This window comes from Nonomuraea terrae (assembly GCF_004348995.1).
In the GTDB taxonomy this organism is placed as follows: Bacteria; Actinomycetota; Actinomycetes; order Streptosporangiales; family Streptosporangiaceae; genus Nonomuraea; species Nonomuraea terrae.
Map to the genome: position 1 here is coordinate 1 of NZ_SMKQ01000059.1, position 42579 is coordinate 42579.

Consider the following 42579-nt stretch of genomic DNA (forward strand, 5'->3'; position numbering starts at 1 on the left):
CCGGAGCCCCCAGCCCGGCCCCGTCGCGCCGGGAGGCGAGCCGGAGCAGCGACCACGCGACCAGCGCCAGCACCAGCAGCGAGCCGACCTGGATCTCCCCCCGGTAGGCGCTTCCGGTGCCCACGATCGACTGCAGCCACCCCTGGACGAGCTTCCAGAACGACGCATGGGAGATCGACTTGGACGTGCGGGTGATCGGCGCGATCGCCTCGGGCCCGACGATCGCGTATCCCACGACCACGACCGCGACCGCGCACCCGGCCATGAGCGCCAGCCTCCCCGGCCGCCGCCGCAACTCCCAGGCCGGCCCGAGCGCCGCGAGCCCGGCGTTGACCTTGACCGCCACCCCCAGGCCGAGCAGCACACCTGACCCCACGGGCCGGCTCCTGGCCAGCAGCGCGGCGACCATGCAGGCGACGGCCAGGGTGTCGACGTGCATGCCGGCGACGAGTTGGTAGAGCAGGAGGGGATTGGCCGTCCACAGCAGGGCGGCACGCAGGCGGCGGACCGGGTCGTCCCGGGTGAACCGGTCGATGAGCAGCCCCGTCACGATGAAGGCTGCGGCGTTGAACAGCGCCAGCACGAAGATCGTCAGCCGCACCGAGTCGCCGCCGGCCCAACTGGCGACCGCCTGCAGCGCGGTGGCCACGGGCCCGTACACGCTCGGCTCCTCCCGCCACGGGTCCTCGACCGCGTCGGCGACGGGATCGCCGGCCAGGTCGGCCGCCCCATGCGTGTACGGGTCAAGGCCGAGCGTCACCATCCGGCCGTAGGCGGCGTAGTTGAGATGATCACCGGACCCGGACGGCGGCAGAAAGGCGAGCACCCCGGCGACCGCACACCCGGCGGCCACCCACCACCGCGCCGGCCCTGAGTCACGCGACGAACCGCCCGGCCACCCTCCGGAAGAGCCACGAACACCGACCAACGCACCCAGCAAGCCAAGCCCGCCGAGGACGATCGCAACCGCCGCCATCCCCACCACAAGGTACGGATCGGGATCGGCCCCCAAGGAGTACGGAGGTTGCCGGCCGGGCCCGCTCAACGCGGGCACCATCGCCGACGGCCCCAGCAGCCCGATGAGGATCGTCAGCAGCATCGACGCGCCGATCGCCACCATGGCCGCCCCGACGAGCCGGCCACGCGCCCGGGGGTGCCGCGTCTCCGAAGTCACCGCACGATTCCAGCACACCCACAGGCCCTCTCACCCCACCCTGTGGACAACCAGCAGCGGCGCCCGCACCTGAGAAGACTCCCCACGCCGCAGGTCCACGCCTGGGCGAGACATTCCCTGAGAAAATTCGCTTTCCGCTCGTGATCCGCCTCGATCATGATCGCTGACCATGAAAAGACCGATCACGATTCTGGCGGCCGGCAGCGCTGTACTGGCAGCCGCCGTTCCCACGCAGGCGGCGTCCAAGGAACCCGTCCGAGCGCTGGAGGCCAAGCTGGCGCCCGGGCACGGCGTGCGCTTCACCGAAACGACCACCTTCGGCGACGGCACCGAGGAGCGTCCGGTCCACGCGAGCGATCTGGGCGGCGGCACGGAGGTCTCCTACACGCTCACGCTGACGTCGGCGAACCTGGTCAGCAGGGTGGAGAGCACGTACAGACTTCCGGATCACCATGTGGTCTACGAGGACGATCAGGGCATGACCGTGCACGCCGACACCCGCTACAGCGGCTGGGGCGACAAGGTCTCGATCAAGGCGCCGGATCCGGACACGGTGGGCGACAAGATCGAGGGCCTTCCCAGGCTGCCGGGTTCATACAAGCTGCGATCCTGCAAGGCGACCTGAGCAACATGCCGAGCGCTGTCGGATGGATCCGTTCGGGGTGGGGTGCGTCAGCGTTTGGGCAGGAGTTTGTCCAGGTTCCGGACGACCACCGGCTCGCGTACGGCCAGAGCGCGGGCGACGTCGCGGAGTTGCCTGGCCCGGTGGAGCTGGGCGCGCCAGTCGGTGCCGGTGGCGCGATGGGCCATGTCGACCTCGACCTCCACCACGCGGAACCCCTTGCGCAGCAGGTCGATCGTCAGCGCCGTCTCCACCCCGAACCCGTGCGCCAGCGGCCGGGCCGCCTCGAAGGCCGCTCGGGTGAGGCAGCGCTGCCCGTTGAGCGGCTGGGCGGCCTCGAAGCCGGTCGCCCTGCGGATGCCCTCCTTGGACAGCCGGACGACTAACCCGTGGCCGCCGAGCTTCACCCTGGTGGTGAACATGGCGATCGTCATGTCGGCCGCGCCCGAGCGTACGGGCTCGATGAGGGGCGCCGCGGCCTGGGCGGTGTCGCCCAGGTCGGCGTCGAGGAAGAGCAGATGACGGGAGACGCCGCCCTCGTCGAGGAGACGTACGGCTTCGGCGCCCGTCTCCATCGCCGCGGCCTTGCCCCGGTTGCGGCTGTGGCGCACCACGCGGGCTCCGGCCGCGCGCGCCACCCTGCCCGTCTGGTCGGCGGAGCCGTCGTCGACGACCACGACGAGGCCGACGCCGGGAAGGGCCGCCGCCGCCGTCACCGTGGCCGCGATGCGGTCGGCCTCGTTCGCGGCCGGGATCACGACCGCCGTGTCGCCGTTGCCGCTCATCGTCGCCCTACCTCCGCCCGAAGACACCTCGTCCATGATCCCGCAACTGTCACGACTTCTCGCTGATGAGGAACTCCTTCGGCACCTCGTCGTGCACGGTGAAGACCGAGTCGAGCCCCGTGACCTGCAGGATCTTGCGTACGGCCGGCCGTGGCGCGGCCACTTCGAGCGCCCCTCCCCGTTCCTTCATCCGCTTGAGCGCGGACAGCAGGACGTTCATCCCCGTGGAGTCGCAGAAATCCACGGAGGACATGTCGATGACCACCCGGCTGGGCCCGTCCTGCAGCAGCCGAGTGAACTCGGACTGCAGGTGGGGCGCCGTATAGAGGTCGATTTCTCCGGTGATGGCAACGAGTGCGCACCCGGCTTGTGATCGAGTCGAGACCTTGAGCTCCACATGGGCAGGCTAGCGGCGCGAGCGCTTCCGGTCACGTTGTCACGCCGATAGGGGAACGGCGGGTTTTTGTCCGGCGTTTGGGCTCCAAGGGAACGGAGAGTACGCGAAGCTTGACAGCGTGACACCGGAACCGGCACCGCTTCACGGCGAAGGAGGGGCTGGGGCACGCCCGGCAGGCCCCGGATCGATGAACGCAGACAGACCCGAAGATCCTCAGCGCCAGGGCCTCCGCGAACTCCTGGAGACCATCCTCGTCCACACAGAGAAGGCCACGTCATGGCACGACCAGGCAGCGCGCCTGCGTGGCCTGGTCAACCGCGACGGCTACGTCCCCGTCCACGCCCGGCTCCAGATCGAAGACCTCGAGTTCCTCGCCGGGGCGCGCACCGAGCTGCTCAGGTTCGCCGAGCTCGGGCTCAGGCTGCTCGACCTCCACCAGCCGCGCGACGCGGGGGGCATCACGAGCGACGCGGCCCACCCCATCCTGCGGTGCAGGAGCTGCATGTGGCGCTGGCCCTGCCCGACATTTCGTGCAATGTCGGAGTCGTTCGGCACCCCACGCGACCTGCCCGACTCACTCCAGGAGAGCGCCTGACCCGCCCAGCGGCAGCCGGATCTCGAACCGGCACCCGGGCCCGTCGTTGACGACGGCGATCTCGCCGTCGTGCGCCTCCACGATGCCCTGCGCGATGGCCAGGCCCAGCCCGGCCCCACCGTCGGCGGTCGGCGTACGCGCCGCCTCCCCCCTGAACGCCACCTCGAACACCCGCGGCAGGTCCTCCTCGGGGATCCCCCCGCAGCAGTCGGTCACCGACAGGCAGGCCTTGCCGTCGTCCACCCCGGCCCGCAGCACGACGGTCCGGTCCGACGGCGTGTGCCTGATGGCGTTGACCACCAGGTTGCCGAGGGCCCGGCTCAGCGCCCCCGCGTCGGCCTCCACCGGCACCGCGGGAGACGCCTCCGCCGTGAGCACGACGCCCTTGGCCCGGGCGAGCGGCTCGGCGCCGGCCAGCGTGTCGGCGACCAGGTCGGCCAGCCCGATCCTGGCCCGCGACAACCGCAGCGCCCCGGCGTGGATCCGTGACAGCTCGAACAGGTCGTCCACCATCCCCGACAACCGCTCCACCTCCAGCTTGATCTGCCGGTGGTAGCGCCCGACGGTCTCGGGGTCGGTCACCACGCCGTCCTCGAGCGCCTCGGCCATGGCCCGCATCCCGGCCAGCGGGGTGCGCAGGTCGTGGCTCACCCACGCCACGAGCTCCCGCCGCGCCCCTTCCAGGGCCTGCTCGCGCGCGTACGCCTCCTCCAGGGCGTTGGCGATGGTCTGCAGCTCGGCGGGCAGCCCCTGCGGCGCGGCGAACGGCATGTCGCGTACGGCGGCCACCAGCCGCCTGCTCTCCCCGACCACCCGCTTGGACAACACGAACGCCACCCCGAGCCCCACGAGCCCGCCCACGGCGACGACGCTCAGCACGAAGTCCTTGATCGGTCCTTCGATGATCATCTTCATGATGATCGCCACGACGCCGGCCAGCGTGGCGGCCACCGCGACCACCACGACGACGGCCAGCATCACGCCGATGGACTTCGTCCGCAGCCGGCCCATCACCCAGATGCCGGCCAGCGCCACGACCAGCCCGAGCCCCGCCGTGACGGCCACGACCGTCGGCAGCTCCCCCGCGGCCACCGCCGGCGGCATGGCCATCAGGAAGCCCCTTCCAGGGGCTCGTACCGGTAGCCGACCCCCCACACCGTCACGATCCTGCGCGGCGCGGTCGGGTCGGGCTCGATCTTCTCCCGCAGCCGCCGCACGTGCACGGTCACCGTGGAGGAGTCGCCGAACGACCACCCCCACACCTGGTTGAGCAGCGCCGAGCGGCTGAACGCCTGGCGCGGGTTGCGCATGAGGTAGGCCAGCAGGTCGAACTCCCTGGCCGTCAGCAGTACCTCGGCCGCCCGCAGGCGCACCTCGTGGGCGCCGACGTCCACCACCAGGTCGCCGTCGCGCAGCACGCCGGTGCCGCCGGTGACGGAGGCCCCGCGCGCCCGCCGCAGCACGGACTGCACGCGCAGCGCCAGCTCGCGCGGGCTGAACGGCTTGGTCACGTAGTCGTCGGCCCCGGTCTCCAGCCCGACCACCCGGTCGATCTCCTCGCCGAGCGCGGTCAGCATGATCACCGGTACGGGCCAGCGTTCCCGCAGCTTCCTGCACACCTGCAGGCCGTCGATCTTGGGCAACATGAGGTCGAGCACCATGAGGTCGGGCGGGCTCGCCAGCGCCCTGCGCAGCGCCTCCGCGCCGTCGCCCACGCACTCCACCTCGTGCCCGTCGCGTTCCAGATAGCGCGCCACGACCTCGGAGACGGTGGGATCGTCGTCGACGACCAGGATGCGGGTGTTCACCTCTTCACGGTACGGCCGGGTCAGGCGAAGGCGACGAAGACGTCATTGGTTCGTAAGCCTCGCGGATCATGCCCCGAGGACGTACGGTGGCGTCATGGGTAGAGTCGTCATGCTCGTCATAGGGGCCGTGCTCGGCCTCTTCGTGCTGTTCACCTTCGTCATTCCGATGGTGATGTGGTTGCTCAAGATCGCCTTGATCGTGGGTGTGATCGCTCTGCTCGTCTTCGTCGCGGTCACCGTGATCAGCAGGTCGTCGCGCTCTTGACGCAGTTCCTGTTCGATCCGTGGCTGCTCGGGATCACCATGATGGCGGTCCTGCTGCTGGTCACGTGGGCGGCCGTGTCGCTGCCCGTCCCCGGCGGGGAGTCCGCGGGCTTCCCGCTGGCCTACGCGCGCCGCACGGCCTTCCTGCCGCGGCGCGATCCCGACGCGGCGGGCCGGCCGCGTCCACGAGCTCCCTAGCTCGGCCCCGCTTTCGCCGAAAAGCGGGGCTCCTCGCGTGAGCCCCTTTCCCACGGACCGAGGAACCAGGGCTCATGATCGATTCTCTCGTCACGCTCGTCTTCACGTTGTCCGGCGGCGATGCCGCGCTCGGCATCGTGCTGTTCACGCTGGCCGTACGGCTGGTGCTGCTGCCGCTGAGCGTCCGCCAGGCCCGTGCGGCGAAGATCCGCGAACGGCTCGCCCCGAAGCTGCGGAGGCTGCGTGAGCACCACGGCCGAGACCCGCAGCGGATGTCGAAGGAGCTGTCGGCGCTCTACGCCGCGGAGGGCGCCTCGCCGTTCACCGGGTTCCTGCCCGCGCTGGCGCAGCTGCCGTTCATGTGGCTGATGTACCGGGTGGCCACGCATCCGACGGCGCTGGCCGGGCACGACCTGTTCGGGGCGCCGCTCGGGCAGCAGGTGGCAGGGCTGGTGGCGCATTACGGTCTGTTCAGCGCCCCGGTTTTGGTCTTCGCCGTGATCGTGGCGCTGGTCGTGGCGGTGGCGTGGCTGTCGGCCCGGCAGATCAAGGTGACGGAGGAGCAGCCGGAGCTGATGCGGCGGATCTCGAAGCTGCTGCCGTACGGGGCGGTGGTGGCGACGCTGGTGCTGCCGCTCGCGGCGGGGCTCTATCTGCTCGTCTCCACGGCGTGGGCCACGGGCGAGCGGGCCGTGCTCGCTAGCCGGCCTCTCTGAGTGCCGCCACCTGCCCGTTCATCGACTGCGCCGGGGCGGGCAGGATGGCCCAGACGGTGGTCGTTTCGCCATCGTGCCTGACCCCCCAGCTCTCCGCCACGTACTCCACGATGCCGAGCCCCCGGCCGCCGAGCGACGAGAGGGTCGGGCGGCCCGCCCTGGGCTCGGTCGCCGCACCCCCGTCGCTGACCGCCACCTCGATGTGGTCGTCGCTCCGCAGCCAGGCGACCCGCACCATGCCCGACGGCAGCGGATGCGCGTGCCGCAGCGCGTTGCTCAGCAACTCGCTCACCACGAGCACCGCATCATCGATGGCAGTGGAAAAGACCCCATTTTCCTGCAGGTCAGTGCTCAGACGCTGGCGGGCAACGGCGACACTGGACGGCGCGTACGGCAGCAGCACCACGCTTGACACACCCACCTCCCCGTTCACCTGTGCCCCCCGCGGGAACACTCCCCGGTACGACCGAAATGCCCCGTTACTCAATCCCAGAAACCGCATCTCGATCACAGCTTGTACACATTGGACGATAGGTCAGCTCAACTGTGACCACCTCGTTACCGCATCGGTGTGTCGGATCGGATAGTGGAAGCGCATCTGAGAACGAGCCGCATCCTCGTGCCACCCCCCGGTCGCGGATGAGCGCTGACATCTCCCCCCTGTGCTCTGGCCAGGCTGCGGACGATGTAGAGACCGAGCCCAACTCCACCAAACCTTCTCCTGTCCCCGCTGTCCACCTGCACGAAACGCTCAAAGATACGCTCTCGGTCAGGTGGTGCGATACCGACTCCCTCGTCGTCCACCACCACGACGACGTCGCCGGCTTCGGGCCAGGCCGCCACGCTGATCAGCCCGCCCTTCGGCGAGTACTTGAACGCGTTCTCCAGCAACTGCCCGAGCACGATGTCGGTGGCCAGCGCGTCCCCCAGCACGTGCGGCAGCCCGTCGGGCACCAGCACCTCGACGCGGTGCCGGTCGGACAGCTCGGGCAGCCCCAGGGTGGCCCCCTCGATCCGCTCGGCCAGGTCGAACGCCTCCATGCGCACCTTGAGCTCGTCGGCCCCGGCCCTGGCGCCCAGCAGCAGGTGGTCCATCAGCTCGCCCAGCGAACGCGACCGCTCGGCGATCGTGCGCACCGCCGAACGGCGCTCGCCGTCGCTCATCTTGTCCCAGCGCGCGTCGAGCGTGCCGGCGAAGCCCCGCACGATCGTGATCGGCGTGCGCAACTCGTGGCTGGTGGTGGCGAGGAACAGCTCCTTGGCCTCCTCCAGCTCCTTGGCCGCGGTCACGTCGCGGAAGTCGACGACCAGCTCGCCCGTCTCCTCGATGCGGGCGCCCACGACATCGAGCCAGCGTCCGCTGTCCAGCTGGTAGGTGACCTTCTCGCCCACCTCGGGCAGCGGGAACGGCGGCGGGCCGCCGACGACGGCCTCGGCGGGCAGCCCCGTCAGCCCGGCGGCGGCCGGGTTCCAGCGCACCACGCGCCCGTAATGGTCGAGCAGGGCGATGCCGTCGGCGCTGGCGTCGAACACGGCCCGTTCGTGCGCCCGCTGGCGTACCGCCTCCTGGTAGGCCACGGCGTTGCCGACGGCGATGCCCGCGTGGCCGGCGAGCAGCTCCAGCAGCTCCAGCTCCAGGTGTCCGGGGGTGCGCCGGGCGAACAGCGCGTACAGGGCGCCGTACGGCCGGCCGCCGACGGCCGCGAGGCCCAGCGCGATGGTGTGCAGGCCGTCGAGCCGCGCCCACACCAGGTCGTCCAGCCCGTCGGACTCCAGCAGCACGGTCTTGCCGGTGCGTAACAGCTTGTCCACCAGGCTCGTACGCAGGTCGGTGGTGATGCCCCTGAGCGCCTCCGGCAGCCGGTACGTGCTCACCAGCCGCAGGCGTTCGCCCTCGATGAGCACGAACCCGCCGGCGTCCGCCCCGGTCAGCTCGGTGAGGCTGGCCGAGATCCGGTCGAGCACGGCGGGCAGTTCCAGCTCGGAGTTGATGTCGCCGACCACGTCGGTGAGCCGGCGTACCAGCCTGGCCCGGCGCGCCATCCGGTGCCGGGCGAGCTCGTCGGCCCGCGCCGGGTGGTGCACGAAGACGTAGCCGGCCACAGCGCTGCCGAGGCGCAGGGCGCCGATGTCGACGCGGACGTCGAGCACGGTGCCGTCGCGGCGCAGCCGCTTGGTGTGCAGCGACACGGGCTCGCCGGTGCGTACGCGCTCCAGCACGGCGTTGTGCTCGGCGGTCAGCTCATCGGGCACGATCGGCGCCCGGCGCCCGAGCACCTCCTGCGCCGGGTAGCCGAACATGCGCTCGGCCGCATCGTTCCACACCAGAACGGTCTGGTCGCGGTCGAGCGCGACCACGGCGTTGGGTGAGCTGGCGAGCACCGCGCGGGCGATCTCCTCGTCACTACCGGCCCATTGGTCCCCCACACCTCCATAGTGCCCGTGGCGCGGTGGGTGCGTCGGGCGATCCGTCCGATACGCTGCGGTCACGGTGATTCTCGACGGGTGGGGAGGGTGAGGGGAATGTCGAGTTCCGATCTCGATGCCCTGCTACGGGTGACCTCCAGCACCTATCGGGGAGTGAGGCCGCCCGACATCGCGTTCGGCGCCTATGACGGCGCCGTGGGCCGGCTCGTGCTCGCGGTGACCGGCAAGGGCATCGCGGCCTGCAGCTTCGAGACGGAAAACGATGTGTTCGAGCTGATCAGCAGGCATATGGGCGATTCCATCGGGCCCGACCCGCGCCGGCTCGACCCGGTGCGCAGAGAGCTCGACGCCTACTTCTCGGGCCGGCTGAGGGCGTTCGCCACGCCGGTCGACCTGACGCTCGCCACGCCGTTCGCCCGTACGGTGCTGCAGAAGACGATGGGCGTCCCCTACGGCACCACCACGACGCTGGAGGAGATCGGCGAGAGCATCGGCCGGCCGCGCGCGCTGCGGGCGATCGGCAACGCGCTGGCCTCCAACCCCGTCTGCGTGATCGCCCCGTGTCACCGGGTGGTGCGCGCCGACGGCTCGCTCGGCGACTACGCCGGAGGCGCGGCCGCCAAGCAGCACCTCCTCAACGTCGAGCGGCGCGTCTCAGCGGGCAACTGAGCGGCGCTGCCGCACCAGGCCGATCACGGCGGTCACGAGTGCAGCGACGACAGCGCCGCCGAGGGCGCCGTTCATCCACGGTTCGCGGGTGAAGCCGATGGCATCGCGCAGGCCCGCCCAGATCTGGTCCCACCCGGCGACGGTCGGGGTGGAGGTGGTCAGCCAGTACGCGACGAAGCCGAGCGCCCACGGCACCAGCATCGACCAGCGCGAAGGCGCGTCCTCGGCGGTGTTCCATGAGTGGGAGCCGCCGAAGAGGAAGTACTCGACCGCGAGCACCGCGAACATCGGCACGAACACCGCCCCGATCACGCCCAGGAACGCGCCGTAGGAGTTGACGTCCACCACCAGGGCGATCGCGACGGTCAGCACGCCGATGGCGACGGAGAAGACGCGCCGGTCCACGCGCGGCATGAGGTTCTGCAGCGACATGGTGGTGGAGTAGACGTTGGCGAACGACTGGTCGGTCTCGCGCAGCGTCAGGACGGCGAAGAACAGCACGCCCAGCGGCACCGCGACGAACGTGCCGAACACCGACGTCGAGTCGGCCGCCACCGCTTCGGCTCCCGCGATCGCGACCGCGTACACGCCGAGGCCGAGGCAGGCCACCTGGGCCAGCGTGTAGCCCCCGACCACGCCGGTGAACGCGGCCTTGCTCGACCGCGAGTGCCGGGCGAAGTCGGCGGCCATCGGCACCCACGACACCGACAGCGCGATCACGTAGTCGACCGCCGGCGCGAACGCCTCCCAGGAGCCGCCCGTGTACGGGGGCGCGTCGGAGATCATGTGCCAGGCGAACCAGAGCATCGAGATGATCACCCCGATGGTGACGTACCGGCGCAGCACGCGGATCGCGCCGAGCGGCCAGATCGTCAGCGCGGTGGTCAGCACACCCGCCACGATCACCCACACCTCGTACGGGATCCCGCCGAACATCGCGTTGGCCGCCTTGGCGATCACCCACAGCTCGAAGGCGCCCCAGCCGAGCATCTGCACGATGTTCAGCACCGTGGGGACGTACGACATCCTGGCCCCGAACAGCCCGCGCAGCAGCACCATCGCGGGCTGTCCCGTCTGGGTGCCCGGGATGGCCGACAGGCCGACCATGGCGGTGCCGATCAGGCTGCCGATCACGGTGGCGAGGAGCGCCGCGCCCAGCGAGAGCGGGACGCCGTCGAGGGGGTCGATCAGGAACAGCGCCCCGGAGAAGCCGAGAAGGCTGACCCCCAGGTTGGCCCAGAGCGCACCCTGGTCGAGCACGCCCAGCGTCTTCGGCGGCCGTCCTTCGAGGGTCAGGGGGACTTCTTCGACGCCGTGCGTCATCGCACACTCCCTACGCCGGCATTATCCGGACAGGTTCGTGCGGTCGGCGACAGCGCTCAGTCGCCCTCTCAGCCTGGTAAGGCCCAAGCTCCCGCGTTGACAGGTATGGCAAAGCCAGGATCAACCCGGCTTTACGCCCCCATGATGCCCTAACCCTTCACCAGACCGCCAGACCGGCCCTCGACGGAGCGGGCCAGGGTCAGCGCGGCGCCTCTCTCCCGGGCTCAGGCGACGAACGGCGGCTGGCCGGTCTCGCTCTCCATCGGACGGCTCGCCGCCTCCCACGACTGCATGCCGCCCGCCACGTTGACCGCGTCGCGGCCGAGCTGGTTGAGCCACGCCGCCACCTGCATCGACCGGCCACCCACCCGGCAGACGACGTAGACCGTGCGGTCGGCGGGGACCTCGTCGAGGCGGCCCTGGATCTGGGTCATCGGGATGTGGACGGCCTGCGGCGCGTGCCCTGCCAGCCATTCTTCCTGCTCACGGACGTCGAGCAGGTAGGCGTCGTCGGGGAGGGCGTTGGCCTCGATCTCGGGAACGGTCATGTCTCCATCATCTCGCGCCGCGCGTCGTAGTCGGCACGCGCCGCCGCGATCTCCTCCCGGTGCTCCTCCGTCCAGGTGACCAGCGCCTTGATGGTCTGGTGCAACGTACGGCCGAGCGGCGTCAGCGCGTAGTCGACCCGTGGCGGCACCACGGGGTGGACCGTGCGGGTGACCAGGCCGTCGCGTTCCAGCTGGCGCAGGGTGACGCTGAGCATGCGCTGGCTGACGCCGTCGATCTCGCGGCGGAGCTGGGTGAAGCGCAGGCTCTGGCAGTCGAGCAGGGCGATGACCAGCAGTGACCACTTGTCGGCGATGCGGTCGAGGATCTGCCGGACCTCGCAGTCCTCCCGGGTGTCCCACTGACGGGCGTCGTAGTCGTCGTCCACGGTGCTTTCGCAGTAACTGAGTGACCTTGAAGTGCCGTCTTCCACGACATTTCATACTGGCCCATGATGTGGACGGTTACAAGAGATAACCGACCTGCCGAAAGGTAACCGTGATGCCAGTTTCTGCCCGCTCTTGGGGCGTACTTGCTGTTCTGTGCGGAGCCATCTTCCTTGAGGGCATCGACGTGGCCATGCTGAACGTCGCCCTCCCCTCCATCCGGGCCGACCTGGGGTTGTCCACCGTCATGCTGAGCGGCGTCGTGAGCGCGTACGTGCTCGGCTACGGCGGGTTCATGCTGCTCGGCGGCCGGGCGGCCGACCTGCTGGGCAGGCGGCGGATGTTCCTGCTCTGGCTGGTGGTCTTCCTCGTCTTCTCCGGGCTCGGCGGCTTCGCGGACGAAGGGTGGGTGCTGCTCGTGGCGCGGTTCGTCACGGGGGTCGCCGCCGCGTTCATGACGCCGGCCGGCCTGTCGCTGATCACCACGACCTTTCCCGAGGGGCCGGTGCGCAACCGGGCGCTGCTGATCTACGCGGGGACGGCCGCGGGCGGGTTCGCGCTCGGCCTGGTGATCGGCGGCCTGCTGACGGCGTTCGGCTGGCGCTGGGTGTTCTTCGCGCCGGTGCTGATGTCGGCGGTGATCCTGGCCGCCGCCATCCCGTTGCTGAGGGAGCCGGACGGCGAACGGCCCGCGGCCGGGGGGTTCGACCTGACGGGCGCGGTCCTCGTCACGACCGCGATGATGCTGCTGGTCTACGGTGTCGTACGCCTGGAGCACCCGGCCGACGGATGGCCGCTCACCGTCGGCGCCTTCGCGGGCGGGCTGGCGCTGCTGGCGGCGTTCGTCGCCGTGGAGCGCCGCGCCGCCCATCCGCTGGTGCGCCTGGGCATCTTCAGGTCGAAGGCGCTGGTCCGGGCCAACGTGACGGCCGCCCTGCTCACGGCCTCGTTCTTCGGCTTCCAGTTCCTGGTCACGCTCTATTTGCAGGAGCTGCGCGGCTGGTCCACCATCCAGACCGGTCTGGCGATGCTGGCCGCCGCCGCCGACGTGGTGCTCGCCCCCATCCTGACCCCGTGGCTGGTCAACCGGTACGGCAACGCCAAGGTCGTGTTCGCCGGCCTGCTGTCGGGCCTGCTGGCCTACGCGCTCTTCCTCGGGGTCGGCCTGGACTGGGTGTACGCCGCCATGCTGCCGTCGATGCTGCTGATCGGCCTGATGTTCGCTTTCGTCTACGGCCCGCTCACCATCGTGGCCACCGACGGCATCGCCGAGCACGAGCAGGGCCTGGCCGGCGGTCTGATCAACTCCTCGTTCCAGTTCGGCGCTGCGCTCGGGCTGTCGGCGGTGACGGCGGTGAACGTGGCCGCCCTGGGCGCGGCGACGGGCGCCGAGGCCGGGCTCGCCGCGATGCGGGCGGCCCTGGTGGTGCCGGTGACGGCCACACTGCTGGCCGCCGTCATCGCCGCCGTCGGCCTGCGCGCGCGGGCGCGCGCCGCGGAGCCGGTGCCCGTACGGGCCTGACGACGCTACTTGAGCAGCCGGGACAGGCGGCGGTCGGCCAGCGGCTTGCCGCCCGTCTGGCAGGTGGGGCAGTACTGCAGCGAGGAGTCGGCGAACGAGACCTCGCGGATCGTGTCGCCGCAGACGTCGCACGGCTGGCCCGTGCGGTTGTGGACGCGCAGGCCCGACTTCTTCTCGGCCTTCAGATCCTTGGCCGCGAGGCCCTGGGCGCGCTCGACGGCGTCGCGCAGGGTGGTCACGATGGCCTCGTACAGGTCGGCGATCTGCGCGTCGGTCAGCGTCGCGGCGATCTTGAACGGCGACATCTTCGCGGCGTGCAGCACCTCGTCGGAGTAGGCGTTGCCGATGCCTGCGATGATCTTCTGGTCGCGCAGCAGGCCCTTGATCTGGGTGCGGTTGCCGCCGACGATGCGCTTGAGCGCCTCGACGGTGAAGGACTCGTCGAAGGGGTCGGGGCCGAGGGCGGCGACGCCGGGCACATCATCCGGATTTTTCGTGACATAGACGGCGAGACGCTTCTGCGTCCCCGCCTCCGTCAGCTCGAACCCCGGCGCGAGCCCCTCCTCGTCGGGCGCCAGCCGTACGCGCACCGCCAGCGGGCCCTTGCCCGGGCGGACGGGCTTGGCGCCCGAGAGGTCGTCGCGCCAGCGCAGCCACCCCGCCCGGGCCAGGTGGATGACCAGGTGGAGACCGTCGCAGTCGAGGTCGAGGAACTTGCCGTGCCGCCGCACCCCGGTGATCGTCAGCCCGCCGAGCGCCGTGACCGGCGGGTCGAACGTCTTGAGCGCCTGGATCGCGACCACGTCGACCCCCAGGACCGTGCGGCCCACGGCCCGCTCACGCAGGAAGTGGGTGAGCGACTCCACTTCGGGAAGTTCCGGCATGTCCCCAGAGTACGGCCGTTACCGGGGCACGTCCCAGAACGCGAGCTCGTGCGCCATCCCCTCCGCGAACAGCGCCTGCGCCCGCCGAGGGTCGGGGGCGGCCTCGTCGATCATCTGCCCGATCCGCGCGGCCAGCGCCGCGAACCCCGGGTCGGCGTACGTGTCCACCCAGGCGCGGTAGCGCGGCTCGGCGGGCGGGTTCTCCGCCAGGATCCGCCCCAGGTTCGAATATCCCCACATGCACGGATACAGCGCCGCGAGCCCCTCTCCGTACGACGCCGCCGACTCCAGCAGGAACCCCGTGTACGCCGCGCACGCCGGCCCCTTCACCGCACCCTCCAGGTCGGCCCCGAACTCGGCCGACATGCTCCGGTGCAGGCTGAGCTCGTCGTGGTACGTCGAGTGCGCCAGGTCCACCAGGTCGCCCAGGTGCGCGTCCGGCGCCTGCCAGGCCAGCCGCGCGAACACCCGCACGTAGTCCAATAGGAACAGGTAGTCCTGCTCCAGCCACGACCGGAACACCGGCTCGGGCAGGTCGCCGCGGGCGATCCCGGCGACCGTCGGGTGGTCGAGCTGGGCCTGGAGCAGCGGGCGCCCGATCGCGTGCAACTTCTCCGAAATGGTCATGCCTGGGAGGTTAATGTCGAAGCATGATGGTGACGATCGCGGAAGAGCTCCTCCTGCTCGCCCTCAGCGAGGACAAGGGCAAACCCCTCGTGAGCACGGCGCAGCTCGACCCGGCCCTCGCCGGCGCGCTGCTCGCCGAGCTGGCCGTCTGGGACCGGGTGGAGCTGTCCAACAAGAAGGTGACGGTGAAAGACCCGTCCCCGGTCGGCGACGACGAGCTCGACGCCGTGCTGTCCCGCATCGTCGAGCAGGAGAAGGAGAAGAGCCCGGTCTGGTGGGTGCAGAAGCTGCAGGCGGGCAAACCGCGCCGGCGTCTGCTGTCGAGGCTGGCGGCCTCGGGCGTGCTGTCGGAGGAGCGCGGCAAGGTGCTCGGCGTCTTCCCCGTCACCCGCTGGCCGGAGGCGCATCCGGGTGTCGAGGCCGACGTCAGGGAGCGGGTATCGGCCGTGCTGGCGGGCGCCGCCCCCGACACCCGCACGGCCGTGCTCATCTCGGTCGCCAACGCGGCGAGCATCGTCCGCAAGGCGTTCCCCGGCGCCGACAAGGCCCGCGTCAAGGAGATCGCCGAGGGCGCCTGGGCGGCGGACGCGGTCGCCAAGACCATCGCCGCCGCCACCGCCGCGGCCATGACCGCGGTCATGGCCGCCACCGTCACCACCGCGGCGAGCTGAACGGGGGATGGGTCGCGCGGCGCGGAGCCGCGCGACCCCGGTCAGGTGGCGTCGAGAACGTCCTTCGGCACCGGCTTGTCCTCCTTCAGGGCGTTGAAGATCGCCAGCGCCTTCGTGCGGTCCCACTTGACCGCCGTGCCGCCGCCCGGGATGACCTCGTTGCCCCCGAACGGCACCACCGTGGTCACCGGGCTGTCGCCCATCGCGAGCCCCAGCGAGAGCATGTTGAACGCCCCCGTGCCGGAGTCGACCTCGACGGCGTCCGTGGCGCTCATGGCCAGCGGGATCGAGGTGAACGGGTTGAGCAGCACCCCCGGGCTGGCGGCCTTCTTCACGACCGCGCCGAGGAACTGCCGCTGCCGCTTGGTGCGTTCGAAGTCGGGCAGCGCGCCGCCCTTGCGGGTGCGCACGTAGCCGAGGGCCTGGGCGCCGGTGAGCTCCTGCGTGCCCTTCTTGAGCTTCAGACCGGCCTTGGGGTCGTTGACGGCGGCCCGTACGTTGATCTCGACGCCGCCGATGGCGTCCACGATGTCCACGAAGCCGGCGAAGCCGATCTCCATGTAGTTGTCGACGTGCACCCCGGTGACCGTCTCGACGGTGCGGACCAGCAGCTGCGGGCCGCCGATGGCGTAGGCGGAGTTGAGCTTGTCGCGCCCGCGGCCCGGGATGGTGACGGCCGAGTCGCGCGGCAGGCTGACCAGCGTCGGCCGGTCACTGCCCTCGGGGATGTGCAGCAACATCATCGAGTCGGTGCGCTGGCCGGCGGCCCGGCCGGTGGCCAGCTTCCTGCGCTGCGCGGCCGTCAGGCCCTTGCGGCTGTCGGAGCCGACGAGCAGCCAGTTGGTGCCCGGCGTGTCGGCCGGACGGCCCTCGTAGTCGTCGAGCACGCCGTCGATGCCCGCCAGCCTGGAGTCGATCCAGAAGAACATGCCCACCGCGGCCACGAGCAGCACCACCAGCAGCCCGGCGATGATCTTCACGATGGTTCCGCCCGACACGCGCTTACGCGGCCCCCGGGGCTCCCTCGGCTCGTCCCGCCGCCCTCTGAGCGGTTTGACGGGCCCACTGCCCGAGCGCTGCTTGCCGTACACGCGCGATCGGGCGCGCGACGGCTCGCCCGGCGGCGGCTCGGGGACCTGGGAGGCGGCGGGGAGCTTGTGCGTGGGCGCCCCCGGCCCTCCCGACGGCGTCCGGTGCGCGGGCGCACCCCCCGAACGCAGGCCGTCGCCGGGCCGCGGTGGCAGCGGGCGGCCGTCGCCCGGCGAGCGCATGGCTCGCGTCCGGTCGTCCTCAGACACTTCGCCTTCTCCCCTTCGCTTTGTCATAGACGCTACGTCCAAACCCCAGCAGTGAAGACGCTCGGCCAAGGTTTTGCCACGGAAAAGTACGCGGAACGGGCGGACTGTGACCCCGGAAACATAGAGGCCACCCCCGTCGTTACGGTTATGGACAACCTCTATCGAAGGGATGATCGTGTCCGCTCCGGACCCGTGGAGTCTTTGCCCGTGCTCAGGCACGGGTTCCTCTGAGGGCTCACTGCGGTGAGCGCCTATCTCGGGCTGCTGGCCCTTATTCTCCTCACAGCGGCGACGGGCTACTTCGTCGCCCAGGAATTCGCCTTCGTCGCCGCCGACCGCGGGATCCTGCGCGAGCAGGCCGCCGCCGGTGACGCCGCCGCGGAGAAGGCCCTGCGGGTGACCTCCCGCCTCTCGTTCATGCTCTCCGGCGCACAGCTCGGCATCACCGTCACGGCCCTGCTGGTCGGTTTCCTGGCCGAGCCCGCCATCGCCGTACTCGTACGCCCCTGGCTGACCGACATGGGGCTGCCCGGCTCCGTGATCACGGGGCTGTCCGTGGCCATCGGCGTGTTCGTGGCGACCGTGGTGCAGATGGTGCTCGGCGAGCTGGCCCCGAAGAACCTCGGCATCGCCAGGCCCGAGCGGGTCGCCAAGTTCCTGGCCGGCTCGACGCTGCTCTACCTCGCCATCGCCGGCCCGGTCATCCGGATGTTCGACTCCGCCGCCTCCGGGCTGCTGCGGCTCGTCGGCATCGAGCCGGTCGAGGAGGTGGAGCACGGCGCCACGCCCGAGGAGCTCTCGCGCATCATCGCGGAGTCCAGCCGGGCGGGCGAGCTGCCGCCGAAGCTCTCCGAGCTGCTCGAACGCGCCCTGGAGTTCGGCGACCGCACGGCGGAGGAGATCATGGTCCCCCGCCCGCGCGTCGTGACCCTGCGCGACTCCCAGACCGTCTCCGACCTGCTCGACGCCATGCGCGAGTGCGGCCACTCCCGTTTCCCGGTGCTCCGGGACGACGGCGACGTGGCGGGCGTCACGGGCGTGCGGGAGCTGCTCGCGGCCGGCGTGGACCGCGGCCCGATCAGCGCCGTCACCCGCCCCGCCCTGCTGGTGCCCGACTCTGTCCCGCTCCCGGCGGTCCTCGACCGCATGCGGGTCGCCAAGGACGACATCGCCTGCGTCATCGACGAGTACGGCGGCCTGGCCGGCGTCATCACCATCGAGGACCTGGCCGAGGAGCTGGTCGGCGAGCTGGTCGACGAGAACGACCCCGAGCCGGCCGGCGCGGTGGAGCACCCCGGCGGCGTCTGGGAGGTCCCGGCCCGGCTCCGGCTCGACGAGGTCGAACGCGCGACGGGTGTGGCGTTGCCGGAGAGCGACGACTACGACACCCTCGCCGGTCTCGTCCTGGCCAGGCTCGGCCGCATGCCCAACCCGGGTGACACGGTGACCGTGCCGCTCGCCCCCGACTCCGACCCGTTCGCCGAGGACGAGGAGGAGCACATGGCGCAGCTCACGGTCATGTCGCTCAACCGCCGCGTTCCCGAGTGGGTGCGGGTGGCCCCGGTCCAGCAGCACGCGGAGGCGCGCCGATGAGCCTGATCATCCTCAGCGTCGCGCTGCTGCTCTTCAACGCGCTGTTCGTGGCCGCCGAGTTCGCCTTCGTCTCCTCACGGCGCCACCGCCTGGAGGAGATGGCCACCGGCGGCAACCGCATGGTGAGGCTGGCCGCCAAGTCGGCGGTGGGCGGCGGCCGCAAGCTGTCGCTCATGCTCGCGGGCGCCCAGCTGGGCATCACCCTGTGCACGCTCGGCCTGGGCCAGGTGACCGAGCCGGCGATCGAGCACTACCTGGAGCCGGTCTTCGCCGCAGCCGGGATCCCCGAGGCCATGCGGCTGCCCATCGCGCTGGCGTTCTCGCTGGCGCTGGTGACGTTCCTGCACATGGTGGTGGGCGAGATGGCCCCGAAGTCGTGGGCGCTCACCCACCCGGAGCGGGCGGCGCTGATCCTGACGTTCCCGTTCCGCGCGTTCACCACGGTGATGAGCCCGCTGCTCACGACGCTCAACACCCTGACGAACCTCATCCTGCGCCTGTTCGGCGTCCAGCCCAGAGACGAGCTGGCGACGACCCGCACACCGCGCCAGCTCGCGATGCTGGTCGGCGAATCGGGGCGGATGGGCCTGCTGGACCGCGAGGAACACGACCTGCTGACCAGAGCCCTGCGCCTCGACGACGAGGGCATCGAACGCCTCATGATCCCCATAGCGCAAGCCGTGAAGGTCCCCTCCACAGCCGACGCAGCCCAGATCAGGTCAACGGCGGCGACCAGCAGACATCTGCGACTCCTGGTGGAAGGCCCACGAGGTGTCGAGGGAGTCCTGCACGCCCGCGAGGCCCTCCTGGCGCCCACAGGCAAGGCCCGCGACTTCGCCCGCCCCATTCCCAGCCTCGCCTGCACCACGCAGGTCCCTGAGGCGGTGACGGCCCTCCAGGAGGCGAGATCCCACCTGGCCCTGGTGACCAATCAGGACGGCACGGTCATCGGCATGGTGAGTCTCACAGATCTGGTGGGCGAGCTCCTCGACACGAGGGCCGCATAAGTGTGAGGCAAAACACAGGCCCGGAAGGTACGCAAGTCACCATAAAGCACCTTGCAACCATCCGGGCCTACCCTCCAAAGGCCCTACCCCAGCACAAGAACTCCCCGAAAGAAGGAGCCTCCCCTTGCGCCGGCCCCCACACTTCGCCACTGTGGGTCTGCAACAGGGACGTACGACGACCCAGAGCACGACCAGCACAAGAGCAGGACCAAGGGACACCGCCGTCCGGCGAACAACCGCACACACGGCAGAACAACCGCACGCACGACGAGCAACCGACATACGGCGAACAACCGGACGTACGGCGAGCAACCGAAACCCGGTTGTGACGGGGGTCCGGGGGCTTCGCCCCCGGGAGCGCAGCGTCCCCCTGGGGGTCCGGGGGTCATCCCCCGGGAGAAATGACGAGGGGACCCGAGGGAGCAAACCTGAAAGGTTTGCGACCAAGGATCCCCAGTCACCGAGTGGGCGAGGAGGGATTTGAACCCTCACGTCCTTTCGGACACACGGACCTGAACCGTGCGCGTCTGCCGTTCCGCCACCCGCCCTTGTGGGTGCGGAAAGAAGACTAGCACGGAACAGCCAGTGGTACTGAACCCGGATACGATCGCATAAGACACGGGAGCGGAGGAGCTGGGCGCGACCGCCGACGAGCGCCAGGGAGACCGTTACGTGGAACGAGCGGAAACCGGGCGCCGGACGCGTCTGGGGGCCGCGATCATATGCACGGAGGAAGGGAGGTACCCGGTGGGAGTCCTTCAGCGCTTCGAGCGAAGGCTCGAAGGCTTGGTTGAGGGGGCCTTTGCGCGGGCGTTCAAATCTGACCTTCAGCCGGTCGAGGTCGCCAGCGCGGTTCAGCGGGAGATGGATGAGCGTGCGGCAATCGTGGCTCAGGGTCGCACGCTCGTGCCCAACGACTTCGTGGTCGAGCTGTCCACGACCGACAGCGAGAGGCTCGAGGTCTACGCCGACAGCATCAGCCACGAACTGGCCAACCTCGCCAGGGAGTACGCCAAGGAACAGGGCTACTCCTTCGTGGGACCGGTCCGGGTTCGCTTCGAGACGGCCGGCGACCTGGCTGTGGGCTTGTTCCGCATCCGGTCGGGGGTCATCCGCGGCGCGACGGTCGAGCAGGACGAGATCCGCCAGCCGGCGAGCGACCTGCCACCGTCGAGGCCTAACGCTTTCAACGGGCGGCCGCGGCTGCTCGTCTCCACTCAGGACGATCCGCAGGGCGACCGCTCCTACGAGCTCACCACTCCGGTGACCTTGCTCGGCAGGGGCACCGACTGCGATCTTCGTCTCGTCGATCCGGGAGTCTCGCGGCACCATGCGGAGCTGCGCGTCGAGGGCCAGACGGTGGCCCTGGTCGATCTCGGATCCACGAACGGCACTTTCGTCAATGGCCAGCCGGTACGCAGGATCGAGCTCCAGAACGGCACGCGAGTGACTCTGGGACGCACGACTCTGGTGTTCCGGCGCGATTAGGGGTAGACAAACGGTCCATGTCCGAGCTCACGCTGCTGCTGATCCGGCTCGCTTTCCTGGCGGTGCTGTGGTTTTTCGTCATTGCCGCAGTCGGCGTGATCCGGACTGACTTGTTCGGCTCACGCACGGCTCCCGCGGCGGGTGCCCGCAAAACGGGGAAACCCGCCAAACCCGTGGCCAAGCCCAAGAGCAAGAAGGGCGAGCCACGCCAGCTCATCGTTACCGGTGGCCCTCTGCAGGGCACCACCATTAACCTCACGGAGCAGCCCATCACCATAGGCCGGGCCAACGACGCCACGCTGGTAGTCACGGACGACTACGCTTCCAGCCGGCATGCCCGGCTCTTTCCCCAGGACGGTCAGTGGATCGTGGAAGATCTCGGTTCGACCAACGGCACGTATCTCGACCGCTCGAAAGTCACCCGCCCGACCCCGGTGCCGCTCGGTGTTCCGATCCGCGTCGGCAAGACAGTCATTGAATTGCGCAAATGACCATCGCACTCCGCTACGCCGCCCGCTCGGACGTCGGCCTCCTCCGCGAAGGAAACGAGGACTCGGCGTACGCTAGCGGCCGCCTGCTCGCCGTCGCCGACGGCATGGGCGGGCACGCACACGGCGAGGTGGCGAGCTCTGTCGCCATCGCCGCCATGGCCTCTCTGGAAGAGGCCCAACAGGGGGGTGACCTGCTCAACGCCATCGAGGCAGCGGTACGCGACGCCAACCGCAGGCTGCACGAAATGGTGGGGCGGGATCCCAGCCTCAAAGGCATGGGCACGACTCTCACGGCCATGCTCTGGAACGGCACCCAGGTCGCCCTGGTGCACGTCGGCGACTCGCGCGCCTACCTGCTCAGGCGCGGGGAGCTCTACCAGATAACCCATGACCACACGCTGGTGCAGCAGCTCGTCGACGACGGGCGCATCACGCCGGAAGAAGCCGCCACGCATCCGCAGCGTTCGATCCTGCTGCGCGCGCTCGACGGCAGCGGTGAGGTCGATCCCGACCTGACGCTGCGCGAGGCGCAGGTGGGGGACCGCTACCTGCTGTGCTCCGACGGATTGTCGGGCGTGGTGAGCGCGGAGACGCTGCACGCCACGCTGACCAACATCGACGATCCGGAAGAGGTGGTCCGCCAGCTCATCGACCTGGCGAACCGAGGTGGCGGTCCCGACAACATCACCTGCGTGCTGGCCGACGTCCTGGAGATCAGTGATGGGCAGCAGGTGCCCGCCGAGGCCGCCGTCGTCGGCGCCGCGGGCATGGCCCGGCTGCACGGAAACCCGCAGGAGACCCAGCCGGGGCGAGCAAGCGCGGTGACCGCACCCCAGCCGGTGCTCACCGACGACGACGATGACCTGGACGAGCCGGTCGCCAAGACGTCCCGGCGGCCGGTCAAGCGTCGTCGCCTGTGGCCCGTCCTGGTCACCGTGCTCGGAATCGGCATCGTCGGCATCGGCGCCGGCGGTTACTTTGGATACCAGTGGACGCAGGACCAGTTCTTCGTCGGTGCTAGGGGCGACGAGGTGGTCGTGTTCCAGGGGATCAAGAAGGAGGTGGGGCCGTTCCAGCTCTTCGAGGTCTCCGAGCCCACGGGCAGGCAGCTCTCCCAGCTGTCGGAGGCGGACCAGGCGCTGATCAGGAGCGGCATCCCCGTCACCACCGTCGACGAAGGGCTGACAAGGATCAACAGCTTGAAGTTCCAGGATGAGCCCGACGAAGCAGAGACCGCCGCGGAGCCGGACGCGTCACCCACGCCCTCGGCGTCCGCTTCCGCCACGAAGACGAAACAGCAGCAGTAGATGAGCGAAGTCGCTGTCTCCCCCGTCCCGATGCCGGCCAAGCGGCGCGGGGCCCAGCTGCTCATGCTCGCGCTCGCGGTGGCCATCGTCATGGGCGCCTACGCCAACGTGGGGCTGGCGATCGACGGCCAGATCCCGTCGGGCATGCTGACGTACGGGCTGAGCCTGGGCGGGCTGATGCTGGCCGCCTACCTCGTGCTGGCGAAGTTCGCGCCGTGGGCGGATCCGCTGATCCTGCCGCTGGTGACGGTGGTCAACGGGCTCGGCCTGGTGATGATCTATCGGCTGTCGGAGTCCGACTCCGGAACCGGCAGGCTGTCCTCTCCCAACAACCAGCTGCTGTGGACGCTCGTCGGCATCGTGCTGTTCAGCCTCACGCTGATCTTCCTGCGCGACCACCGCGCCCTGCAGCGGCTGACCTACACCGCCGGCGCGGTGGGGCTGTTCCTGCTGGTCTCGCCGTTGATCCCGTTCATCGGTCGTGAGCTCAACGGCGCCCGCATCTGGATCGGCGTCCCGGGCGTGCAGGCGGCCCAGATCCAGCCGGCCGAGTTCGCCAAGCTGGCGCTGGTCGTCTTCTTCGCCGGCTACCTGGTGGCCAAGCGCGACGTGCTCGCGCTCGCCAGCCGCCGGCTGCTCTTCATCGACCTGCCGCGGGCCCGTGACCTCGGCCCGGTGCTCATCATCTGGGGCGTCAGCCTCGGCGTCCTGGTGATGCAGAAGGACCTGGGCTCCTCGCTGCTGCTCTTCGGCACGTTCATCGCGATGCTCTACATCGCGACCCAGCGCAGCTCGTGGGTCATCATCGGCGTCCTGCTCTTCGTGGGCGGCGCGATCCTGGCCGGCATGGTCTTCGACCACGTCTACCAGCGCTTCGAGGTCTTCCTCAACCCCGCGGATGACGAGCTGTTCCGGAGGGTCGGCGGCAGCGAGCAGCTCATGCAGGGGCTGTTCGCCCTGGGCTCCGGCGGCATTCTCGGCACGGGGCTCGGCCAGGGGCACCCCGAGCTGATCCCGCTGGCGTTCTCCGACTTCATCTTCAGCGCGATCGGCGAGGAGCTCGGGCTGACCGGGCTGATGGCGCTGCTGATGGTCTACGCGCTGATCGTCGAGCGGGGCCTGCGCACCGCGCTCGCGGCCCGCGACCCGTTCTCCAAGCTGCTGGCGGGCGGCCTGTCGTTCATCCTGGCCTGGCAGGTCTTCATCATCGTCGGCGGCGTGACGAACCTCATTCCGCTGACCGGCCTGGTCACGCCGTTCATGTCGCAGGGCGGCTCGGCGTTGCTGGCTAACTGGATCCTTATCGCCCTCTTGGTACGCATGTCAGACGCGGCCAGGCGTCCCCCGCCACAAGCGATCCAGAACGAAGGACTGACACAGGTGTTCCAGCGATGAATCGCACTCTGAAGCGCATAGCCGTGGCCTGCCTGGCCATGTTCGCCCTGCTGATGGTCAACGTGAACATCAAGCAGGCGGTGCAGGCGGAGGATCTGCGGACGGACGCGCGCAACACCCGTAACTTCTTCGAGCGTTACGCCATCGAGCGTGGCCGCATCACGGCGGGCGGCAAGGTGGTCGCGCAGTCCGTCGAGACCGACAGCAAGAGCTTCAGGTTCGTCAGGCAGTACCCCGACGCCAAGCTCTACGCCCACGTCACCGGGTTCTTCTCGCCCGAGAGCGCGAGCGCGATCGAGGCGTCCGAGAACGACCTGCTCGACGGCTCCAGCGCCGACCTGCTGCTGCGGCGGAGCATCGACCTGTTCACCGGCGAGCCGACCAAGGGCGCCAACGTCGATCTCACGATCGACCCGCGGGCGCAGAAGGCCGCCTACGACGCGCTGCGCGCGAGCGGCAAGCGGGGCGCGGTGCTGGCGCTCGACCCGAGGAACGGCGCGATCCGCGCGATGGTCTCGCTGCCGACGTACGACCCGACCGAGCTGTCCGGGACCAACAAGAGCGAGGTCTTCTCGCGCTACGACGAGTTGGCGCAGGACAAGAGCCAGCCGCTGCTCAACCGGGCGATCGGGCAGACGTACCCGCCGGGGTCGACGTTCAAGGTGGTGACGACGGCGGCGTTCCTGGAGGAGGACTCCTCGCGCGGGCCGCAGACCAACGTGGACGCGCCACAGAACCTGCCGCTGCCCAACACCACCATCAGCCTGCCCAACTACGGCGGCTCGGCCTGCGGCAGCGGCCGGGTGACGCTGGTGTACGCGCTTGAGCAGTCCTGCAACACGCCGTTCGGCAAGATCGGCATGGAGGTCGGCTTCGACGCACTGAAGGAGCAGACCGAGAAGTTCGGCATGGGCACGCAGATCGGCGTGCCGATGTCGGTGGCGCAGAGCGACTTCGGCACCGACTACGACGACGCCGCCCTGGCCATGGCCTCCATCGGCCAGCGCGACAACCGCATGACGCCGCTGCAGATGGCCATGATCGCCGCGGGCATCGCCAACGACGGCACGGTGATGAAGCCGTATCTCGTCAACAAGATCACTGACGCCAAGGGCGACACGATCGACGAGGCCGACCCCGAGGAGCTGTCGGAGGCCGTCAGCTCCGAGACGGCCGGCAAGCTGCGCGACATGATGGTGAGCGTCGTCGCCAACGGCACTGCCAACCTGGCGCAGATCCCAGGCGTCCAAGTAGCGGGCAAGACGGGCACCGCGGAGACCAGCAACGGACAGCCTCCGCACGCCTGGTTCATCTCCTTCGCGCCCGCGAACGACCCGCAGGTGGCCATCGCGGTCATCGTCGAGTCCGGTGCGGCCAACGTCGGCGCGGAGGCGACCGGCGGTCACACCGCCGCGCCGATCGCGAAGGCCGTGATGGAGGCGGTGCTGAACAAGTGAGTGAAGGTAACCTGCCGGGTCATGCGGCTTCGTAACCGCTACCTTCTGATCTCCCGCATCGCCGCCGGCGGTATGGGAGAGGTGTGGCGCGCCCGGGACGAGCTGCTCGGGCGCGAGGTGGCGGTGAAGATCCTGCGCAGCCACATCCACGCCGACCCCACGTTCCTGGAGCGGTTCCGCAACGAGGCGCGCATCACCGCGGCGCTGGCCGACCCCGGGGTGGCGCAGATCTTCGACTACGGCGAGGAGAGAGACCTCGCCTTCCTCGTCATGGAGCTCGTGCACGGCGAGCCGCTGTCGGCCATCCTGGCGCGCAACGGCGCCCTGGGGGCCGAGGTGGCGCTCGACGTGGTGCACCAGACGGCCAAGGCGCTGCACGCCGCTCACTCGGCCGGCATCATCCACCGCGACATCAAGCCGGGCAACCTGCTGGTGACGCCCGACGGCGTCATCAAGGTGACCGACTTCGGCATCGCGCGGGCTTTGGAGGCGGCGCCGGTGACGCAGACCGGCACCGTCCTCGGCACCGCGCAGTACGTCAGCCCTGAGCAGGCCCAGGGGTTTCCGCTCACCCCCGCCACCGACCTCTATTCGCTGGGCGTGGTGGCGTACGAGTGCCTGTCGGGGCGGGCGCCGTTCCAGGGCGACAACCAGGTGGCGATCGCGCTGCAGCACCTCAACGAGCCGCCGCCGCCTCTGGGCGTCGACGTGCCGGGGCCGGTGCGCGAGCTCGTGCTGGCGCTGCTGGCCAAGGAGCCGGGGCAGCGCCCGCCCACGGCGCTCGCCGTGGCCGGCAGGGCGTACGTGTTGCGGGAGTCGCTGGCCGAACGGGGCGCCGACCTCAGCATGTTCACCGACCCCGGCGGCTTCCGGGTCCGAGAGCCCGGCCCCGGCGGGGTTCTGGGGCGCGAGCCCGACTCCGGAGGGGTTCTGGGGCGCGAGCCCGGCTCCGGGGGGTTTCTGGGGCGCGAGCCCGATTCCGGAGGGTTTCTGGGGCGCGAGCCCGGCTCCGGGGGTTTCCGGGTCCGCGAGCCCGACCTCGGCGACGAGCAGGAGACCGACAACCTCGAACCGGCCACCACGCTGCACCAGCAGGCGGGCGGCCGGCGTCGCAGGGGCGCGAGGACCCTCGCGCTGGTGGCCACGGCGGGCTGCGCGGCGGCGGTGGGGCTGTCGGCTATCACCTTCGCGAACCCGCAGCCGCCGCCCAGGCCGCCCGATGTGGCGGAGCCGTCGGAGTCGAAGGTGGTGCGGACGCCCGATCAGGTGCGGCCGACGAAGACCAGGGCACGGACTCGGCGCCCCGCGGTGGTTCCGGTGAAGTCGCCGAAGCCTATACCCTCGCGTTCGGCTACGGTAAGCAAGTCGGCAACTCCCACCAAGAAGCCGACGCCGACCCCGGCGCCGCCCACCCGGACCCCTACACCCACTCCGACACCGACGCCCACGACGACACCGACAACTCCGACACCTACCGCCTCGCCGGACCCGGGTGACACAAACCCGCCCAAGGAGGAGACGTGATGCGCCATGGGGTCGATGATGGACACCGGCGGCCCCCCGCGCGGCCGGTACCCAAGATGAACGGTAAGGGACAGTGCAGGAAATGACTCAGCCTCGGCTACTCGGAGGTCGTTACGAGCTCGACGGTGTCGTCGGGCGCGGCGGCATGGCCGAGGTGTATCGCGCCCGAGACATCCGGCTGGACCGCATAGTCGCGATCAAAACCCTCCGCTCCGACCTGGCGCGCGACCACACCTTCCAGGCCCGGTTCCGCCGTGAGGCGCAGTCCGCCGCCTCCCTGAACCACCCGGCCGTGGTCGCGGTCTACGACACCGGTGAGGACGTCACCGACGGCACCCCCGTGCCGTACATCGTGATGGAGTACGTCGACGGCCGGACGCTGCGCGACCTGCTGCGCCAGGATCGGCGGCTGTTGCCCGAGCGTGCGGTGGAGCTGGTCGACGGCATTCTGCGGGCGCTCGACTACAGCCACCGCGGCGGCATCGTGCACCGTGACATCAAGCCGGCCAACGTGATGATCACGCGCGCGGGCGACGTCAAGGTGATGGACTTCGGCATCGCGCGCGCGATGGCCGACTCCGCGGCCACGATGACGCAGACCGCGCAGGTGATAGGCACCGCCCAGTACCTCTCGCCGGAGCAGGCGCGCGGCGAGCGGGTCGACGCGCGCAGCGACATCTACTCCACCGGCTGCGTCCTGTACGAGCTGCTGACCGGCCAGCCGCCGTTCACCGGCGACTCCCCGGTCGCGATCGCCTACCAGCACGTCCGCGAGGAGCCGATCCCGCCGTCCCAGATCGACCCCGAGATCCCGGCGTGGGCCGACGCCATCGTGCTCAAGGCCATGGCCAAGGATCCGGCGCATCGCTACCAGAACGCGGGCGAGATGCGCGCCGACATCCAGCGGGCGATGTCCGGCATGCCGGTCGACGCCCAGACGATGGCGATGACGGGCAACTACGGCCAGGGCACGCGCACGATGAACGCGGCGCAGATCCCGATGCCCACGGGCCCGGCCACGCAGCGCACCACCGCGGTCCCGCCGTACGAGTACGACGACGAGGGCGGCGGGCGCGGCGGCCGGCGGCGGGCGTCCGGCGGCGGTGGCGGCAACGCCGTCAAGACCGCGCTGTGGATCATCATCCCGCTGCTGATCATCGGTGGCTTCATCACGGCCGGTTACCTGGTGTTCGGCAACAAGGACACCCCTGTCGACACGGCGGTGACGATCCCGCAGCTCGAGACGCAGGAGCGCGCCTTCGCCGAGGAGCAGCTGAAGAACCTCGGCCTCACCGTCCAGGTGGTGCAGGAGGCGAGCTCCGAGGTCGAGAAGGGCATCGTCATCCGGACCGACCCGGCCGCGAACACCAAGGTCGCCAAGGGCGATCCGGTCAAGCTCGTGGTCTCCAGCGGCCCCAAGAAGGTCGAGGTGCCCGACGGGCTCGTCGGCATGCCACAGGCCGACGCGATGGCCCAGCTGGAGGAGGCGGGCCTGCAGGGCACGGTCAAGACGCGTACGTCGTCCAAGACCCAGGGCACGGTCATCGCCACCGACCCGAAGGCCGGCGAGGAGATCGAGGAGGGCGGCACGGTCACCCTCTTCGTGCCGAAGCAGCTGAGCGAGGTGCCGAGCGTCGTCGGGCTCACCGTCGAGGACGCCACCAGCCAGATCAAGGGCGCGGGCTTCAAGACGCGGGTGTCGCCGCAGCCGAGCGACCAGCCCGAGGGCACGGTCATCCAGCAGAACCCGCCCGAGGGCACTACGCAGCAGCCCGGCACGACGATCACCATCGTGGTGTCCACCGGCCCCGAGGACACCGCGCCGCCGCCCACGAGCGACTTCCCGACGGAAGGGGAGCCCGACTTCCCGCCGGACGACCAGCAGCCGGACTTCCCGCCGGACGAGGAGGAGACGCCGCCGAGCGACGACAACCCGATCGGCGACGGCTTCTGATGACCCGCTGACCGGCACGAAAAGGGCCGCCCGCCCCCGCGAGGGGGTGGGCGGCCCTTTTCGTACGGCGAATGAAAGAACGCCCCCGCCGCTCGGGGGCAACGGCGGGGACGCTCACCTGTACGTCGCTCGCGGGGGGAGGTTTGTTACAGGATTCGTCGCAGCCAATTTCCGAGCAACCGGTGTCCGTGTTCGGACAGGACCGACTCGGGGTGGAACTGGACGCCCTCGACGGGGGCCAGGCGGTGCCGCAGGCCCATGACCACGCCGTCGCCGGTGCGGGCGGTCACCTCCAGCACGTCGGGCACCGTCTCGGGCCGTACGGCCAGTGAGTGGTAGCGGGTCATCCGCACGGGCGAGGGCAGTCCTTCGAAGACGCTCTTGCCGTCGTGGTCGACGGCGCTCGTCTGCCCGTGGAAGAGCTCGGGCGCGCGGGAGACGGTGGCGCCGTACGCGACGGCGATGGCCTGGTGGCCCAGGCAGACGCCGAGCAGCGGCAGGCCGGTCGCGGCGGCGTGGTGGACGAGGGGGACGCTCACACCGGCCGCCTCGGGAGTGCCGGGGCCGGGGCTGACGAGGACGCCGTCGAAGCCGTCGGCGTCGCTCACGCGCACGTCGTCGCGCGGGCGCACGTCGCAGTCGGCGCCCAGCTCGCGCAGGTACTGGACGATCGTGTGGACGAAGCTGTCGTGGTTGTCCACGACCAGCACGCGGGTCATGTGCGTAGGGTCACCTCGTCGAGCGTCACCGCGGGCTCCAGGAGCGGGAACACCACGTACCACAGTACGGCCCCCACGGCGGCGACCAGAACGGCGGCCGTGAGGATCCTGGTGGGCGGGCGGCCGGGCAGCTTGCGCCAGATCCAGAGATACATGTCACTCCTTGCGCGGTTCGGTCTCCTTGAGCACGCCGTAGACGAGCAGGCGTTCGGCGGCGGAGTACTCGGGGTGGCAGGTCAGCAACGTGATGAAGGCGCGGATGGGGTGGATGTCCGGCTTGCCGGGCACGGGGGCGAGCACCTCGACCTCGTCGGGGGTCACGACGTCCTGGGAGGTCACGCGGTAGGTGTAGCGGGCCTCGCGGGCCTCGATGATGATCTCGTCGTCGCGTTCGAGCTCGTCGATCTCGTTGAACGGCGCCGCGTACGTGGTGCGGTGGCCCGACAGGACGAAGTTGCCGATCTGGCCGGGCAGGGCGGTGTCGGGGTGGTGGCCGGGGCCCTTCTTGAGCTGCTCGGTGCCGACGCCCTCGACCACGGCGTACTCGTAGTCGTGGCCCAGCTTGGGGATGCGCAGCAGGGCGACGGCCGAGCCGAGCTCGATCCGGTCCAGGCGCCCGGCCTCGGCGGCCGCCCTCTTCTCCGCCAGCTCCCGCTGCAGCAGCAGCTGCTGGCTCCGGGTGTAGGACCCGGTGCCCCAGAGCAGGTAGGCGCAGAACAGCATCAGGATCAGGCCCGCGGTGATGCTCGTCTCCCCCACGGCCCGCAGCATGACCCGCATTCGATCAGGGTATGCGGGCAGTACGCGGCCACCCGGGGATCGCCATGTCATGCGCGTGGCGACTATCCTGGGCCACGCTTGAATTACGCTTAACGAAGAGCCTGTGGACGATCCGGATGCCCAGGCCCTCAGCAGGAGTTACCCAGTGCCCAAGTCCAAGGTTCGCAAGAAGCCGGTCTACACCCCGCCGGCGAAGTCGCAGCAGGTCAAGGTCAGCCCGCGCTGGCTCGCCCCCACGATGGTCGTGTCGTGGATCATCGGCATCCTGTGGATTTCGATCTACTACGTCGCCCCGCAGGCGCCCCTTCTCGGCGACCTCCAGAACTGGAACCTGCTCATCGGGTTTGTTTTCATCATCTTCGGTGTGGTGCTTTCCACCCGCTGGCGTTAGTTCTTTCCACAGTCTTTTCCACAGGCTGGGGAAGAAGCTCAGCTCAGCATGCTGAGAATCGCTGGGACGCGGACCAGGACGAGCACCACCAGAAGGGCCAGCGCTCCAGCGATCGCCAGCGTCTGCCACAGGGCCCTGTTGGCCTTGGGCGCGTAGGCGAGCGCTGCGGCGAGCCCGGCTCCGACGACCAGGCCGCCGATGTGGCCGGTCCAGCTGATGCCCGGCACGAGGAAGGTGATCACCAGGTTGATCACGATGAGCACGGCGATGCCGCGTACGTCGAGGTTGAGTCGTCGGCCGACCACGAAGATCGCGCCGAACAGGCCGAAGATGGCGCCGGACGCGCCCACCGAGGGCTGGGTGATCGGATCGAGCCAGAGGCCGAGCACCGAGCCGCCGAGCGCGCTGATCAGGTAGAGGGCCACGTAGCGGACGTGGCCGAAGGCACGTTCGAGGTAGGGGCCGACGACGTAGAGGGCCCAGGAGTTGAACAGGATGTGGAAGACCCCGCCGTGCACGAACGCGGCGGAGATCAGCCGGTAGTACTGGTCGAGCGCGGCCACGCCGGCCGGCCACATCGCGAGCTCGGCGCTGACCCGGTCGCCCGTCAGGTATTGCGCGCCGAAGACCAGCACGTTGATGACCAGGATGGCGTACGTCACGTAGGGCGTGCGGACGACATTGCCGCCGAAGGTGGACCTGGCCTGGCGCAGGCCGCGGTTGCCCTCGGCCACGCACTCGGGGCACTGGAAGCCGACCGCGGCGTCGCGCATGCAGTCGGGGCAGATGGGCCGCTCGCACCGCTGGCAGCGGACCCAGGTCTCCCTGTCGGGGTGGCGGAAGCAGGTCGGCGTCGCCTCAGCGGGCTGTGGGGGCGGGCTCGGCGGCTGGCTGGTCATGACCGAAGCCTATGGCGTACGGGGGCGTGCTGCGTGTTCCGCGCGCGCCGGCCCGCCACGCCCCTGGCGCAGGGGCGCGGCGGGCCGGAAGGGGCGTGTCAGCCCTGGACGCGGTCGATGGTGACCGACTCGATGACGACGTCCTCCATCGGGCGGTCGCGGCCGTCGGTGCGCGTCTTCGCGATCGTGTCGACGACGTCCTGGCCCTCGACCACCTCACCGAAGATGGTGTGCTTGCCGTTGAGGTGGGGCGTGGGCGTGACCGTGATGAAGAACTGCGAGCCGTTGGTGCCCTTGCCGAAGCGGATGCCGGCGTTGGCCATGGCCAGCAGGTAGGGCCGGTTGAACCAGAGCTCGGGGTGAATCTCGTCGTCGAACTCGTACCCCGGGCCGCCGATGCCCTGGCCGAGCGGGTCACCGCCCTGGATCATGAAGCCGGGGATGACGCGGTGGAAGATCGTCCCGTCGTAGTAGCGGCCCGAGCTCTTCTCGCCGGTGCCCGGGTGCGTCCACTCGCGCGTGCCCTCCGCCAGTTCGACGAAGTTGCGCACGGTCTTCGGCGCCTTGGTGGGAAAGAGCTCGACCTTGATCGTGCCGTGATTGGTCTGCAGGTTTGCGATCAGCTTCTCAGCCACGAGACAGCTGCCCCCCTCTATATACAGGGTTGAAATATGGTGTTTTGAGGACTATGGCGCTCTGGCCTACCCGGCCATCCTCCCATGAGTCGCCATGATTGAGCCGCCTTGTCCAGGGAAGGTCAGGCTCGGGGCCCCAACGACAGGGGAGGTTGTCGTGTCCCTGACACAAAGAAGAGGCCGCGTGGTCATCGAGGTTCCGGCCACGTGGATGGGTCGCATGAAGACCCGGGCCGTCCAGACCGGCCATCGAATGGCGCCCATGGCGGACCAGGCCAGAACGGCCGCCGCCCAGCGCTTGGAAGAGGCCCGCTACTGGGCCGCGCCGCGGCTGGAGTCCGCGGCTTACGGGTTCGAGCACGAGGTCGCGCCGAAGGTCAGCACGATGCTGACGGACGCGGCCAGGAGGATCGATCCCACCCCCGCACGGTCACGGCGATGGCCGATGTTCGCTCTGCTGACCGGCCTCGCGGTCGGGACGATGGGCTACATGTTCTACCGCCGTAATGCCCAGCAGTGGACCGAGCACATGAAGGACTCCGCCTCTGATGCGTCGCGCTGGGTCAATGAGAAGACCGGCCAGACAACGGAGTCCACGGACCGGATGGCGACCAACGTGTCACCCAAGGCGGATGAGGCATCTCGCAAGATGTCGTGATTTCGCCTGGGAAGCGCGCCCCCGACGGACCGGGGGCGCGCTTCGTTGTCCTCAGGCGCGTATGTCCCTCTCGATGCGGGTCAGTCCCTCCTCGAACGCCGCGCGCGTACGGTCGGCGAAGCCGATGAAGAAGCGGTTGGCGAGCGGGACGCCCCAGCGCATCCACCGGGCCACGTCGTAGACGCGGTGCACCACGCGCGTGCCCTCGGGGTCGGGCTCTACCGACCATTCGCCCCGGTACCACCAGCCGCCCTGGTAGGCGATGGTGTGGTCGCCGGCGACCGTCCAGCCCGGATTGCCGTTCACCAGGGCGCGCCAGACCTGCTCGACGGGCGCCGCGACGACCCCCGTGACCTCCGTGATCAGTTTCATGGCCGGCTCACCCGGGTGTTCTGGAACGAGGCGAAGCGCCAGCCGTCCGGGGCGCGTACGGCGGTGAGGGTGATCACGGAGTCGCGGCTCGGGTCGGGGACGCCGTCCACGGAGGAGCCGCCGCGGGTGACCACCAGGGCGACGTCGGCCGCCAGCGGCCTGATCCGCGGCTGCGCGCCGCCCTCCGCCAGCTTGATCGGTGTCCTGAACAGCTGACGGTGGGCGTCCTCGATGGCCTGCCTGCCCTTCAGGTGCAGGCCGAAGAACGTGATGTAGTCGGCGTCCTCGGTGAACAGCCCGGCGTAACCGGCGGCGTCGCCGGCGTTCCAGGTCTCCGTCATCCGCTCCAGCAGGCGGACGATCTCAGCGGACATGCGCAGCGTTCCTTTCGTCGCGGCGCCTATCCTGTGAAGGCGAGTTCGGGCAGGGCAGGCGCCTTGTTCGATTGCGGCCGCCGGGGTGTTGGCGCACCCCGGCGGCCTTTCACATCTCGACCGTGACCTCCCAGTCGAGCTCTCCCTTGTCGAGGCGGTCGAGCACCCCTCTGATCCAGTCGAGCTCGGCCGTGCAGAGCGCCCGTTCGGCCTCGACCTCCAGCGTGAGGATCGCCGGCAGGCCCTCGTCGGCGAGGGCGCGCATGTGGGCCTCCATCCCGGCCACGAGCCCTTCGATCGTGGCCGCGCGGGCGCGCAGGGCGCGCTGCGCCTCGGGCAGCGGCAGGCAGCCGATGAGCGAGACCGCCGCCACGAACACGCGCCGGTCGGGGTCCGGGTTCTCCAGCAGCTGCCGCAGCCGGGCGCGCAGTTCCGCGCGGCCCTCGTCGGTGATCTCGTAGACCGTGCGCTCGGGCCTGCGGCCCTCGCGGCCGGTGCCGGCGGGGGCGATCAGCTCGTCCCCAGCCAGGCGTTCGACCGCGTGGTAGAGGCTGCGCGGCAGGCCGGTGATGTAGTCCTTGTGCGTGTCGAGGATGAAACGGTGCAGCTCGTAGGGGTGGCTGGCGCGGACGCTGAGCAGGGCCAGCACGGTCAGGCCGACCAGGTCGTGGCGTCTCGCCATAGCGCCTCCTTCTATATTGCAAAACGCACTATATGAGGATGCGCCGCCCCTGTCGAGGGTTCGGTGGTGGTCAGGCGTCGAGCTGGCGGAAGGCCCGGACGATGGCCTGCTGGGAGATGTCCTCCGCGTACGGGAACCGGCCGATCAGGTCGCGCAGGCCCTCGACGTGGGCGCGTTTGGCCAGGTCGGCGACCAGGGCCAGCTCGTCGTGCTGCGCCCACGCGTACGCCCGGTCCACGACCGCGCCGTGGCCCGGCACGATCACGTCCTCGGGCATCTCGGCCAGCATCGCCGCGAGGGTGGCCGGCCAGTCCAGCGGGTAGGAGTCGGCGAACGCCGGCGGCGCCCCCTCCTCCACCAGGTCACCGGCGAACACCACGCCCGCGTCCGGCACGTGCACGACCACGTCGTTGCTGCTGTGCCCGAGCCCGAAGTGACGCAGGTGGACCATCCGGCCGCCGATGTCGAGGCTCGCCGTGACCGCGAACGTCTGGTCGGGCGGCACGATGGTGACCTCTTCCAGCTCCTCACGCCGCTCGGGGCGGTATTCGATCATGTTGGCGCGCTGCTGCTCGCCGTGCGACTCCAGCTCCTCGGCGCACCGGACGTGGCCCCAGATCTCGGCGGGGCGGAAGAGCGCGTTGCCGAAGCAGTGGTCGAAGTGGGCGTGGCTGTTGACGACCGTCCATGGGCCGGGGGTGATGGTCCTGACCGCCTCGATGAGGTCGGCCGCCTCCCGGTGCGAGCTGCGGGTGTCGATCACCAGGCAGTGTCCGTCGTCGCCGACGACCAGCCCCGTGTTCATGTCGAACGACCGGTGCCGTCGGACGTAGACCCGGTCGCCGACCTCGTGCCACGTGTCGTACATGCTAACGAACCATACTTTTAGGATCGGTCTATGGCATATGACTTCCAGGTCGTCATCGACACCGGTGACCCTCATCCGCTGGCCGACTGGTGGGCCGACGCGCTCGGCTGGCGTGTGGAGCCACAGGATGAGGCGCTCATCCGGGAGATGATCGAGAAGGGTTACGCCGGTGACGACGACACGACCGTGCACAACGGCGCGCTGGTGTGGAAGTCGGGCGCGGCCATCCGGCACCCCGACGGCCTCGAACGCGCTCCGCGCGTGCTGTTCCAACTCGTGCCCGAGCCCAAGCAGGTCAAGAACCGCGTACACCTCGACATCCGGGTCGGCGCGGGCAAGATCGACGACGAGGTCGCGCGGCTGACCGCCAAGGGCGCGAAGGAGCTGCACCGCGGTCGCCAGGGGCCCAACTGGTGGGTCACCCTCGCCGACCCCGAGGGCAACGAGTTCTGCCTGTCCTGATCAGCCCCGCAGGTACGCCAGCACCGCCAGCACCCTGCGATGCCCGTCGGCCGCGGGCGGCAGATCGAGCTTCGTGAAGATGTTGGCGATGTGCTTGGCCACGGCCGCGTCGGTGACGTAGAGCTCCTTGGCGATCGAGGCGTTCGACCGGCCCTCGGCGATCAGGCCGAGCACCTCCTGCTCGCGCGGGGTGAGCCGGGCCAGCGGGTCGCGCCGGCGGCGCAGGAGCTGCCGCACCACCTCGGGGTCGACGACCGTGCCGCCGGCGGCCACGCGGTCGAGGGCCTCGACGAACTCGCGTACGTCGCCGATGCGGTCTTTCAGCAGGTAGCCGATGCCCGCGCCGGCGCCCGACCCCAGCAGCTCGGCGGCGTACGTCTGCTCGACGTACTGGCTGAGGACGAGCACCGCCAGGTCGGGGTGGCGTTCGCGCAGCTCCAGGGCCGCCCGAAGCCCTTCGTCGGTGAAGCCGGGCGGCATGCGCACGTCGGTCACCACGGCGTCCGGCCGGTGCTCGGCGACGGCCTCGACCAGGGCGGGCGCGTCGCCGACCGAGGCCACGACGGTGTGGCCGAAGCGCTCCAGCAGCCCGACGAGGCCCTCCCGGAGCAGGACGGCGTCCTCGGCGATCACCACGCGCACGGGCTCTCCTCCTTCGTCACGGGCACGGGATCTCCATCCGGACGCGGGTCGGCCCGCCCGCCGGGCTCGACAGGGACAGTCTTCCGTCCACCACGGCCAGCCGGTCGGCCAGCCCGGTCAGCCCCGTTCCCTTGCCCGGATCGGCGCCGCCGACGCCGTCGTCGCGTACCTCGACGACCAGCGTGCCGCGCTCGGCGCGGCCGGTGACGGCGGCGCGGGTCGCCCGGCTGTGCTTGGCGACGTTCGCGAGGGCCTCGCTGACGACGTAGTACGCGGTCACCTCGACCGGGGCGGGCAACCGGCCGGGCAGCTCGACGTCCACGTCCACGGGGACGGGCGAGCGTCCGGCCACGTCGTGGACCGCGGCGGCCAGGCCCCGGTCGGTGAGCACCTGGGAGTGCACGCCCCTGATGAGCTCGCGCAGCTCGGCCAGCGCCTGCTTGGCCTCGTCGTGCGCCCGCCCGACCAGCCGTCCCACGGGCGTGTCGTCCGGCAGGTCCAGCCGGGCCATGCCGAGCGACATCGACAGCGAGACCAGCCGCTGCTGGGCGCCGTCGTGCAGGTCACGCTCGATCCTGCGGCGTTCCATCTCGAACGCGTCCACCAGCCGCGCCCGCGAGCGCAGCACCTCGGCCAGCTCGGAGCTCTGCGGCGCCAGCATCGCCCGCGCCATCGCCCCCCGCGCCCCGCCCCACGCGGTGATCGTGTACGCGGCCACCGGCAGCAGCAGCACGCCCGCGACGCAGGAAGCGACGCTGACGATCGCGACGATGTCGGTCTGCACGACCGGGGTGAGGATCAGCAGGAGCGGCCCGATGACCGTGAACGCCAGCATGATCAGGTCGATCCACCACATGGCGAGCACGGTCATGACCGCCAGCCCGGCCTCGCGCCTGCGCCTGTCGGGCGCTTGCGGCACCGGCACGCCGTCCACCAGGCGCAGGCGCAGCCGTTCGAAGCGGGCGACGAGCGGGATCGACAGGGCCAGCACCACGAGGCCGGCGAGCACGCCGAGCGGCAGGGCGACGAGCCCGGCGCGCACCGCGGCGGCGGCGGTCAGCACCGCGGCCACCCCGGGCACGACGCTGGCCAGCAGGTACGCCGCACTCCGCCAGGGCCACGCCGAACCGAGGAACGGTAGAGGGCGCCTGGTCAGGGCTTCCAACGCTGTCCTGTCGCGCACGTTGCGACGCTATCCGCCGGCGGTCGGGCCTGGCAGTAGTGCTAGGTGGAGGTTTCCCGGTAAGCCGCGCACCGGGGGCACGTCGTCGGATTCATCCCCGAGCGGTCGGTTCGTGCTGCTGGTCTCTCTTCTGTCGATGTGGCCCGCGCCGGCGGCCGGGTCGGCGACCTCCGCGAGCGGCCGGCCGAGTCGCGACTCGAAGCACTCGAACCCGGACTGCCGCGCCACCAGGGCCGCCACCTCGTGCAGCAGCCCTCCCCCGGCGCGCCTCCTCACCGTGGGTCCGGTACCGGACCCTCAGGTCCCGATTTCTCCGGAACGGAAGGCGAGGCCGTCGAAGTCGCCCGAGCGCCGCCATTGGTCGATGTAGCCGAAATAGGCCATCGCGCCGTGCGGGTAGCCGACGTTGAGGCGGCCCTTGAGTCCCGGGTCGCGGCCTTCGTTGTTGTAGTAGCCGGGGGTGCAGTCGGGGGAGCCAAGGAGCGGGCCGGCGCCCGACAACAGCAGCTCGACCCAGGCGTCCTCGGCCTCCTTGGTGGGCTCGACCTCGGCGTACCCGTGGTCGAGGGCGTGCCTGACGGTGACGGCGATGGTCCTGCCCGCCTCCGTCAGGTTGTGCGGGATGTTGGAGATCAGGTTGGCGCCCTGTGTCGGCTGGACGATGAAGGCGTTCGGGAAGCCGTGCACGTGGACGCCGTGCAGCGTGCGCATGCCGTCCGCCCAGTGCTCCGACAGCCTGAGCCCGCCGCGCCCCACCAGGTCGTAGCCGGCCCGCCGGGTGTAGTCGGTGCCGACCTCGAAGCCCGAGGCGTAGATGACGCAGTCGACCTCGTACTCCCGGCCGGCCGCCACCACGCCCTTCTCGGTGATGCGCTCCACGCCCTTGCCGTCGGTGTCGACCAGGTGGGTGCCCGGCACGTTGAACGCCTGGAGGTATTCGTCGTGGAAGCAGGGCCGCTTGCACAGCTGGCGGTACCAGGCCTTGAGCCGGCGCGCGGTGTCGGGGTCGCGGACGACGGCGTCCACACGGGCGCGGATCTCCTCCATCTTCTCGAAGTCGGCGTCCTCGAAGGCGGCCAGCATCGTCTCCTGGCTCAGCTCCGCGCGCGGGATGCCTCTGATGCGGGAGCGGAAGCGGCGGGCGATGTCGGTCCAGCCGTCCATGACCAGGTCCTCGTCGGCCAGGCCGCCCGCCTGGTTGGCGGTGAAGTTCTCCAGCCAGCGCTGCTGCCAGCCGGGCGTCGCGGTGACCTCGGCGAACCACTGCGGGTCGATGGGGCGGTTGTCGCGCACGTCCACCGACGAGGGGGTGCGCTGGAAGACGTACAGCTCCTGGCAGGCGCGCGCGAGGTGCGGCACACATTGGACGGCCGTCGCGCCCGTGCCGATGATGGCCACCCGCTTGTCGGCCAGCCGGCCCAGCGGAGCCCCGGAGGGGTCGCCGCCCGTGTACGCGTAGTCCCAGCGGCTGGTGTGGAACGCATGCCCCTGGAAGGAGTCGAGGCCCGGGATGCCGGGGAGTTTCGGCACGTGCAGGGGGCCGATGCCCATGGCGACGAACTGGGCGGTGAACGCGTCGCCGCGGTTGGTCCTGATCGTCCAGCGGGAGCGCGCCTCGTCCCAGGTGAGGTCGAGGACCTCGGTGTGGAAGAGCGCGTTGTCGTACAGGCCGTAGTGCTTGCCGATGCGGCGGCAGTGTTCGAGGATCTCGGGGCCGTGCGCGTACTTCTCGGTCGGCATGTGGCCGGTCTCTTCCAGCAGCGGCATGTACACGAACGACGCCGTGTCGCACTGCGCGCCCGGGTAGCGGTTCCAGTACCAGGTGCCGCCGAAGTCGCCGCCCTTCTCGACGATGCGCACGTCCTCGACGCCGGCCTCCTTCAGCCGCGCCCCGGTGACCAGCCCCGCGAACCCGCCGCCGATGAACGCGACCGTCACGTGGTCGGTCTTCGGGGCGCGCTCGGTCACCGGCGTGTACGGGTCGTCCAGGTAGTGCGCGAAGCGGCCGGTGAGGCGGATGTACTGGTCGTTTCCGTCCGGGCGCAGCCGCTTGTCGCGCTCCTCGCGGTATTTCCTGTGCAGTGCCTCTTTGTCGACAGTGGCCATGCAATCCCTCCGAGCTCGGGGGCGGGCTGCTCGCGCAATTTCAGAATGTCATTCGGAATTCCCTTCGGACAAGCCTTCGGATTCTGTCGGTGGCGGTCGGCATCATGAGCGCCGTGCGCATCCACCTCGCCGGCCGCCGGCGCTCCGCGGCCTCGCTCGCCAGGGAGTTCCCCGGGGCGGTCGTCATCGACGTGACGTCGAGGGCGGAGCAGCCATGGGTGCGGCTGAGCCCGTTCTACCCCCACGGCGACATCCCGGTGCCGGGCGGCCCCGGCCTCACCGGGCAGTCGCTGGAGGGCATCTGCCAGGCGCGACGTCGCCGACCTGACGACGCCGCTTTCGCACGCGGCTCTCGTCCGGCTTCACCTGCTGGGTGAGCGATACAGCCACTATTGTGGTGGCCCGTCCTGAGATGTCACGAGGAAGCGGATTCATGGTGGCCCACCGCGCGCTGGTCATCGCCATGGTGCCCGCTGTCGGGCTGCGCGTGCTCGCCGTGCTCGGCTTCCCTCCGGCCATCCTGTTCTACGGCGACTCCTTCGCCTTCCTGAGCGAGGAGCTGAAGCCGGGCACGACCCGGCCGTCCGGCTACTCACTGCTGCTGGCGCTGCTGCGCCCCGCCCACAGCCTGACGCTGGTGACCGTCCTTCAGCATCTGCTCATGCTGGGCCTCGCGGTGGCGATCTACGCGCTGCTGCGCCGCCGCGGCCTGCCGGGCTGGGGGGCGACGCTGCTGGTCACGCCGCTGCTGTACGACGAGTTCCTGATCCTGCTGGAACACATGATCATGGCGGACGCGATCTTCATCGTGCTCGTCACGGCCGCGGTCGTCCTGCTCGTCTGGCGCGTCTCGCCCGCGACGGCCGCCACCGGCGGCATGCTGCTGGGCCTGGCCGGCATCACCAGGACGGTCGGCCTGCCACTGCTCATCCTGGCCGCCGTCTACCTGCTGGTCCGGCGCTACGGCTGGCGTCCGCTGGTGGCGCTGCTGGTCGCCGGGGCGATCCCGCTGGGCGCGTACGCCACGTGGACGAAGGCCGAGAAGGGCAAGTTCGCGCTGACCGAGGCCGACGGGAACTTCCTGTGGTCGCGGACCATGAGCTTCGCCGACTGCGACGTGATCAAGCCGCCCGAGCGTCTCGCCGTGCTCTGCCCCGACATGCCGGTCGAGCAGCGGCCGTACCCGCCTCACTGGTTGTGGGAGAGCTTCTCGCCGCTGCTCAAGGTGCCGGGCACGGCCCGTCGCAACGAGCTCGCCGGGGAGTTCGCCCGGGAGGCCATCCTCGCCCAGCCGGGCGGCTACCTGGGGGCGGTCGCGACCGACCTCACGCAGCTGCTGCGCTGGGAGCGCACGGCTCCCGACGAGAAGACCCCGTACAAGTTCCCCTCCTCCGAGCGGCCCATCAACGAGTCGGTGCGGGGCGTGGCGGAGTCGTACGAGGCGGGGCCGGCCGCGACGCGGGTGGTGGAGCCGTTCGCCGGGTGGCTGCGGGCCTACCAGCGCTTCGGCTACGTGCCGTTCCCGCTGCTCACGCTGGCCCTGGTGGGGACACTGGTCGCCGCCCTGGCCAGGCGGCGGTGGGACGCGCTGCTGCCGGGTCTGGCCGCGCTCGCGCTCGTCGCCTCGCCGCCGTTCCTGGCCGCCTTCGACGTCCGGTACGTGATCCCGGCGATCCCGCTGATCTGCCTGGCCGTGGGGCTGACGCTGGGCGGGCGTGCGCCCGCTGCGGGCAGGCACACTGCCGACAAGGCCGAGACGGTCGACGTGGGCTGACCTTACCGACGGTCGAGCGCACGCCCGAAACGGCCGACGAACCGCCGCTGCCACGGGGTCTCGACGGCGTGCGGGGAGTAGTGCTCCCGTACGTACGCCACCGCCTCGTCGTTCGGCACGCCGTCGAGCACGGCGATGCAGGCCAGGGCGGTGCCGGTGCGGCCGCGCCCCCCGTGGCAGGCGACCTCGACGCGCTCGCTCTCGGCGCGCTCCCACGCCTCGCGCAGTGCCCGGGTGGCCTCCTCGCGGTCGGAGGGCAGCCGGAAGTCGGGCCAGCGCACCCAGCGGTGCTCCCACTTCGCCTCGGGTGGCCGCTTGCCCAGCAGGTAGAGGGCGAAGGCCGGAAGCGGGCCGTCGGGGAGGGGGTGGCCGAGGCCACGGCCGCGGACGAGACGGCCGGAGGGCAGGCGCAGCACCCCCGCCGCAGTGGGCTCCCAAAGTGCGCTCATGCTCGGGAGCGTAGCCTTCCGGCCGGGGCTCGTCCCGGGGTGATCGCTCAGAGCCGAAGCCGCCGCCTCCTCCCGGGGTGTGCGGGCGTTCAGCGGCCGGAGGCCCTCGACTCGGATGTTCAGCCGTTCAGAGACCGGAGGCGCGGCCCTCGACCCGGATGCCGAGGCGTTCTGAGGCGAGAGGCGTTTCTGAGGCGAGAGGCGTTTCTGAGGCGAGAGGCGTTTCTGAGGCGTTCAGAGGCCGAAGGCGCCGCCCTCGACGAGGATCAGCACGCCGAGTGCGATCAGGACGACCGGCAGCAGGATGTGACCCCAGCGGCTCAGCGCGCGCGCCACGAACGGCCGGGTGGCGAAGAACCTGCCCGCCAGGCACCAGACGGCGATCAGCACCAGGAAGACCGCCGCGTACACGGCCACGTCGCCGAGCCCGCCGGCGGAGGTGGCGAAGACCTGTCTC

50 protein-coding genes, 1 tRNA gene and 1 riboswitch are annotated in these 42579 nt (G+C 70.4%); of the genes, 22 read left to right on the top strand and 29 right to left on the bottom strand.

Annotated elements, in window-relative coordinates; all coding sequences use genetic code 11:
* On the bottom strand, positions 1-1174 hold a 1174-nt coding region (gene mptB / locus E1286_RS20290), incomplete at its 3' end, for a polyprenol phosphomannose-dependent alpha 1,6 mannosyltransferase MptB (RefSeq protein WP_246074998.1).
* Between the two features lie 169 nt (positions 1175-1343).
* Here mptB and E1286_RS20295 point away from each other — a divergent pair.
* Positions 1344-1799, top strand: a complete 456-nt coding sequence (locus E1286_RS20295; protein WP_132614807.1) for a hypothetical protein — start codon at positions 1344-1346, stop codon at positions 1797-1799.
* A gap of 47 nt (positions 1800-1846) precedes the next feature.
* Here the strand turns inward: E1286_RS20295 and E1286_RS20300 are convergent, their stop codons facing one another.
* Together E1286_RS20300 and E1286_RS20305 are read right to left on the bottom strand one after the other, a co-directional pair.
* The gene (locus tag E1286_RS20300; protein WP_132614809.1) at positions 1847-2581 is read right to left on the bottom strand and encodes a glycosyltransferase family 2 protein; all 735 of its coding nucleotides are present in this window, start codon (positions 2579-2581) and stop codon (positions 1847-1849) included.
* Positions 2582-2630: 49 nt separating this feature from the next.
* Positions 2631-2978: an STAS domain-containing protein gene (locus E1286_RS20305; protein ID WP_111182883.1), complete on the bottom strand. Its 348-nt coding sequence runs from the start codon at positions 2976-2978 to the stop codon at positions 2631-2633.
* Between the two features lie 187 nt (positions 2979-3165).
* Between E1286_RS20305 and E1286_RS20310 the strand changes: the two genes are divergently transcribed.
* The gene (locus tag E1286_RS20310) at positions 3166-3573 is read left to right on the top strand and encodes a hypothetical protein (protein ID WP_132614811.1); all 408 of its coding nucleotides are present in this window, start codon (positions 3166-3168) and stop codon (positions 3571-3573) included.
* Here E1286_RS20310 and E1286_RS20315 read toward each other — a convergent pair.
* Together E1286_RS20315 and E1286_RS20320 are read right to left on the bottom strand one after the other, a co-directional pair.
* Complete coding sequence (locus E1286_RS20315; RefSeq protein ID WP_223190152.1) at positions 3553-4683, bottom strand: sensor histidine kinase; 1131 nt, start codon at positions 4681-4683, stop codon at positions 3553-3555. The genes E1286_RS20310 and E1286_RS20315 overlap by 21 nt on opposite strands.
* Positions 4683-5381, bottom strand: coding sequence for a response regulator transcription factor (locus E1286_RS20320; protein WP_132614813.1), 699 nt, complete (start codon positions 5379-5381; stop codon positions 4683-4685). The genes E1286_RS20315 and E1286_RS20320 overlap by 1 nt, the downstream gene beginning before the upstream one ends.
* Before the next feature lie 94 nt (positions 5382-5475).
* Here E1286_RS20320 and E1286_RS47910 point away from each other — a divergent pair, with 94 nt between their 5' ends.
* From E1286_RS47910 to E1286_RS20330, 3 genes are all read left to right on the top strand, one after another.
* Positions 5476-5646, top strand: coding sequence for a hypothetical protein (locus tag E1286_RS47910; RefSeq protein WP_165969813.1), 171 nt, complete (start codon positions 5476-5478; stop codon positions 5644-5646).
* Positions 5643-5843 carry a DUF6412 domain-containing protein gene (locus tag E1286_RS20325; RefSeq protein WP_132614815.1) on the top strand — a complete coding sequence of 67 codons (201 nt, stop codon included), beginning with the start codon at positions 5643-5645 and terminating at the stop codon, positions 5841-5843. The genes E1286_RS47910 and E1286_RS20325 overlap by 4 nt, the downstream gene beginning before the upstream one ends.
* Before the next feature lie 74 nt (positions 5844-5917).
* The gene (locus E1286_RS20330) at positions 5918-6559 is read left to right on the top strand and encodes a YidC/Oxa1 family membrane protein insertase (protein ID WP_132614817.1); all 642 of its coding nucleotides are present in this window, start codon (positions 5918-5920) and stop codon (positions 6557-6559) included.
* Here E1286_RS20330 and E1286_RS20335 read toward each other — a convergent pair.
* Together E1286_RS20335 and E1286_RS20340 are read right to left on the bottom strand one after the other, a co-directional pair.
* On the bottom strand, positions 6543-6965 hold the full coding sequence (locus tag E1286_RS20335; protein ID WP_246074999.1) for an ATP-binding protein: 423 nt from the start codon (positions 6963-6965) through the stop codon (positions 6543-6545). The genes E1286_RS20330 and E1286_RS20335 overlap by 17 nt on opposite strands.
* 152 nt (positions 6966-7117) lie before the next feature.
* Positions 7118-8986, bottom strand: a complete 1869-nt coding sequence (locus E1286_RS20340) for a sensor histidine kinase (protein ID WP_132614819.1) — start codon at positions 8984-8986, stop codon at positions 7118-7120.
* Between the two features lie 96 nt (positions 8987-9082).
* On the opposite strand from E1286_RS20340, the gene E1286_RS20345 reads away from it, so the two are divergent.
* Entirely contained in the window at positions 9083-9655 is a 573-nt protein-coding gene (locus E1286_RS20345; protein WP_132614821.1) for a methylated-DNA--[protein]-cysteine S-methyltransferase, read from the top strand.
* Here the strand turns inward: E1286_RS20345 and E1286_RS20350 are convergent.
* The 3 genes from E1286_RS20350 to E1286_RS20360 all read right to left on the bottom strand — a co-directional run bounded on the left by E1286_RS20350 (position 9641) and on the right by E1286_RS20360 (position 11912).
* A complete protein-coding gene (locus E1286_RS20350; RefSeq protein ID WP_132614823.1) occupies positions 9641-10978 on the bottom strand; it encodes a purine-cytosine permease family protein in 1338 nt (445 codons plus the stop codon). The two genes, E1286_RS20345 and E1286_RS20350, sit on opposite strands and share 15 nt — an antisense overlap.
* Positions 10969-11083, bottom strand: a riboswitch (TPP riboswitch). Its footprint overlaps the gene before it by 10 nt.
* 119 nt (positions 11084-11202) lie before the next feature.
* Positions 11203-11526: a rhodanese-like domain-containing protein gene (locus E1286_RS20355; RefSeq protein ID WP_132614825.1), complete on the bottom strand. Its 324-nt coding sequence runs from the start codon at positions 11524-11526 to the stop codon at positions 11203-11205.
* The gene (locus E1286_RS20360) at positions 11523-11912 is read right to left on the bottom strand and encodes a winged helix-turn-helix transcriptional regulator (RefSeq protein WP_246075000.1); all 390 of its coding nucleotides are present in this window, start codon (positions 11910-11912) and stop codon (positions 11523-11525) included. The genes E1286_RS20355 and E1286_RS20360 overlap by 4 nt, the downstream gene beginning before the upstream one ends.
* Before the next feature lie 113 nt (positions 11913-12025).
* On the opposite strand from E1286_RS20360, the gene E1286_RS20365 reads away from it, so the two are divergent.
* Positions 12026-13432, top strand: coding sequence for an MFS transporter (locus E1286_RS20365; protein ID WP_132614829.1), 1407 nt, complete (start codon positions 12026-12028; stop codon positions 13430-13432).
* A gap of 5 nt (positions 13433-13437) precedes the next feature.
* On the opposite strand, the gene E1286_RS20370 is transcribed toward E1286_RS20365, so the two are convergent.
* Positions 13438-14316, bottom strand: coding sequence for an Fpg/Nei family DNA glycosylase (locus E1286_RS20370; RefSeq protein ID WP_132614831.1), 879 nt, complete (start codon positions 14314-14316; stop codon positions 13438-13440).
* 18 nt (positions 14317-14334) lie between these two features.
* A complete protein-coding gene (locus tag E1286_RS20375) occupies positions 14335-14943 on the bottom strand; it encodes a TenA family protein (protein ID WP_132614833.1) in 609 nt (202 codons plus the stop codon).
* Between the two features lie 23 nt (positions 14944-14966).
* Here E1286_RS20375 and E1286_RS20380 point away from each other — a divergent pair, with 23 nt between their 5' ends.
* Complete coding sequence (locus E1286_RS20380; RefSeq protein ID WP_132614835.1) at positions 14967-15614, top strand: GOLPH3/VPS74 family protein; 648 nt, start codon at positions 14967-14969, stop codon at positions 15612-15614.
* A 41-nt stretch (positions 15615-15655) separates the two neighbouring features.
* Here E1286_RS20380 and E1286_RS20385 read toward each other — a convergent pair whose 3' ends face one another.
* Positions 15656-16912 (bottom strand): LCP family protein, encoded by a 1257-nt coding sequence (locus E1286_RS20385; RefSeq protein ID WP_246075001.1) that lies wholly within the window; start codon positions 16910-16912, stop codon positions 15656-15658.
* 243 nt (positions 16913-17155) lie between these two features.
* Here E1286_RS20385 and E1286_RS20390 point away from each other — a divergent pair, with 243 nt between their 5' ends.
* Both E1286_RS20390 and E1286_RS20395 read left to right on the top strand, forming a co-directional pair.
* Positions 17156-18505 (top strand): hemolysin family protein, encoded by a 1350-nt coding sequence (locus E1286_RS20390; protein WP_132614837.1) that lies wholly within the window; start codon positions 17156-17158, stop codon positions 18503-18505.
* Entirely contained in the window at positions 18502-19512 is a 1011-nt protein-coding gene (locus tag E1286_RS20395; protein ID WP_132614839.1) for a hemolysin family protein, read from the top strand. The genes E1286_RS20390 and E1286_RS20395 overlap by 4 nt, the downstream gene beginning before the upstream one ends.
* Before the next feature lie 465 nt (positions 19513-19977).
* Here E1286_RS20395 and E1286_RS20400 read toward each other — a convergent pair.
* Positions 19978-20060 (bottom strand) — tRNA-Leu (locus E1286_RS20400).
* 199 nt (positions 20061-20259) lie between these two features.
* On the opposite strand from E1286_RS20400, the gene E1286_RS20405 reads away from it, so the two are divergent.
* The 7 genes from E1286_RS20405 (at position 20260) to pknB (ending at position 29128) form a co-directional block, all read left to right on the top strand.
* Positions 20260-21000, top strand: coding sequence for an FHA domain-containing protein (locus E1286_RS20405; RefSeq protein WP_091081864.1), 741 nt, complete (start codon positions 20260-20262; stop codon positions 20998-21000).
* Positions 21001-21017: 17 nt separating this feature from the next.
* Positions 21018-21491 carry an FHA domain-containing protein FhaB/FipA gene (locus E1286_RS20410; protein WP_132614841.1) on the top strand — a complete coding sequence of 158 codons (474 nt, stop codon included), beginning with the start codon at positions 21018-21020 and terminating at the stop codon, positions 21489-21491.
* The gene (locus tag E1286_RS51315) at positions 21488-22798 is read left to right on the top strand and encodes a Stp1/IreP family PP2C-type Ser/Thr phosphatase (RefSeq protein WP_132614843.1); all 1311 of its coding nucleotides are present in this window, start codon (positions 21488-21490) and stop codon (positions 22796-22798) included. The genes E1286_RS20410 and E1286_RS51315 overlap by 4 nt, the downstream gene beginning before the upstream one ends.
* Positions 22799-24193, top strand: a complete 1395-nt coding sequence (locus tag E1286_RS20420) for an FtsW/RodA/SpoVE family cell cycle protein (RefSeq protein ID WP_132614845.1) — start codon at positions 22799-22801, stop codon at positions 24191-24193.
* On the top strand, positions 24190-25650 hold the full coding sequence (locus E1286_RS20425; RefSeq protein ID WP_132614847.1) for a peptidoglycan D,D-transpeptidase FtsI family protein: 1461 nt from the start codon (positions 24190-24192) through the stop codon (positions 25648-25650). The genes E1286_RS20420 and E1286_RS20425 overlap by 4 nt, the downstream gene beginning before the upstream one ends.
* 21 nt (positions 25651-25671) lie before the next feature.
* Positions 25672-27174, top strand: a complete 1503-nt coding sequence (locus tag E1286_RS20430; protein ID WP_132614849.1) for a serine/threonine-protein kinase — start codon at positions 25672-25674, stop codon at positions 27172-27174.
* 82 nt (positions 27175-27256) lie between these two features.
* Complete coding sequence (gene pknB / locus E1286_RS20435) at positions 27257-29128, top strand: Stk1 family PASTA domain-containing Ser/Thr kinase (protein ID WP_132614851.1); 1872 nt, start codon at positions 27257-27259, stop codon at positions 29126-29128.
* Positions 29129-29274: 146 nt separating this feature from the next.
* On the opposite strand, the gene E1286_RS20440 is transcribed toward pknB, so the two are convergent.
* Genes E1286_RS20440 through E1286_RS20445 form a run of 3 tightly spaced genes read right to left on the bottom strand, consistent with a single transcriptional unit; the run spans position 29275 to position 30627 of the window.
* The gene (locus tag E1286_RS20440) at positions 29275-29847 is read right to left on the bottom strand and encodes an anthranilate synthase component II (RefSeq protein WP_132614853.1); all 573 of its coding nucleotides are present in this window, start codon (positions 29845-29847) and stop codon (positions 29275-29277) included.
* Complete coding sequence (locus E1286_RS47915) at positions 29844-30002, bottom strand: hypothetical protein (protein WP_165969814.1); 159 nt, start codon at positions 30000-30002, stop codon at positions 29844-29846. The genes E1286_RS20440 and E1286_RS47915 overlap by 4 nt, the downstream gene beginning before the upstream one ends.
* Position 30003: 1 nt before the next feature.
* Entirely contained in the window at positions 30004-30627 is a 624-nt protein-coding gene (locus tag E1286_RS20445) for a class E sortase (RefSeq protein ID WP_132614855.1), read from the bottom strand.
* A 145-nt stretch (positions 30628-30772) separates the two neighbouring features.
* Between E1286_RS20445 and E1286_RS20450 the strand changes: the two genes are divergently transcribed.
* Entirely contained in the window at positions 30773-31018 is a 246-nt protein-coding gene (locus tag E1286_RS20450) for a cell division protein CrgA (protein ID WP_132614857.1), read from the top strand.
* Positions 31019-31056: 38 nt separating this feature from the next.
* Here the strand turns inward: E1286_RS20450 and E1286_RS20455 are convergent, their stop codons facing one another.
* Positions 31057-31917, bottom strand: coding sequence for a rhomboid family intramembrane serine protease (locus E1286_RS20455; protein WP_132614859.1), 861 nt, complete (start codon positions 31915-31917; stop codon positions 31057-31059).
* Between the two features lie 98 nt (positions 31918-32015).
* Complete coding sequence (locus tag E1286_RS20460; RefSeq protein WP_132614861.1) at positions 32016-32552, bottom strand: peptidylprolyl isomerase; 537 nt, start codon at positions 32550-32552, stop codon at positions 32016-32018.
* 220 nt (positions 32553-32772) lie between these two features.
* Here E1286_RS20460 and E1286_RS20465 point away from each other — a divergent pair, with 220 nt between their 5' ends.
* Complete coding sequence (locus E1286_RS20465; RefSeq protein ID WP_132614863.1) at positions 32773-33210, top strand: hypothetical protein; 438 nt, start codon at positions 32773-32775, stop codon at positions 33208-33210.
* 51 nt (positions 33211-33261) lie between these two features.
* Here E1286_RS20465 and E1286_RS20470 read toward each other — a convergent pair whose 3' ends face one another.
* From E1286_RS20470 to E1286_RS20485, 4 genes are all read right to left on the bottom strand, one after another.
* Positions 33262-33582 carry a hypothetical protein gene (locus E1286_RS20470; protein ID WP_132614865.1) on the bottom strand — a complete coding sequence of 107 codons (321 nt, stop codon included), beginning with the start codon at positions 33580-33582 and terminating at the stop codon, positions 33262-33264.
* Positions 33579-33956 carry an SgcJ/EcaC family oxidoreductase gene (locus E1286_RS20475; protein WP_132614867.1) on the bottom strand — a complete coding sequence of 126 codons (378 nt, stop codon included), beginning with the start codon at positions 33954-33956 and terminating at the stop codon, positions 33579-33581. The genes E1286_RS20470 and E1286_RS20475 overlap by 4 nt, the downstream gene beginning before the upstream one ends.
* Positions 33957-34065: 109 nt before the next feature.
* Complete coding sequence (locus E1286_RS20480; RefSeq protein WP_132614869.1) at positions 34066-34638, bottom strand: PadR family transcriptional regulator; 573 nt, start codon at positions 34636-34638, stop codon at positions 34066-34068.
* A 70-nt stretch (positions 34639-34708) separates the two neighbouring features.
* Positions 34709-35506, bottom strand: coding sequence for an MBL fold metallo-hydrolase (locus E1286_RS20485; protein ID WP_165969815.1), 798 nt, complete (start codon positions 35504-35506; stop codon positions 34709-34711).
* A gap of 30 nt (positions 35507-35536) precedes the next feature.
* On the opposite strand from E1286_RS20485, the gene E1286_RS20490 reads away from it, so the two are divergent.
* Positions 35537-35968: a VOC family protein gene (locus tag E1286_RS20490; protein WP_132614873.1), complete on the top strand. Its 432-nt coding sequence runs from the start codon at positions 35537-35539 to the stop codon at positions 35966-35968.
* Here the strand turns inward: E1286_RS20490 and E1286_RS20495 are convergent, their stop codons facing one another.
* The 4 genes from E1286_RS20495 to E1286_RS20505 are packed head-to-tail and all read right to left on the bottom strand — an operon-like array spanning position 35969 to position 39899.
* The gene (locus E1286_RS20495) at positions 35969-36610 is read right to left on the bottom strand and encodes a response regulator (protein ID WP_223190154.1); all 642 of its coding nucleotides are present in this window, start codon (positions 36608-36610) and stop codon (positions 35969-35971) included.
* A 16-nt stretch (positions 36611-36626) separates the two neighbouring features.
* Entirely contained in the window at positions 36627-37793 is a 1167-nt protein-coding gene (locus E1286_RS20500; protein ID WP_132614875.1) for a sensor histidine kinase, read from the bottom strand.
* Between the two features lie 9 nt (positions 37794-37802).
* Entirely contained in the window at positions 37803-38069 is a 267-nt protein-coding gene (locus E1286_RS47920; protein ID WP_165969816.1) for a hypothetical protein, read from the bottom strand.
* 21 nt (positions 38070-38090) lie between these two features.
* Positions 38091-39899: a flavin-containing monooxygenase gene (locus tag E1286_RS20505; protein WP_132614877.1), complete on the bottom strand. Its 1809-nt coding sequence runs from the start codon at positions 39897-39899 to the stop codon at positions 38091-38093.
* 89 nt (positions 39900-39988) lie between these two features.
* Here E1286_RS20505 and E1286_RS20510 point away from each other — a divergent pair, with 89 nt between their 5' ends.
* Both E1286_RS20510 and E1286_RS20515 read left to right on the top strand, forming a co-directional pair.
* Entirely contained in the window at positions 39989-40276 is a 288-nt protein-coding gene (locus E1286_RS20510) for a DUF6939 family protein (protein ID WP_187368191.1), read from the top strand.
* 56 nt (positions 40277-40332) lie between these two features.
* The gene (locus E1286_RS20515) at positions 40333-41673 is read left to right on the top strand and encodes a hypothetical protein (RefSeq protein ID WP_132614879.1); all 1341 of its coding nucleotides are present in this window, start codon (positions 40333-40335) and stop codon (positions 41671-41673) included.
* Between the two features lie 2 nt (positions 41674-41675).
* Here E1286_RS20515 and E1286_RS20520 read toward each other — a convergent pair whose 3' ends face one another.
* Positions 41676-42122, bottom strand: coding sequence for a protein-tyrosine phosphatase family protein (locus tag E1286_RS20520; protein WP_132614881.1), 447 nt, complete (start codon positions 42120-42122; stop codon positions 41676-41678).
* Between the two features lie 234 nt (positions 42123-42356).
* The coding region (locus E1286_RS20525; protein WP_187368192.1) for a cadmium resistance transporter at positions 42357-42579 on the bottom strand (223 nt) is incomplete at its 5' end.

Excerpts from the sequence above, each read along its gene's own strand:
- E1286_RS20380 (WP_132614835.1), top strand. The coding sequence starts at position 14,967 with ATGATGGTGACGATCGCGGAAGAGCTCCTCCTGCTCGCCCTCAGCGAG.
- E1286_RS20515 (WP_132614879.1), top strand. The coding sequence starts at position 40,333 with ATGGTGGCCCACCGCGCGCTGGTCATCGCCATGGTGCCCGCTGTCGGG.
- E1286_RS20300 (WP_132614809.1), bottom strand. The coding sequence starts at position 2,581 with ATGAGCGGCAACGGCGACACGGCGGTCGTGATCCCGGCCGCGAACGAG.
- E1286_RS20455 (WP_132614859.1), bottom strand. The coding sequence starts at position 31,917 with ATGACCAGCCAGCCGCCGAGCCCGCCCCCACAGCCCGCTGAGGCGACG.
- E1286_RS20475 (WP_132614867.1), bottom strand. The coding sequence starts at position 33,956 with ATGTCCGCTGAGATCGTCCGCCTGCTGGAGCGGATGACGGAGACCTGG.
- E1286_RS51315 (WP_132614843.1), top strand. The coding sequence starts at position 21,488 with ATGACCATCGCACTCCGCTACGCCGCCCGCTCGGACGTCGGCCTCCTC.
- E1286_RS20315 (WP_223190152.1), bottom strand. The coding sequence starts at position 4,683 with ATGGCCATGCCGCCGGCGGTGGCCGCGGGGGAGCTGCCGACGGTCGTG.
- E1286_RS20355 (WP_132614825.1), bottom strand. The coding sequence starts at position 11,526 with ATGACCGTTCCCGAGATCGAGGCCAACGCCCTCCCCGACGACGCCTAC.
- E1286_RS20470 (WP_132614865.1), bottom strand. The coding sequence starts at position 33,582 with ATGAAACTGATCACGGAGGTCACGGGGGTCGTCGCGGCGCCCGTCGAG.
- E1286_RS20430 (WP_132614849.1), top strand. The coding sequence starts at position 25,672 with ATGCGGCTTCGTAACCGCTACCTTCTGATCTCCCGCATCGCCGCCGGC.
- E1286_RS20490 (WP_132614873.1), top strand. The coding sequence starts at position 35,537 with ATGGCATATGACTTCCAGGTCGTCATCGACACCGGTGACCCTCATCCG.
- E1286_RS20310 (WP_132614811.1), top strand. The coding sequence starts at position 3,166 with ATGAACGCAGACAGACCCGAAGATCCTCAGCGCCAGGGCCTCCGCGAA.
- E1286_RS20370 (WP_132614831.1), bottom strand. The coding sequence starts at position 14,316 with ATGCCGGAACTTCCCGAAGTGGAGTCGCTCACCCACTTCCTGCGTGAG.
- E1286_RS20395 (WP_132614839.1), top strand. The coding sequence starts at position 18,502 with ATGAGCCTGATCATCCTCAGCGTCGCGCTGCTGCTCTTCAACGCGCTG.
- E1286_RS20425 (WP_132614847.1), top strand. The coding sequence starts at position 24,190 with ATGAATCGCACTCTGAAGCGCATAGCCGTGGCCTGCCTGGCCATGTTC.
- E1286_RS20485 (WP_165969815.1), bottom strand. The coding sequence starts at position 35,506 with ATGTACGACACGTGGCACGAGGTCGGCGACCGGGTCTACGTCCGACGG.
- E1286_RS20445 (WP_132614855.1), bottom strand. The coding sequence starts at position 30,627 with ATGCGGGTCATGCTGCGGGCCGTGGGGGAGACGAGCATCACCGCGGGC.
- E1286_RS20440 (WP_132614853.1), bottom strand. The coding sequence starts at position 29,847 with ATGACCCGCGTGCTGGTCGTGGACAACCACGACAGCTTCGTCCACACG.
- E1286_RS20465 (WP_132614863.1), top strand. The coding sequence starts at position 32,773 with ATGAAGACCCGGGCCGTCCAGACCGGCCATCGAATGGCGCCCATGGCG.
- E1286_RS20520 (WP_132614881.1), bottom strand. The coding sequence starts at position 42,122 with ATGAGCGCACTTTGGGAGCCCACTGCGGCGGGGGTGCTGCGCCTGCCC.
- E1286_RS20295 (WP_132614807.1), top strand. The coding sequence starts at position 1,344 with ATGAAAAGACCGATCACGATTCTGGCGGCCGGCAGCGCTGTACTGGCA.
- E1286_RS47915 (WP_165969814.1), bottom strand. The coding sequence starts at position 30,002 with ATGTATCTCTGGATCTGGCGCAAGCTGCCCGGCCGCCCGCCCACCAGG.
- E1286_RS20480 (WP_132614869.1), bottom strand. The coding sequence starts at position 34,638 with ATGGCGAGACGCCACGACCTGGTCGGCCTGACCGTGCTGGCCCTGCTC.
- E1286_RS47910 (WP_165969813.1), top strand. The coding sequence starts at position 5,476 with ATGGGTAGAGTCGTCATGCTCGTCATAGGGGCCGTGCTCGGCCTCTTC.
- E1286_RS20365 (WP_132614829.1), top strand. The coding sequence starts at position 12,026 with ATGCCAGTTTCTGCCCGCTCTTGGGGCGTACTTGCTGTTCTGTGCGGA.
- E1286_RS20350 (WP_132614823.1), bottom strand. The coding sequence starts at position 10,978 with ATGACGCACGGCGTCGAAGAAGTCCCCCTGACCCTCGAAGGACGGCCG.
- E1286_RS20410 (WP_132614841.1), top strand. The coding sequence starts at position 21,018 with ATGTCCGAGCTCACGCTGCTGCTGATCCGGCTCGCTTTCCTGGCGGTG.
- E1286_RS20420 (WP_132614845.1), top strand. The coding sequence starts at position 22,799 with ATGAGCGAAGTCGCTGTCTCCCCCGTCCCGATGCCGGCCAAGCGGCGC.
- E1286_RS20345 (WP_132614821.1), top strand. The coding sequence starts at position 9,083 with ATGTCGAGTTCCGATCTCGATGCCCTGCTACGGGTGACCTCCAGCACC.
- E1286_RS20330 (WP_132614817.1), top strand. The coding sequence starts at position 5,918 with ATGATCGATTCTCTCGTCACGCTCGTCTTCACGTTGTCCGGCGGCGAT.
- E1286_RS20505 (WP_132614877.1), bottom strand. The coding sequence starts at position 39,899 with ATGGCCACTGTCGACAAAGAGGCACTGCACAGGAAATACCGCGAGGAG.
- pknB (WP_132614851.1), top strand. The coding sequence starts at position 27,257 with ATGACTCAGCCTCGGCTACTCGGAGGTCGTTACGAGCTCGACGGTGTC.
- E1286_RS20375 (WP_132614833.1), bottom strand. The coding sequence starts at position 14,943 with ATGACCATTTCGGAGAAGTTGCACGCGATCGGGCGCCCGCTGCTCCAG.